General features: G+C 66.9%; 58 protein-coding genes and 1 pseudogene (1 of these 59 running past the window's edge). 25 read left to right on the forward strand and 34 right to left on the reverse strand.

The window, feature by feature from the left end; translation table 11 throughout:
- The first annotated feature begins 171 nt into the window (after positions 1 to 171).
- Positions 172 to 1,293 carry an NDMA-dependent alcohol dehydrogenase gene (locus EBN03_RS28460; protein ID WP_122191238.1) on the forward strand — a complete coding sequence of 374 codons (1,122 nt, stop codon included), beginning with the start codon at positions 172 to 174 and terminating at the stop codon, positions 1,291 to 1,293.
- Between the two features lie 70 nt (positions 1,294 to 1,363).
- Here the strand turns inward: EBN03_RS28460 and EBN03_RS28465 are convergent, their stop codons facing one another.
- Positions 1,364 to 2,257: an SMP-30/gluconolactonase/LRE family protein gene (locus tag EBN03_RS28465; RefSeq protein WP_122191292.1), complete on the reverse strand. Its 894-nt coding sequence runs from the start codon at positions 2,255 to 2,257 to the stop codon at positions 1,364 to 1,366.
- 335 nt (positions 2,258 to 2,592) lie between these two features.
- Here EBN03_RS28465 and EBN03_RS28470 point away from each other — a divergent pair, with 335 nt between their 5' ends.
- Positions 2,593 to 4,611, forward strand: coding sequence for an FUSC family protein (locus tag EBN03_RS28470; protein ID WP_122191239.1), 2,019 nt, complete (start codon positions 2,593 to 2,595; stop codon positions 4,609 to 4,611).
- Positions 4,612 to 4,700: 89 nt separating this feature from the next.
- Here the strand turns inward: EBN03_RS28470 and EBN03_RS28475 are convergent, their stop codons facing one another.
- The 7 genes from EBN03_RS28475 to EBN03_RS28505 all read right to left on the reverse strand — a co-directional run bounded on the left by EBN03_RS28475 (position 4,701) and on the right by EBN03_RS28505 (position 11,994).
- Positions 4,701 to 5,846, reverse strand: coding sequence for a CaiB/BaiF CoA transferase family protein (locus tag EBN03_RS28475; protein ID WP_122191240.1), 1,146 nt, complete (start codon positions 5,844 to 5,846; stop codon positions 4,701 to 4,703).
- Positions 5,843 to 6,283, reverse strand: a complete 441-nt coding sequence (locus EBN03_RS28480) for a Zn-ribbon domain-containing OB-fold protein (RefSeq protein ID WP_122191293.1) — start codon at positions 6,281 to 6,283, stop codon at positions 5,843 to 5,845. Before EBN03_RS28480 ends, EBN03_RS28475 begins: the two co-directional genes overlap by 4 nt.
- Positions 6,284 to 6,303: 20 nt before the next feature.
- Positions 6,304 to 7,515, reverse strand: coding sequence for a thiolase family protein (locus EBN03_RS28485; protein WP_233608697.1), 1,212 nt, complete (start codon positions 7,513 to 7,515; stop codon positions 6,304 to 6,306).
- Between the two features lie 5 nt (positions 7,516 to 7,520).
- Positions 7,521 to 8,024, reverse strand: a complete 504-nt coding sequence (locus EBN03_RS28490; protein ID WP_122191241.1) for a MaoC family dehydratase — start codon at positions 8,022 to 8,024, stop codon at positions 7,521 to 7,523.
- Between the two features lie 34 nt (positions 8,025 to 8,058).
- Positions 8,059 to 9,216, reverse strand: a complete 1,158-nt coding sequence (locus tag EBN03_RS28495; RefSeq protein WP_122191242.1) for an acyl-CoA dehydrogenase family protein — start codon at positions 9,214 to 9,216, stop codon at positions 8,059 to 8,061.
- Between the two features lie 154 nt (positions 9,217 to 9,370).
- Positions 9,371 to 10,537 (reverse strand): CaiB/BaiF CoA transferase family protein, encoded by a 1,167-nt coding sequence (locus tag EBN03_RS28500; protein ID WP_122191243.1) that lies wholly within the window; start codon positions 10,535 to 10,537, stop codon positions 9,371 to 9,373.
- Complete coding sequence (locus EBN03_RS28505) at positions 10,537 to 11,994, reverse strand: aldehyde dehydrogenase (RefSeq protein WP_122191244.1); 1,458 nt, start codon at positions 11,992 to 11,994, stop codon at positions 10,537 to 10,539. The genes EBN03_RS28500 and EBN03_RS28505 overlap by 1 nt, the downstream gene beginning before the upstream one ends.
- A 267-nt stretch (positions 11,995 to 12,261) precedes the next feature.
- Here EBN03_RS28505 and EBN03_RS28510 point away from each other — a divergent pair, with 267 nt between their 5' ends.
- Entirely contained in the window at positions 12,262 to 13,614 is a 1,353-nt protein-coding gene (locus EBN03_RS28510) for a phenylacetate--CoA ligase family protein (RefSeq protein WP_122191245.1), read from the forward strand.
- A 49-nt stretch (positions 13,615 to 13,663) separates the two neighbouring features.
- On the opposite strand, the gene EBN03_RS28515 is transcribed toward EBN03_RS28510, so the two are convergent.
- From EBN03_RS28515 to EBN03_RS28530, 4 genes are all read right to left on the reverse strand, one after another.
- Complete coding sequence (locus tag EBN03_RS28515) at positions 13,664 to 14,785, reverse strand: NDMA-dependent alcohol dehydrogenase (RefSeq protein WP_122191246.1); 1,122 nt, start codon at positions 14,783 to 14,785, stop codon at positions 13,664 to 13,666.
- Positions 14,782 to 15,633 (reverse strand): SDR family NAD(P)-dependent oxidoreductase, encoded by an 852-nt coding sequence (locus EBN03_RS28520; RefSeq protein WP_158675766.1) that lies wholly within the window; start codon positions 15,631 to 15,633, stop codon positions 14,782 to 14,784. The genes EBN03_RS28515 and EBN03_RS28520 overlap by 4 nt, the downstream gene beginning before the upstream one ends.
- A 74-nt stretch (positions 15,634 to 15,707) precedes the next feature.
- Positions 15,708 to 16,184, reverse strand: a complete 477-nt coding sequence (locus tag EBN03_RS28525) for a cupin domain-containing protein (protein WP_122191248.1) — start codon at positions 16,182 to 16,184, stop codon at positions 15,708 to 15,710.
- Between the two features lie 180 nt (positions 16,185 to 16,364).
- A complete protein-coding gene (locus EBN03_RS28530; RefSeq protein WP_122191249.1) occupies positions 16,365 to 17,342 on the reverse strand; it encodes a LysR family transcriptional regulator in 978 nt (325 codons plus the stop codon).
- 172 nt (positions 17,343 to 17,514) lie between these two features.
- Between EBN03_RS28530 and EBN03_RS28535 the strand changes: the two genes are divergently transcribed.
- The 8 genes from EBN03_RS28535 to mftE all read left to right on the forward strand — a co-directional run bounded on the left by EBN03_RS28535 (position 17,515) and on the right by mftE (position 24,079).
- The gene (locus EBN03_RS28535; RefSeq protein ID WP_122191295.1) at positions 17,515 to 18,255 is read left to right on the forward strand and encodes an IclR family transcriptional regulator; all 741 of its coding nucleotides are present in this window, start codon (positions 17,515 to 17,517) and stop codon (positions 18,253 to 18,255) included.
- 254 nt (positions 18,256 to 18,509) lie between these two features.
- Complete coding sequence (gene mftA / locus EBN03_RS28540; protein ID WP_122191296.1) at positions 18,510 to 18,620, forward strand: mycofactocin precursor MftA; 111 nt, start codon at positions 18,510 to 18,512, stop codon at positions 18,618 to 18,620.
- The gene (gene mftB, locus EBN03_RS28545) at positions 18,610 to 18,912 is read left to right on the forward strand and encodes a mycofactocin biosynthesis chaperone MftB (RefSeq protein WP_122191250.1); all 303 of its coding nucleotides are present in this window, start codon (positions 18,610 to 18,612) and stop codon (positions 18,910 to 18,912) included. The genes mftA and mftB overlap by 11 nt, the downstream gene beginning before the upstream one ends.
- A complete protein-coding gene (mftC, locus tag EBN03_RS28550) occupies positions 18,909 to 20,081 on the forward strand; it encodes a mycofactocin radical SAM maturase (protein WP_122191251.1) in 1,173 nt (390 codons plus the stop codon). Before mftB ends, mftC begins: the two co-directional genes overlap by 4 nt.
- Before the next feature lie 23 nt (positions 20,082 to 20,104).
- Entirely contained in the window at positions 20,105 to 21,277 is a 1,173-nt protein-coding gene (mftD, locus tag EBN03_RS28555; protein WP_122191252.1) for a pre-mycofactocin synthase MftD, read from the forward strand.
- Positions 21,277 to 22,068, forward strand: coding sequence for a mycofactocin-coupled SDR family oxidoreductase (locus EBN03_RS28560; protein ID WP_122191253.1), 792 nt, complete (start codon positions 21,277 to 21,279; stop codon positions 22,066 to 22,068). Before mftD ends, EBN03_RS28560 begins: the two co-directional genes overlap by 1 nt.
- Positions 22,065 to 23,387, forward strand: a complete 1,323-nt coding sequence (mftF, locus tag EBN03_RS28565) for a mycofactocin biosynthesis glycosyltransferase MftF (protein ID WP_122191254.1) — start codon at positions 22,065 to 22,067, stop codon at positions 23,385 to 23,387. Before EBN03_RS28560 ends, mftF begins: the two co-directional genes overlap by 4 nt.
- The gene (gene mftE / locus EBN03_RS28570) at positions 23,384 to 24,079 is read left to right on the forward strand and encodes a mycofactocin biosynthesis peptidyl-dipeptidase MftE (protein WP_122191255.1); all 696 of its coding nucleotides are present in this window, start codon (positions 23,384 to 23,386) and stop codon (positions 24,077 to 24,079) included. The genes mftF and mftE overlap by 4 nt, the downstream gene beginning before the upstream one ends.
- Before the next feature lie 61 nt (positions 24,080 to 24,140).
- Here mftE and EBN03_RS28575 read toward each other — a convergent pair whose 3' ends face one another.
- The 8 genes from EBN03_RS28575 to EBN03_RS34680 form a co-directional block, all read right to left on the reverse strand.
- Positions 24,141 to 25,076, reverse strand: coding sequence for an alpha/beta hydrolase (locus EBN03_RS28575; protein WP_122191256.1), 936 nt, complete (start codon positions 25,074 to 25,076; stop codon positions 24,141 to 24,143).
- 254 nt (positions 25,077 to 25,330) lie between these two features.
- The gene (locus EBN03_RS28580; protein ID WP_122191257.1) at positions 25,331 to 26,821 is read right to left on the reverse strand and encodes an aldehyde dehydrogenase family protein; all 1,491 of its coding nucleotides are present in this window, start codon (positions 26,819 to 26,821) and stop codon (positions 25,331 to 25,333) included.
- Between the two features lie 43 nt (positions 26,822 to 26,864).
- Positions 26,865 to 27,158, reverse strand: a complete 294-nt coding sequence (locus EBN03_RS28585) for a putative quinol monooxygenase (protein ID WP_147471735.1) — start codon at positions 27,156 to 27,158, stop codon at positions 26,865 to 26,867.
- Between the two features lie 156 nt (positions 27,159 to 27,314).
- Complete coding sequence (locus tag EBN03_RS28590) at positions 27,315 to 28,526, reverse strand: CaiB/BaiF CoA transferase family protein (protein WP_122191259.1); 1,212 nt, start codon at positions 28,524 to 28,526, stop codon at positions 27,315 to 27,317.
- Positions 28,527 to 28,655: 129 nt separating this feature from the next.
- Complete coding sequence (locus EBN03_RS28595; protein ID WP_199743000.1) at positions 28,656 to 29,000, reverse strand: DUF4286 family protein; 345 nt, start codon at positions 28,998 to 29,000, stop codon at positions 28,656 to 28,658.
- A 13-nt stretch (positions 29,001 to 29,013) separates the two neighbouring features.
- The gene (locus EBN03_RS28600; RefSeq protein ID WP_122191297.1) at positions 29,014 to 30,567 is read right to left on the reverse strand and encodes an aldehyde dehydrogenase family protein; all 1,554 of its coding nucleotides are present in this window, start codon (positions 30,565 to 30,567) and stop codon (positions 29,014 to 29,016) included.
- Between the two features lie 249 nt (positions 30,568 to 30,816).
- Positions 30,817 to 31,470: a zinc-binding dehydrogenase gene (locus EBN03_RS34675; protein ID WP_199743001.1), complete on the reverse strand. Its 654-nt coding sequence runs from the start codon at positions 31,468 to 31,470 to the stop codon at positions 30,817 to 30,819.
- Entirely contained in the window at positions 31,436 to 31,882 is a 447-nt protein-coding gene (locus EBN03_RS34680; RefSeq protein WP_199743002.1) for an alcohol dehydrogenase catalytic domain-containing protein, read from the reverse strand. Before EBN03_RS34680 ends, EBN03_RS34675 begins: the two co-directional genes overlap by 35 nt.
- A 290-nt stretch (positions 31,883 to 32,172) precedes the next feature.
- Here EBN03_RS34680 and EBN03_RS28610 point away from each other — a divergent pair, with 290 nt between their 5' ends.
- Complete coding sequence (locus EBN03_RS28610; RefSeq protein ID WP_407671257.1) at positions 32,173 to 33,159, forward strand: alpha/beta hydrolase; 987 nt, start codon at positions 32,173 to 32,175, stop codon at positions 33,157 to 33,159.
- 416 nt (positions 33,160 to 33,575) lie between these two features.
- Here EBN03_RS28610 and EBN03_RS28615 read toward each other — a convergent pair whose 3' ends face one another.
- Together EBN03_RS28615 and EBN03_RS28620 are read right to left on the reverse strand one after the other, a co-directional pair.
- Positions 33,576 to 34,655 (reverse strand): lactonase family protein, encoded by a 1,080-nt coding sequence (locus tag EBN03_RS28615; protein ID WP_158675767.1) that lies wholly within the window; start codon positions 34,653 to 34,655, stop codon positions 33,576 to 33,578.
- A 329-nt stretch (positions 34,656 to 34,984) separates the two neighbouring features.
- Positions 34,985 to 35,341, reverse strand: coding sequence for a nuclear transport factor 2-like protein (locus EBN03_RS28620; RefSeq protein WP_122191263.1), 357 nt, complete (start codon positions 35,339 to 35,341; stop codon positions 34,985 to 34,987).
- 140 nt (positions 35,342 to 35,481) lie between these two features.
- On the opposite strand from EBN03_RS28620, the gene EBN03_RS28625 reads away from it, so the two are divergent.
- The 3 genes from EBN03_RS28625 to EBN03_RS28635 are packed head-to-tail and all read left to right on the forward strand — an operon-like array spanning position 35,482 to position 38,571.
- Complete coding sequence (locus EBN03_RS28625; RefSeq protein ID WP_122191264.1) at positions 35,482 to 37,731, forward strand: sensor histidine kinase; 2,250 nt, start codon at positions 35,482 to 35,484, stop codon at positions 37,729 to 37,731.
- A 16-nt stretch (positions 37,732 to 37,747) separates the two neighbouring features.
- Positions 37,748 to 38,188 (forward strand): roadblock/LC7 domain-containing protein, encoded by a 441-nt coding sequence (locus EBN03_RS28630; RefSeq protein WP_122191265.1) that lies wholly within the window; start codon positions 37,748 to 37,750, stop codon positions 38,186 to 38,188.
- A complete protein-coding gene (locus EBN03_RS28635) occupies positions 38,185 to 38,571 on the forward strand; it encodes a DUF742 domain-containing protein (protein WP_122191266.1) in 387 nt (128 codons plus the stop codon). Before EBN03_RS28630 ends, EBN03_RS28635 begins: the two co-directional genes overlap by 4 nt.
- Positions 38,572 to 38,615: 44 nt before the next feature.
- Here EBN03_RS28635 and EBN03_RS28640 read toward each other — a convergent pair whose 3' ends face one another.
- Positions 38,616 to 40,103 (reverse strand): aldehyde dehydrogenase family protein, encoded by a 1,488-nt coding sequence (locus tag EBN03_RS28640; protein ID WP_122191267.1) that lies wholly within the window; start codon positions 40,101 to 40,103, stop codon positions 38,616 to 38,618.
- Between the two features lie 445 nt (positions 40,104 to 40,548).
- Here EBN03_RS28640 and EBN03_RS28645 point away from each other — a divergent pair, with 445 nt between their 5' ends.
- Positions 40,549 to 41,610 (forward strand): lactonase family protein, encoded by a 1,062-nt coding sequence (locus tag EBN03_RS28645; RefSeq protein WP_122191268.1) that lies wholly within the window; start codon positions 40,549 to 40,551, stop codon positions 41,608 to 41,610.
- 141 nt (positions 41,611 to 41,751) lie between these two features.
- Here the strand turns inward: EBN03_RS28645 and EBN03_RS28650 are convergent, their stop codons facing one another.
- The 3 genes from EBN03_RS28650 to EBN03_RS28660 form a co-directional block, all read right to left on the reverse strand.
- Complete coding sequence (locus EBN03_RS28650) at positions 41,752 to 43,002, reverse strand: CaiB/BaiF CoA transferase family protein (protein WP_122191269.1); 1,251 nt, start codon at positions 43,000 to 43,002, stop codon at positions 41,752 to 41,754.
- A 9-nt stretch (positions 43,003 to 43,011) separates the two neighbouring features.
- Positions 43,012 to 43,908, reverse strand: coding sequence for a helix-turn-helix transcriptional regulator (locus tag EBN03_RS28655; protein ID WP_122191270.1), 897 nt, complete (start codon positions 43,906 to 43,908; stop codon positions 43,012 to 43,014).
- Positions 43,909 to 43,971: 63 nt separating this feature from the next.
- Complete coding sequence (locus EBN03_RS28660; RefSeq protein WP_122191271.1) at positions 43,972 to 44,685, reverse strand: GntR family transcriptional regulator; 714 nt, start codon at positions 44,683 to 44,685, stop codon at positions 43,972 to 43,974.
- Between the two features lie 418 nt (positions 44,686 to 45,103).
- Here EBN03_RS28660 and EBN03_RS28665 point away from each other — a divergent pair, with 418 nt between their 5' ends.
- Both EBN03_RS28665 and EBN03_RS28670 read left to right on the forward strand, forming a co-directional pair.
- Entirely contained in the window at positions 45,104 to 46,339 is a 1,236-nt protein-coding gene (locus tag EBN03_RS28665; RefSeq protein WP_122191272.1) for a CoA transferase, read from the forward strand.
- Positions 46,340 to 46,468: 129 nt separating this feature from the next.
- The gene (locus EBN03_RS28670) at positions 46,469 to 46,759 is read left to right on the forward strand and encodes a WhiB family transcriptional regulator (RefSeq protein WP_233608699.1); all 291 of its coding nucleotides are present in this window, start codon (positions 46,469 to 46,471) and stop codon (positions 46,757 to 46,759) included.
- 152 nt (positions 46,760 to 46,911) lie between these two features.
- Here the strand turns inward: EBN03_RS28670 and EBN03_RS28675 are convergent, their stop codons facing one another.
- From EBN03_RS28675 to EBN03_RS28685, 4 genes are all read right to left on the reverse strand, one after another.
- Positions 46,912 to 47,238 carry an integrase gene (locus tag EBN03_RS28675; protein WP_122191274.1) on the reverse strand — a complete coding sequence of 109 codons (327 nt, stop codon included), beginning with the start codon at positions 47,236 to 47,238 and terminating at the stop codon, positions 46,912 to 46,914.
- Positions 47,235 to 47,432 carry a hypothetical protein gene (locus EBN03_RS34685; protein WP_199743003.1) on the reverse strand — a complete coding sequence of 66 codons (198 nt, stop codon included), beginning with the start codon at positions 47,430 to 47,432 and terminating at the stop codon, positions 47,235 to 47,237. The genes EBN03_RS28675 and EBN03_RS34685 overlap by 4 nt, the downstream gene beginning before the upstream one ends.
- Positions 47,433 to 47,666: 234 nt before the next feature.
- Positions 47,667 to 47,858 (reverse strand): hypothetical protein, encoded by a 192-nt coding sequence (locus EBN03_RS28680; protein WP_122191275.1) that lies wholly within the window; start codon positions 47,856 to 47,858, stop codon positions 47,667 to 47,669.
- 153 nt (positions 47,859 to 48,011) lie between these two features.
- Complete coding sequence (locus EBN03_RS28685) at positions 48,012 to 48,767, reverse strand: hypothetical protein (protein ID WP_147471736.1); 756 nt, start codon at positions 48,765 to 48,767, stop codon at positions 48,012 to 48,014.
- An 815-nt stretch (positions 48,768 to 49,582) separates the two neighbouring features.
- On the opposite strand from EBN03_RS28685, the gene EBN03_RS28690 reads away from it, so the two are divergent.
- Positions 49,583 to 50,080 (forward strand): hypothetical protein, encoded by a 498-nt coding sequence (locus EBN03_RS28690; protein WP_147471737.1) that lies wholly within the window; start codon positions 49,583 to 49,585, stop codon positions 50,078 to 50,080.
- A gap of 170 nt (positions 50,081 to 50,250) precedes the next feature.
- Here EBN03_RS28690 and EBN03_RS36005 read toward each other — a convergent pair.
- Positions 50,251 to 50,607, reverse strand: a pseudogene (locus EBN03_RS36005) (IS30 family transposase); the annotation flags it as partial.
- Positions 50,608 to 50,945: 338 nt separating this feature from the next.
- Between EBN03_RS36005 and EBN03_RS28700 the strand changes: the two are divergent.
- Positions 50,946 to 51,368: a hypothetical protein gene (locus EBN03_RS28700; protein WP_233608700.1), complete on the forward strand. Its 423-nt coding sequence runs from the start codon at positions 50,946 to 50,948 to the stop codon at positions 51,366 to 51,368.
- Positions 51,369 to 51,462: 94 nt separating this feature from the next.
- On the opposite strand, the gene EBN03_RS28705 is transcribed toward EBN03_RS28700, so the two are convergent.
- The gene (locus EBN03_RS28705; protein WP_122191279.1) at positions 51,463 to 52,374 is read right to left on the reverse strand and encodes a recombinase family protein; all 912 of its coding nucleotides are present in this window, start codon (positions 52,372 to 52,374) and stop codon (positions 51,463 to 51,465) included.
- A 251-nt stretch (positions 52,375 to 52,625) separates the two neighbouring features.
- Here EBN03_RS28705 and EBN03_RS28710 point away from each other — a divergent pair, with 251 nt between their 5' ends.
- Entirely contained in the window at positions 52,626 to 53,249 is a 624-nt protein-coding gene (locus EBN03_RS28710; protein ID WP_147471738.1) for a hypothetical protein, read from the forward strand.
- 54 nt (positions 53,250 to 53,303) lie between these two features.
- Here EBN03_RS28710 and EBN03_RS28715 read toward each other — a convergent pair whose 3' ends face one another.
- Both EBN03_RS28715 and EBN03_RS35300 read right to left on the reverse strand, forming a co-directional pair.
- Positions 53,304 to 53,597, reverse strand: a complete 294-nt coding sequence (locus EBN03_RS28715) for a VOC family protein (protein ID WP_122191281.1) — start codon at positions 53,595 to 53,597, stop codon at positions 53,304 to 53,306.
- 118 nt (positions 53,598 to 53,715) lie between these two features.
- Entirely contained in the window at positions 53,716 to 54,189 is a 474-nt protein-coding gene (locus tag EBN03_RS35300; protein WP_233608701.1) for a hypothetical protein, read from the reverse strand.
- Between EBN03_RS35300 and EBN03_RS35305 the strand changes: the two genes are divergently transcribed.
- From EBN03_RS35305 to EBN03_RS35315, 4 genes are all read left to right on the forward strand, one after another.
- Positions 54,181 to 54,456 (forward strand): ANTAR domain-containing protein, encoded by a 276-nt coding sequence (locus EBN03_RS35305; RefSeq protein ID WP_233608702.1) that lies wholly within the window; start codon positions 54,181 to 54,183, stop codon positions 54,454 to 54,456. The genes EBN03_RS35300 and EBN03_RS35305 overlap by 9 nt on opposite strands.
- 97 nt (positions 54,457 to 54,553) lie before the next feature.
- Complete coding sequence (locus EBN03_RS28725) at positions 54,554 to 54,925, forward strand: effector-associated constant component EACC1 (RefSeq protein ID WP_147471739.1); 372 nt, start codon at positions 54,554 to 54,556, stop codon at positions 54,923 to 54,925.
- The gene (locus tag EBN03_RS35310; protein WP_233608703.1) at positions 54,922 to 55,245 is read left to right on the forward strand and encodes a caspase family protein; all 324 of its coding nucleotides are present in this window, start codon (positions 54,922 to 54,924) and stop codon (positions 55,243 to 55,245) included. Before EBN03_RS28725 ends, EBN03_RS35310 begins: the two co-directional genes overlap by 4 nt.
- 105 nt (positions 55,246 to 55,350) lie before the next feature.
- Positions 55,351 to 55,978, forward strand: partial view of a tetratricopeptide repeat protein gene (locus tag EBN03_RS35315; RefSeq protein WP_233608704.1) — the 5' portion only. The gene runs 95 nt beyond the window's last position; 628 of the gene's 723 nt are visible here — the first part of the coding sequence; the start codon lies at positions 55,351 to 55,353; its stop codon lies beyond the right edge, outside the window.

Here is a 55,978-nt window from a genome sequence, read left to right on the forward strand (position 1 = left end):
GGGCCGATTTATCGTTTCCGAAGCGCGGGGTTCGAAAAATGCGAATTGACCACGTCGGAATGCCGTGGAAACATTCACAGTCGTATTGGCCACAATCGATCCGGGCCATGGACAATTCATCGATTGGGAATTCGTGCCCGGACACGTTCAGCAGCAAGAGGAGTTCGGTCGATGAAGACGCGTGGCGCTGTCCTGCTCGAGTCCCCAGGTAGATACGAGATCGTCGAGTTGGACATGGACGAACCCCGGACCGGGGAGATCCGGGTGCGGATGGTCGCCAGTGGGCTGTGCCATTCCGACGACCATTTCGCCGTCGGCGATCAGACGCCGGGGATCCTGCCGATCGCCGGCGGCCACGAGGGTGCGGGCGTCGTGGAAGCGGTCGGGCCCGGAACCATCGGATTCGCTGAGGGCGACCACGTGGTGTTCTCGTTCCTGCCCGTGTGCGGACGATGTAGATGGTGCGCCAAGGGCATGCAGAACCTGTGTGATCTGGGCGCATTCCTCGCGACGGGCGCGCGATTCGACGACCCGCAATCGTTCCGGCTCTCGTTCGGGGGCCGGCCGGTCGGGCAGTTGGCCGGACTGGGCACCTTCTGTGAGCACATCACCGTGTCGGTCGCGTCGGCTGTCCGCATCGATCCCGAGATTCCGCTCGACGTCGCGGTACTGACCGGCTGCGGCGTCGCGACAGGCTGGGGTGCGGCGGTGAACTCGGCGAATGTTCGTCCCGATGACGTCGTCATCGTGATGGGCATCGGCGGGATCGGCATCAATGCGGTGCAGGGCGCGGCGCATGCCGGCGCCGGTGCGGTCATCGCTGTCGATCCGGTGCCGTTCAAGCGCGAATCGGCGCTGGAACTCGGTGCGACACACGCGGTGTCCGATATCGCCGAGGCCGAGGAGCTGGCCCGTTCGCTGACCGGGGGGCAGGGGGCAGATGCCTCGATCGTCACTGTCGGCGTGACCACCGGCCGGCACATCGGGCAGGCGCTGCAGGCAGTGCGCAAGGGCGGCACCTGCGTGGCCGTGGGCCTGGGCGACACCTACGTCAAGGACGGCGACATCAACCTGCACGAGCTGACGCTGTACCAGAAGCGCCTGCAAGGCGCGCTGTTCGGCGCCTGCGCGCCGACCGCCGACATTCCGGCCCAGCTGGCCATGTACCAGCAGGGACGACTCCAACTCGACAAGCTGGTGACCACCCGCTACACCCTGGACCAGATCAACCAGGGCTTCGAGGACATGAAAGCCGGCCGCAATCTGCGCGGAATCATCGTGCACGACGGCTGACCTGGTCTCGCCCGACCGCTACGGTTGCTGTCCCAGCACTATTCGGCCGGGACGGCAACCAGGTCAGCGGTCAGACCCAGCCGATGCCCGGTACCTCCACCCGCACCGACAGCACCTGCCCGGCTCGCTCGGCCGTTCGGGCAGTGCGGTCGAAATCCGGTGCCGTACACAGGAACAACGTGCGACCGTCGGCACCACCGAGCGTGCACGCGAATACCCCGGTGCCGGGCGATATCTCATCGAGAATCTCGCCGCCGGCACCCACTCGCAGCACCCGGCCGTGCGTGAAATCGGCCACCCACAATGCGTTCTCGACATCCAGGCAGCACCCATCGGGCGCCACCGCGAACTCACCGATTGCCCGCATCAGATCACGTTCGGCGACCGGTTCGCCGAAGGACGCCCAGACACGGCGATTGCGCAGCGACCCGTCTTCGGCCACGTCGAAGGCGGTGACACGGTTGGCGAAGGACTCACCCACCAGCAAGACACCGTCGGGCGTGATGACCGAGCCGTTCGGAAACAGCAGGTCCGTCGCGACCGTGGTGATCGTGCCGTCCGGGTCGACCCGCAGCAGGCTCGCCGGCTCGATCAACTCACCACCGAACAGATCGAATCCGAAGTGCCCCAGATAGCTTCGTCCCTGACTGTCCACGACCAGCTCGTTGAGCCAGCCGCGGGTGTGCGCCGAGAGATCGGCCAGTACCTCGAGCGTGCCGTCGGCTCGGCGGATCAGCAGCCGGCTGTCCTCCGCCGAGACCACCAGCAGCCGCCCGTCGGGCAGCCACCCCAGGCCCACCGGCGGGCCGGCCAGCTCGGCTTCCACCCGCACGTCACTGCCGTCCTCGCGGGCCGACAGCACGCGATGGGTGTACAGATCGGAGAACCAGAGCCGGTCCCGGTGCCATCGCGGCGCTTCCAGGTATGTACATCCCGGTACCACCGTCACGAATTCGCGGCTCATGCATTCCTCCATTTGCGGCGACTTCATTGTCAATTCCGACACCATGTCGAATTTCGCCGCACCCGAGCGTAATCAGCATCACAGTGCATTCCAATTGAAGAGATGCGAATCCCGGATTCACCGGAATCGAATCGATGATCGCCGGCTTCCGACCCGGGTCGCACCGGATCGCTTCATGCCCGAACAAGTGCCGCTTCATGCCCATTGGCGCGACATGTATAATATATTATATCCCATCAAGCCAGTTGGTCGTCCTTCGACGACCGGGCGTCCGGTAGTCAGCGAATCGTCATCGTTCCCGCCCGGTCCGAGGCGGGAGTCAGGACCGATACACTATGAATGCGAGGCAGATCGCACAGCTCCTCCCCAATCCGGGCGGTGCCGCCACCATCGCACGAGCGGCGGCGCGCGGGATGAAACCCGGTCGGCCACTTCAGGATCCGACGCGATTGTGCCGCGTCGCCGTCGCCATGATCGCCGCCACGCTCCTCGGGCAATTCCTGCACGATGTCGCGGCCCAGAACCTGCTCTGTGTCGGCGCGTTCCTCGGCGGAATCGCCGCCCTCATGCCCTACCAGCGTGGCCGCATCGCCGCGGCAGCATGGACCGGCGGCGCGGAACTCGCGGCCGCGCTGACCGGCATCGTGCTGCACGGCATCTGGTGGGCACTGCTCCCGCTGCTGGCAGCCGGCTTCTTCGTCGGCGGCATCATGCGCGTGGTGGGGGTCGGAATCTCCATGCGGGTGATCGTGGTGACCATCGTCATGATCGCCTTCGCCGAGATCACCCCATCGACCGGGACGGGCGGGCGCGAGTTCGCCCTGTTCGCCGGCGGGGTGGCGATCATGCTGGGATGCCAACTCCTCCCACCGTTCGAGCCCCGGCATCTCGCGCAGCGCCGCGCCGTCGCCGACCTCTACACCGCATTGACCGGCCCCGGGCCGTTCGCCCCCGCTTTGCTTGTGGCGGACAACAGCTTGGCTCTGGTAGCTCGTTCCCGTGATCGACAGATCCTCGGCCTGATCGCATTGACCGAGCAGGCCGAACAGATCGGGCAGCTACTGCACGCGGTCGACAATCGCGGCGAAGGCAGCGCCGCGGACCGGCCCGCCCGCACCGACATCGGCCACCGGCTCACCACGATCGCCGCCGCCGTTCGCTGGGACCGCGGTGGCCGGCCGGGATTCCGTACATCGCGGGACACCGAGTCCGCACAGGACCCGTTGTGGGACAAGCTACGACGATCGGTCGGGCACGCCGAGGAGTTGGTCGCGGGCGGACCGCTCGAGCAGCCTCTCGACGATCGCAGGCCGCCGACACCGGCGGAGCTGGTTCGCGACGAACTGCGCCCCGGCGCGCCCATGTTCCGCCATGCCGTGCGGCTCGCCGTCGCGGGCGTGCTCGGCGAGGTGATCGGTCGAGCCATCGGCACCGCGGCTGGATCGAGTCTGCTACCGGCACACGGATTCTGGGTCTGCCTGACCGTTGTGCTGATCTTGTTTCCGGATTACGGCGATGCCTCCAGCCGCGGCATCGCTCGCACCGTGGGTACGGTGGCCGGCGCACTCGGCGGTGCCGCCCTGTCCTTGCTGCCTCAGCACCCTGTGCTGCACAGCGCACTGCTGATCGTCTTGTTCCTCGGGTATCTCGCATTCCGCAGTTGCGGCCAGCCGTGGACCATGCTGTGGGTCGTCATGTGGATCTCGGTGCTGTCGAACGGACCGCTGGGAGCCGTCACGCGCGGCCTGGCCACCGTCGTCGGCGCCGCCCTCGCCCTGGCTGTGTTCCTGATGCTGCCGACCTGGCAACGCGCCCGCTTGAACGGGCTGCTTGTCGCGTGGTTGCGGTCCCAAGCCGATCAGATCGCTGCCCTATGCCGGATGTGGGACGATTACAGCACATCACACCGAGCCGAGACCGCACGCGCCACCGTGCGCACCAGGCTGGCCCGGCTGGAGTTCCTCGACGCGTCCCAGCAGGCTCACCATGAACCACCCGACCGCACCGGAGTCTGGACAGATCGTGCCGTGGACGAGGTTTCCGGCCTGGTGGGCGAGATCGCGAAGCAGGTGTCCGTCGTGGTCGGCCTGGGTCCTGGAGATACCGAAGCGGTAGCCCGCGACACCCGCGACCAGCTGGTACGGATCGCGACACAACTCGAAGATCTGGCCGTGACCATCACGCTAGACCACATGCGCTCCAAGGTATTTCCGGCGCGACCAAGCGCAGCTGCGCCGCTGGCTACCGACAGCGGGATCGCGACCGCCCGAGCATCGGCAGCGATCGACCGATTGGCCGCGAACACCCGCAGATCGTTCTCGCCGGACCGCATCGGAGAGACCTCACCTCGATAGACAGTACCGGACAGCCGGCTCCGGGGCCGGTGTGCGCTCGAAGAGCGAGTACGCGCACCGGACCGGGACCGGCTGGGGTCGAACCTGGCTCAGCTCCCGCCGACGGTCTGCTCGAGCAGGTCGTTGTCCGCGCCGATGGCCCGCGCCGAATGCAATGGATCCGGGCGTTTGCCGTCGAACGACAGCGGCAGACCGGCCACCGCGATCTCGTCCGCAGTGGGCTTGCCGAGGATCCCCAATGCACGGGTCTGTTCGTGGGCGACGATCTCGGCCGTGTTCTGGGTCGGAGCGACCGGTATGCCGGCGTCCTGCAGAATCCGCTGCCACTGTTCGCGGGTCTGGGTTGCGATCCGCTCGCCGATCAGCCGGTCGATCTCGCCGCGATGGGTCAATCTCGCCGCGTTGGTGGCGAATCGGGCGTCATCAGCCCACTCCGGATGTCCGAGCGCCGCACACAGCCGCCCGAACAGCGCATCGTTGGCGCAGCTGATCACGAGATGTCCGTCGGTGGCCTCGTACGCCCGGTGCGGCACGATGAACGCGACCCCGGATCCGTGCCGGCCACCCAGGTCACCGTCGGCGGTGTAGTTGGCGATGCCGATACTCATCCAGGCGATGGCCGTCTCCAGCAGCGAACTGTTCACTGTCGCGCCGGTGTGTTTGGCCTGGCGCCGGAACAGGGCGGCGAGGATTCCGATCACCACCCACATCCCGGTGCCGAAGTCCACGATCGACACCCCGGCCCGCACCGGGGCCTGCCCTTCCTCGCCGGTGATGTTCATGATTCCGGAGAACGCCTGCATCAGCGGGTCGTAACCGGGCAGCGTGTTCATCGGGCCGGTGTGACCGAACGCGCCGACCTCGGCGTAGATGAGCTCGGGCTTGGTGATCCGAAGGCTGTCGGCGTCGAGTCCGTAGCGTGCCGCCGAACCCGGCCGCAGATTGTGCAGGAATACGTCGGCGCGCGTGGCGATCAGCTCGTGCAGCGTGGTCAGCTGCTCCTGGTCTTTGATATCGATACGGAGGCAACGCTTTCCGCGGTTGAGGGCGTGGAAGGCCGCACCGCTGCCCTGCCACATGCTCGGCCCCCATCCGCGCGACGAATCCCCGGTGGGCCGTTCCACCTTCCAGACCTCGGCGCCCAGCTCCGCGAGTATCTTGCCGGCGAACGGCGCCGAGGCGCTGTCGCCCAGTTCCACCACGGTTGTGCCGGCCAGGGGCAGATCGCCGGTCATGGCTCGCTCCGATCCGAAGAAATGGGCGCACCGGTAAATACCGGCAGTTTCTGTTCGCCGCGCTCGACGTACCGCACTCGCACCGGCATCCCGATCTCGATCGTGGCCGGATCACCGTCGATCTGGGTGAACAGGTGATAGCCCTCGGCGAGTTCGACGAACCCGACGGTGTAGGGCACGATCGCCGCCCACACCGGTGTGGGCCCGCGGCCGATTGTGCTGAAGGAGTAGACCGTTCCGACTCCGCTCGATTGCTGCCAAGTCAGTTCCGCCGCGTCGCAGTGCGGGCAGCGCGAATGCGGCGGCCACACCGATTCGTGGCAGGCGTCGCAGCGCTGATAGGTGAGCCGCTCGTCGGCGAGGGCCCGCCAGTACGGTTCGGAATCGAGCTGACGGTAGGGCTGCGGCCAGCCGTCAGATGACTGTGTGTCGCTCATGTCGTAGTCCTTTCCGCCGGTCACGCCGCCGACGACAGCAGCACGACGCTGCCTGCCGCCAGCATGCCGCCGGCTCCTTGCACGAGCACCGTCTCGGGCCGCCGCGCCGGCGCCGCACCCAACGCGGTGCCCCGCAACTGCCGGACAGCCTCGACGAGGCTGTCCATGTTGCAGGAGATTCCGGGCTGTCCGAACGACAGCCAGCCCCCGTTGGTGTCGGTCGGCAGATCGCCGTCGATACCGGTACGGCCCTCGCGGTAGATGTCGATGCCGCGGCCCTTCTTCGCGAAGCCCAGATCCTCGAGCACGATCGGGCCCATGTGGGCGAAGTTCACCGACAGCTGCAACATGTCGATGTCCGACGGCGTCAGACCGGACATGTCCCAGGCCTGCCGCGCCGCCTCGGCGGTCGCGGTGTAGGTCAGATTGGGCATCGCGCCCAGGCCCGGGAATCGACTGTGCCGCAGGTTCATCCGGTCGGTGAGGTACTCGTGCGTGGTCGCCGAGCCGTACCCGTGGACGTACACGACGTCGTCGCGGTCGCCCACGTTGTCGGGCGCGGTGACGATCAGCGCGCCGCCGGTGCCACCACCCCAGGTCGAGCACATCCACCGCCGCAGCGGCGTCGCGACATAGGGCGAGGACAGCACTTTCGCCCGGTCGATCTCACCGAAGCGCGCCTTCGCCGCATGCGGATGACGCACGCCCCACCGCTGATTCGCGACGGCCACATCGGCCAGATCGGCCTCGGTGAGACCGAATTCGTATAGATACCGGCACGCCGCCTGCCCGTAGAGCGACGGGATGGTCGCCCCGTAGGGCCCCTCGACCTGCGGGTCCGAATCCGCCTCCGCTCCCATCGCCACGGCATCGACGAACAACTCGGTCGCATCGCTCTGCAGGCACAGCACGTACTCGGCCCGGCCGGCCGCGATCATCTGGGTGGCGATCGCGATGGTCGAGGTGAGACCCGCACCGTGCATGGTGATCTCGCTGTTGATGGTCACCGGCATGTGCAGGTGCGAGATGAAGATGTTCGACCATTGCGAGCGCTTGTCGGCCCAGGGCGAGCGGCCGGTGAAGACCGCGTCGACCTGATCCTTGCGAATGCCCGCGTCGGCCAGGGCAGCGTAGGTAGCCTCGACAGCCAGCTGCATGGGATCCTTGCGATTGTCCCGCGAGGTGTAGGCGTCGCCCATGCCGATGATCGCGGCGACCGGAGTGGCAGGCACGGATATCAGTCCTTCGGACGCTCGGTGGGCACGGACGAGCCGACGAGCGCGTCGAGGTCGTCGCGCTTGCGCAGCATCAGCAGGCTCCACTCGCTCTTCTGCACGACGTAGCCGTCCTGGTTGAGCGCCTTCATCAGGAACGTGACGACCCCGTACTCGTCGTCCTTGTCCTTCTTGCCGATCACCTCGGCGGTGGCGTAGATGGTGTCGCCGATGAGCACCGGCTTCAGATAGCGCAGATTGTCGATGCCGTAGTTCGCCTGGATCGACGGGCCGAACTGGATCAAGCCGGTCAACAGCGAATAGGTCAGCGATCCCTGCACGATCCGCTCGCCGAAGCGGGTCTGGGCGGCGTAGTGCGTGTTCGAGTGGATCTCGATCCAATTGCCGGTCAGCGCACAGTAGTTCACCACGTCGGCTTCTGTGATGGTGCGACCGCCGGAGCGGAAGACGGTACCGATCTCGATCTCGTCGAGCGGCATGTCGATACGATTGTTGATAGTGGCCACGATTCTCTCCTGGAAACTCTTGCGGAACTGGTGATTACGAGGCGGACGACAGGCGCATCGACTTCGCGATGATGGTGCGCTGGATCTGGGAGGTACCGCCGCCGATGGTCGACTGCACGCTCTCGCGCAGGTAGCGCTCCATATCGGCCTCGGGCAGGTTGGCGTAGCCGCCGAGGATCTGCATGCCGTCCAAGGCGCACTGCTTGAGCGCCTCCGAACCGTAGAGCTTGGCCATCGAGGTCTCCCGCGCCGCGGCGACACCCTGTGCCTTCAGCGCCGCGGCGCGATAGCAAAGCAGCCGGGCGGCGTCGACGCGGGTCTGGTTCTCGGCCAGCATGTGCTTGAGGACCTGGAACTCGTAGATCGGCTTGCCGAACTGAATGCGCTGGTGCGCATACTTGTTCGCGGCGTTCACCGCTTCCTGAGCATTGCCGACGTAGGCCGCGGCGACCGCGCAGCGTTCCAGCTCCAGGTGCTCGGTGATCACCTTCCAGCCCTCGCCCTCGGCGCCCAGCAGCGCGTCGGCTGGAACGCGGACCTCGTCGAGGAAGATCTCGGTGGTGCCGGTGGCGTGTCGCGACAGCGTCGGCAGTTTGCGGATCACCACACCGGGGGTGTCGTTCGGGATGAGCAGCACCGACAGGCCGCCGTGCTTGTCGTCGGGGTCGGTGCGCACCAGCATCGCGATGACGGTGTTGTCGGCCGCGGCGCCGCTGCACCAGAGCTTCTGGCCGCTGATCACCCAGTCGCCGTTGGCATCCCGGCGCGCGCGGGTCTTGGTGTTCGCGGCGTCGGAGCCGGCGTCGGGCTCGGAGATGGAGACCGAGAACCGGATCTGCCCGTCGATGAACGGCTTGACGTAGCGCGCTTTCTGCTCGGCGGTGCCGTATTTGATGATGTTCATCGCGGTGAAGGTGGGGACCAGCACCGAGCAGGCGAAGTCGAAACCGAACTTGCCCAGGCCCTCGGCCATCAGCGAGTAGTCGAAGATGTCGCCCCCGGAGCCGCCTTCCTCCTCGGGGATCAGGATCCCGAGCCAGCCCTGCTGCGCGATCTTCTCGTACGCCTCGTACGGGTATTCACGGTTGGAGTCACAGTGCCGTACATATTCCACGGTGATTTCGTGGTCCATGAATTTGTTGACCACGTCGAGCCAGTCGGACTGGGATTCGGTCAGGAAATTCGCATTCATTGTCTGTTCACTCCAGAGTACGGGTCATGAGCCCCAGAATTGGATCGGATGTCGCCATCGAGGCTATTCGCCGTTGAACACCGCATTCAAGTGATATCTTTCGAACAAGCGATTCGACGAAATCGAACGGCCCGGTTGTGCGATTGCGCGCCGATCAGACGATCGCGCCGACCGACCGCAACTGCGCGCGCCGCCGCGCGGAGATGCCCCAGTCGCCCAGCACCTCATCGGTATGTTCGCCCGGCCGGGCCGGCGGACGCGCGATCGCGCCCGGGGTACGGCTGAATCGTGGGGCCGGCGCCGGCTGGACGATCCCATCGACCTCCACGAAGGTCTGCCGGGCCCGAAGATGCGGATGGCTGGGTGCCTCGTCCAGGGACAGCACCGGCGTGAAACAGACTTCTTCCCCTTCGGCGAGCGCCAGCCATTCGGCACGAGTGCCGGTGGCGAACACGGCCGCGAGTCGTTCGCGCACGGCCGGCCACGCCGCCCGGTCGTGCTGGTCGGGCATGCCGGCCTCGTCCAGCCCCAGCACTCGCAAAGTGTTGCGCCAGAACCGGGCCTCGTTGGAGCCAAGCGCCAGCCAGCGGTCGTCACGGGTCCGGTAGACGCCGTACCAGGGCGCGCCCGAGTCGAGCCGGTTCGTACCACGTTCGTCGTGCCAGTATCCGGCGGCCCGAAGCCCGTAGATCAGCGTCATCAGCGAGGCCGAACCGTCGACCATCGCCGCGTCGATGACCTGGCCGCGCCCGGATCCGGCCCGCTCGAGCAGCGCGCAGACCACCCCCAGCGCCAGATACAGTGCGCCCCCGCCGAAATCACCGGCCAGGTTCAGCGGTGGTACCGGCGGACCGCCGGCGGTGCCGATCGAATGCAGGACGCCGGTCAACGCGATGTAGTTGATGTCGTGACCGGGAACCTTTGCCAGTGGGCCGTCCTGGCCCCAGCCCGTCATCCGGCCGTAGACGAGTCCGGGATTGACTGCCAGGCAGTCATCGGGCCCGAGGCCGAGCCCCTCGGCCACGCCCGGGCGAAATCCCTCGACCAGCACGTCCGCTCGCGATACCAGCTCCACCAGCGTCGCCACGGCGTCCGGATGTTTGAGATTCAGTGCGGCACTGCGTCTGCCGCGATTGAGCAGGTTGAATCGGGCATCGACCGGCGCGCCACCGTCGTAACCCGGCGGGCGGTCGATGCGGAGGATGTCCGCGCCCAGGTCCGACAGCAACTGGCAGCAGAACGGGACGGGTCCGGCGCCGCCCAGTTCGATGACGCGCACCCCGGTGAGTGGTCCCTGGCGGACCGTCGTGTCGGCGGTCATCACAGCACCAGGTCTCGCGGCAGGCCGATCGATTTGAATTCGACGAACTCGGTGATGCCTTCCGGTCCGAGTTCGCGACCGAGCCCGCTGTCTTTCACCCCGCCCGAGGGAGCGGCCAGACCCGCTGGGTTGCCGTTCAGCTCGACGGTGCCGGTACGGAGCTGATCGGCCACGGCCAGAGCGTGTTCCGGGTCGGCGGAGAAAACCGCGCCGTTGAGCCCGTAGCGAGAATCGTTGGCGATCGCGACCGCGTGATCCTCGTCCTCGTATTCGAGCACGCACAGCACCGGCCCGAACACTTCCTCCTGGGCGATACGCATGGACGGCTCGACATCGGTGAAGATGGTCGGCTCGACGAACCAGCCGGTGCCCAGATCCTGCGGACGTCCGCCTCCCAGCACCGTGGTCGCCCCGGCCTGCTGTCCGACCCGAATCAGCGCCTCGACCCGTTCCCGGTGCTGAGCGGTGACCAGCGGGCCGAATTCGGTTCCTGGATCGAAAGGATCACCGACGGTCATCGCCGCGGTGGCGGCCCGCAGTGCCTCGACGAACTCGCCCGCGCGCCCGCGCGAGACCACCACCCGAGTCTTGGCACTGCACACCTGACCGGTGTTGCGGAACGCGCCGACCCGCACCGCCTCGACGGTCGCCGCGAGATCCGCGTCGTCCAAGACGATCGCCGCCGACTTACCGCCCAGCTCTAGCGCGGTGCGCCGCAACATGCCGCCGCACAGCTCACCGATGCGCCGTCCGGCCGCCGTCGAGCCGGTGAAGGACACCATGTCCACGCCCGGATGCGTCACCAGATATTCGCTCGGACCACGATGTGCGGGAACGACATTCACGGTGCCGTCCGGGAACCCCGCGCGGGAGACGAGCTCGGCCAGCAGATAGGCATCCAGCGGAGTCTCCGGCGACGGCTTGAGCACCACGGTGCAGCCCGCCAGCAAGGCCGGCGCCAGTTTCATCATCGACACCAGATGCGGTGCGTTCCACGGCACGATGGCGGCCACGACACCGATGGGCTCTCGGGTCACTCGGGCCCGGCCGGAGTCCGACGAGCGGACCTCGGTGAACGGATAGGTGCGGCCGATCTCGATCATCGAATCCACGATCAGGCGCGGACGCTGCGCGTGGATCGCCCGAGATTGTGTGATCGGGCAACCCATTTCGGTCGTCACCAGCTCCGCCATCGTCGTCTCGGCAGCGCTCATCCCCGCGCTGAGCCGGCTCAGCGCGGCGAGCCGCTCGGCACGGGGCAGACGTGGCCAGGGCCCGTGATCGAACGCGGTCCGCGCCGCGGCCACCGCGGCATCGATATCGGCATTCGACCCCGACGGCACGCGCGCCACAATCTGCTCCGTATAGGGCGACACCACCTCGATCCGCTCGTCGGTCGCCGCGGGAACCCACCGCCCGCCGATGAACAGGCAGTCGTACTCGCCGTCCCACACCATCGTGTCTGCTCCTGAATTCGAAGAGTTCGTGATCCGGCACGACACACGGACCTCGACCCGAGGCTATTCCGCACACACCGGGACTCCAATTGAAATTTTCGGAATCGCGGCTTGGTGATAATCGAACTACTTCTACCTTCCGATGACATCGGCGGTGTGCATATCATGAAGTCCGGTCCACCCGCGGATATGCCGAAGCATATGAGAGGCAACCGGGTCGACGGAAGTAATTCGCCGGAAATTCCGGCAGGTATCTGGAGGAATCCCATGAGCAGAACTCCGTTCTCGGAGTCGTGGTGGAGCGAGATCGAAGGAGCCGCACCGGCAGAGGCGGAAAGAATCCAGGACGACCGGCTGCGCGAACAGATCCGATATCTGGCCACCCGGAGCGGGTTCTATCGCACGAAATTCGCCGAGCACGGTGTCGATCCGGAGGCGGTTCGCACCACCGCCGACCTGGCGGCGCTGCCGTTCACCGAGAAGCAGGAACTGCGCGCCAGCCTCGCCCAGGTACCCCCACTGGGCGCACACGTCGCCGCCGATGCGAGCGAGATCGTGCAGATCCAGGCCTCCTCCGGCACCACCGGCAGCCCCAGCTACGTGGGACTGACCCGCGCCGACATCGATACCTGGTGCGAACTCGGTGCCCGCGCGCTCTACGCCAACGGATTCCGCCCGGGCGACCGGGTCCTGCACGGGTTCGGGATGAGCAAGGGCTTCGTCGGCGGGCTGCCCATCGTGCAAATCCTGCAGTACATGGGCATCGTCGACATCCCGATCGGCGCCGAGGCTGGCGCCGATCGGCTACTGCGGGTCCAGGCCGACCAGCGTCCGAACGCCATGATCGGCACACCGAACTTCCTGATCCATCTGGCCGAGCGCGCACCCGACATCATCGGGCAGCAGGCCCGCGATCTGGGCGTGCGCGCGATCAGTGTCGGCGGTGAGCCCGGCGGCGGCCTGCCCGCGATGCGAGATCGACTCGAAACGCTGTGGGGCGCCACCTCGCGGGAGATGCTCGGCGGCACCGATATCGCCTGCACGTACTGGGGCGAATGCGAGGCCGGGGACGGCATGCACTTCCTGTCCCCCGACCTGATGGTCGCGGAGCTCATCGACCCGGTCACCGGCGACATCGTCGCCCCGGTCGCCGGAGCCCAGGGCGAACTCGTGTACACCGCGTTGCGCCGCCAGGCCTCGCCACTGCTGCGGTTCCGTACCCGCGACCACGTCGTGGTCACCGGCACCGACTGCTCCTGCGGCCGTATCGGATACAAGGTGCGCTGCGTCGGACGCACCGACGACATGCTGATCGTGCGTGGCATCAACCTGTTTCCGTCCGCGGTTCAGCAGCTCATCGTCGAGATGCGGCCGGAGACCACCGGCGAGATGCGGATTCGCGCTGACTTCGAAGGACATTCGACCCAGCGCCCGCTGTCCTTGGTTGTCGAGCACGCGGACGGGCTGAGCCGGGAACGCCGAGACGGCTTGAAGGGCGCCATCGAGGAGCGGGTCCGCTCGGCGCTGAATGTGAAGAGCATCGTCGAGCTGGTTCCGGACGGCACGTTGAAGCGCCCCGATCATGTGAAGGTCGCACTGGTGGAGCGGGTCGGTTCCTGAACGAGGTCGTCCGTGGCACCGCCCGGCGGTACCACGGACGACCCGGCATTCAGTGCCTGCCCTGGAAGTCGATGACGCCGCGGATGTTGCGGCCCGCGTGCATGTCCACGTACGCCTCGTTGACCTGTTCGAGCCGGTAGGTGGTAGTGATCATCTCGTCGAGCCGCAACGCGCCTCTCCGGTAGAGCTCCAGCAGCATCGGGACCTCGTGCTGCGGCCCCGCCATCCCGTACAGCGCGCCCTGAATGCGCTTCTCGCTCATGGTCAGATCCAGCACCGGGACCGACATCTCGGTCAGCGTGTGCGGCGCCGCGCTGGTCACCACCAGGGTTCCCCGCTTACCCAGAGCGTCGTAGGCCTGCTTCAGCTGTTTCTGCGTGGGAACGCCGATGCACACGACCACCGAGTCGGCGCCTTGTCCGTTGGTGGCCGATCGCGCCAGCTCACCGGCCTCATCGATCGAGTCGACGGCGTCGGTAGCGCCGAGTGAGAGGGACAACTCCCGTTTCATCGGCACCGGGTCGACCGCGATCACTCGTCCCGCGCCGCGGAAGGCCGCACCCTGCACGGCACTCATGCCGATTCCGCCGGTACCCACCACGACTACTACGTCGCCGGCATCGATGTCGGCGGCACGCGTCGACGATCCCCATCCGGTCGGGACCGCACAGCCGACGATGGCCGCAGTGGTGAACGGGATGTCGCGGGGGATCCGCACCACGCATTCCTGCGGTACCGTCGTCCACTCCGAGAACGTAGACAGGCAAGCGTTCTGGGCAACGCCGTGACCGTCCGCGTGCATCCGGAACGTGCCGTCCGGGCGGGTACCTACGGTGATGAGATGACCCGCGTCACAGAGATTTTGATGGCCGGTGACGCACATCCGGCAATGCCCGCACGCGGCGATGAACGAGGTCACCACGTGGTCCCCGGGTCGTACCCGGGTGACTCCCGGCCCGACTGCCTCGACGATGCCCGCACCCTCGTGCCCACCACACGCCGGATACGTATGAAACCGCATGTCCCCCTTAGCGAAGTGGTCGTCGGAATGGCAGAGACCCGAGGCCATCACCTTGACGAGAACTTCGCCCTCGTCAGGCTCGTCGAGATCCACGCCCCGGACGTCCCACGTCCCGGGCGCCTCCCACAGAATCGCCGCCATCGTCTTCATTCGCGTACCTCGTCGGACGCGAATTCGCATGCGACCTGCGTGATGAGGTCGACGGTCGCGTCCTTGGTGAAAGCCATCGCACCTCCGTCTACGGTGAGATCGGCACCGGTGATCCAGGACGACAGGTCACTGGCCAGAAAGAGCGCGGCATTCGCGATATCGGAGGCCAGGCCGGCCCGCCCGATCAGCGTCTGGCCGCCGATGGCCGCGCTGACCCGAGACAGGAACCGAGATGCGTCCGCATCCGCGATGCCGAACATGGGCGGGATCATCGGGGTCAGTACAGCGCCAGGAAGGATCGCGTTGGATCGCGTTCCGGTGCCCTTGCTTTCGAGCGCGGTCTGCCGAACCAGTGCCAGCACAGCCGCTTTGGCCATCGAGTAGGCGGCGCCGTTCCATCCGGCCTGCAGCGCGGCGATACTCGCGGTGGTGATGATCGAGCCGGCTCTGCCCTGCCGTCGGAACTGGCGCAGAGCGAATTTGTGCGCCGCGGCGTGCGCGTCGAGGTTCAACGCGAGTGTCCGGCGCAACCCCTCCGGGGCGAGTTCGGCGACCGGCGACAAGTCGCACGCAGCGCCGGCATTGCTGAAAAGCACATCGAGACTACCGAATTCGTCGGCGGCGTACTGGACGAGCGATTCGAGCTGGTCCGCGTCCGTGACGTCGACTCGGCGAAAGCGAGCTGCCGGCCCCAGCTGGTCCGCGGCGGTTTGCCCCGCGTCTTGCTGAATATCGGCGAGCACGACCTTCGCACCGTGCTCGAGGAAGGTCGCGGCAGTCGCCAGCCCCATCCCGCTCGCGGCACCGGTGATGATCGCGACCTTGCGGTCGAGCAGTTGTGCGGACATGGAATCTCCTAGGGTTTCTCGAAACAAGCGATATGAAAATCCGCAGCGTGGACAGCGGACACGACTGCGAACGGCTACATGGTCGGCTCGAGAGCCCGGCCGTCCACGGACAACTGCCGGCTGGTGGCCATGACGAAGGCGGTTCTGGTCCATTCGCCGGTCGGATTCCGCCAGGCATGCATCGTGCCGCACTGGACGATGCTGTCGCCCGGACCGAGTCGCACGATGTGTCCGCCGTCGAGCACGGCCTCGAGTTCGCCGCTCAGCACGACGCCGTAGTCGATGCTCGACGTGCGGTGCGCGGGAAACTCACTGTCCGGGGCCCAGTCCACCAGATAGAAGGCCGTGCCGTTCTCGGGAGCGAACGCCTCGATGAGCTGCGCACCGTCGCGCTCATCGGCATTGTTCGACGGGAATTCGTCGGTAGCCCAGAGCCGCATAGCTAATGCCGTAGGAGACGCTTCGAATGCCTCCACCACTGAATCCGATACCACGATCGAGCGCCCCTTTGAATCATGGCCGGTAACGACACGTCGCGCTTGATGTTTCATCGACTCTCTCCTGTGAGATGACTTCGTCCCCGAAAAGATGATTCCCTTTCGGGATCTCGACGGTAACGTGCATCACACCGAAGGCCTATTGAATATTCAGGAAGTGCCGATTCGAATTTATCGAATTATACACACGCGTCAGCATTCCCACTGACCCGATACGGATGCGACGTGCGGAAATCAGCTCGCGGTGGCCACGTGCGCGGGCGGCGTCTGCAGCACCTCCCGCACGGTGGCGTCGCCGTCCATCGGACGGTCCAGTAGCTGCGCGACGAACGTCCGCGCGGCAGGACTTTTCGCACGCCCGCTCGGCGTCGCGAGGTGAATGTGACGAACCGCCCAGGGCTCGTCGAAGTCGAGCACGGCGACCCGGGACAGTACGGCGTAGTCCAGCAGGCATTCCGGCACCACCGTGACCCCCAGTCCCGCCTGCACCAGACCGATCGCGACCTCGCCACTGCGGACCCGGTGCGGCGAACGGAATTCCACCCCGAGCCGCACCGCCGCCGCCCGGAACGCACCCAGCAGCGACGACGGCGCGATCAGCCCGGCGGCCGCCAGCTCGCCGAAACCCGCCGCGCCCCGCGCGGCCAGCGCGTGGTCCGGCGGCACCACCGCGACCAGGCGATCCTGCCGGTAGGGCGTCACGTCGACACCGCTGAGATCGAGATGATGCGCGGCGGCGAATACGCCGAGGTCCGCGTCGCCGCGGGCCACCTGGCGGACCACATCGGCGTTCTCGGTCTCCTGTAGCGCGACCTCGACCCGGGGATACTCTGCACCGAACTCGCCGATCGCGCGGGCCAGCAGCGGAACGATGATGGACCGCGCGGAGACGATCGACAGCTCGCCTTGCACGCTCTCGGTGAGCGAGGCGATCTCCGAGCGCATAGCGTCGAGATCTCCGAAGATCGAGCGCACGTAACGCTCAAGGACCGCCCCGGCCGCGCTCGGCACCACCCCTTTGGGGCCCCGTTCGAGCAGCTCGACGCCCGCGATGTCCTCGAGGACCTGGATCCGCTTGGTCGCGGTGGACGGGGCGATGTTCTCACGGATCGCGGCGAGACCGATCTGGCGCTCCTCGATCGCAGACAAGAACAAGCGCAGCGTGAACAGATCGACTTGCCGGATCAGGTGAAGCCGGTTGAACGTTGCCATCTGGACCTCGCGAATCAGCTCCGGGATCGGCGTCGATCCCGTCGGTTTCGGCGCGCGCCCAGCGAGAACTATGACGTGCGCCACTTCGCGCTCTAGACTACATCATATGTACGAACAGAGTGTTCGTACATATGAACAGCCCGCAACTGCGGTCGTGTGATGGGATGTGTCGATGTCAACCAGACAGCAGGGTCCGGCGCAGGAGCACCGGACGGTGTCGCGCGTAGTGACGATCCTGGAACTCGTGGCCCGCAGTCCCGCGGGATTGACGCTGGCCGAACTGTCGACCGCCCTGGAAGCACCGCGCTCGTCGATTCACTACATCGCCAAGGGCCTGGCGGCCACCGGCTACCTCACCGACGACGGTGTCTACACGCTGGGGCCGGCCGTGGAGGCCCTGCTCGGCGCGGGTACCGCGTCCGTGGAGCGCATCGCGCGCCCGGCCATGGAATCGCTGCACCGTGAATTCGACGAGACGGTGCTGTTGTGCCTGCGGGCCGGGGAGCAGATCATCTACGCCGACACCATCGAATCCACACGGCCCGTACGATTTTCGGCCCAGCCGGGCGAACGCCGGCCCCTGTATCCCTCCAGTGCCGGCCGCTGCTTCCTGGCCTACAGCAGCCCCGGATTCCGCACGGACTATCTGCGTCGCCACCTCCCCGACCTCGCGCGGCGCGCCCAGGTGGACGACGAACTGGCTCGCATCGTGCGGGACGGGGTGGCCTACGCCGACCAGCGCGTCACTCCCGATCTCGGTGGGGTGCACGCCCCGGTGTTCCGCAACGGCACCCACGTCGCGGTACTGACTGTGGCCGGGCCGATTTCGCGCATTCAGCCCCTGCTGGATCCGCTGCGCCGCGCCGTCGTCGCCCAGGCCGCGACGCTGACCACACAGCTCACGCACCCGTAATTTCACATTCGTGTATCTATCCAGCGAATTCGATCGAGCCGAATCACCACTTCGCGATTTTTCAATGGATGTGGCGCACGACACGGACTACCGTCGGAATTCGGCTGAACAAGTCGAATAAACACCCATGTCAGTATTTCCGGCATTTGCGCATCGATTCCGGTATGCACTGTCGGCCCGCCGGGCGCTGAAGAAGGCTCCTGACACCGGTGACCGAATCCCGCAAGCCCGGTATCGATCCGAAGGAGATCTCCATGTCGTACCCACCCTCCGAGCAGCCGGCGGCGACCGGCACTGACGCCGTGATCGAGGACGATCTCCTTGTCGAGGAGGTCTCGATCGACGGCATGTGCGGTGTCTACTGACCCCGCCACATTCGACCCCGCCCGGCCCTATGCCCTAGCCGAGTCGGTGTCGCTGCGGCCGGAAACCTTCGGCGCGCTGGCTTACGACTACCGCACCCGACGACTGTCGTTCCTGAAAACCCCTGGGCTGGTCGGGGTCGTCGAGGCACTCGAATGTGTTCCCGACGTGTTCGCCGCGCTCGCGGCGGCAGCGATCCCCGACGCCGAGCACGATGACTACCTGCGTGCACTGGCCGGGCTCCACGAGTCCGGAACCATCCGATGCCGCATCACCCGGACAGGACACCCATGAGATTGGTCGACCACTTCGAGCACGGTCTCGCCGCCCCGATCTGCCTCACCTGGGAGCTGACCTACGCCTGCAATCTGGCCTGCGCGCACTGTCTATCCTCCTCGGGGCGACGCGATCCGCGCGAGCTGTCCACTGCCGAGTGCCGGACCGTGATCGACACCCTGCAGCGAATGCAGGTGTTCTACGTGAACATCGGTGGTGGCGAGCCGACCGTCCGCGCCGACTTCTGGGAGTTGCTGGATTACTCCGTGGACCACCGGGTGGGAGTCAAGTTCTCCACCAATGGGATTCGCCTGACACCCGAGCGCGCGACCCAGCTGGCGGCCGCGGACTACGTCGACGTGCAGATCTCGATCGACGGCGCGACCGCCGAGGTCAACGATGCCGTCCGCGGACCGGGTTCGTTCGCCACCGCGCACCGCGCCATGGCGAATCTCGCCGCCGCGGGCAAATCCGGATTCAAGATCTCGGTCGTGATGACGCGCCACAACGTTCCGCAACTCGACGAATTCAAGGCCCTCGCAGACGAATTCGATGCACAACTGCGCCTGACCCGGCTGCGTCCAGCCGGGCGAGGTGCCCAGGTGTGGCAGGATCTGCATCCCACCGCGGATCAACAACTCCGCCTGTACAACTGGCTGCTCGCGCACGGCGAGGACGTGTTGACCGGCGATTCGTTCTTCCACCTCAATGCCCTCGGCTCCGCCGTGCTACCCGGCTTGAATCTGTGCGGCGCCGGGCGCGTGGTCTGCCTGATCGACCCGGTCGGCGACGTTTACGCGTGCCCCTTCGCCATTCACGAACAGTTCCTGGCGGGCAACGTTCGGGAATCAGGCGGATTCGAGGGCGTGTGGCGCAACTCGGAGCTGTTCACGCGCCTGCGCGAACCGCAGGCCGCCGGGGCGTGCGCGTCCTGCTCCGCGTTCGACTCCTGCCGGGGCGGCTGCATGGCGGCGAAGTTCTTCACCGGACTGCCCTTGACCGGACCCGACCCCGAATGTGTACGCGGGAACGCCGAATTCGCGCTCGCCGGGGTCGGCACGCGAATTCCGCAACCAGACAAGGACCACTCCAGGACCGTGCGCCGGCCCGTCGCGCTCGGACTTCCTATGACCCCTTTCGCACCCGATCGCGCCTGTGACGCCAGTCCTCTCGCCGGGATGCGGTAGCCGATCCATCGACAAGGAAAACCATGGCAAGCACACGAGATTGGTTCGAGTCCGTCGCCGAGGCGCAGCGCCGGGCCGAGAAGCGCGTACCGAAGCCGGTCTATCTGGCCCTGCTGGCGGGATCCGAGGCCGGTACGACCCTCGCCGACAATGCCGCGGCATTCGCCGAACTTGGTCTGCGTCCCCGCATCGCCGATCTGCCGGCAACCCGCGATCTGTCCACCACTGTTCTGGGGCAGAACATCTCGATGCCGGTCATCTGCTCACCGACCGGCGTGCAGGCGGTCGATCCGGCGGGTGAGGTCGGGGTCGCGCGGGCTGCGGCCCGCTCCGGCACCGCGCTGGGATTGTCGTCCTTCGGCTCCCAGCCCATAGAAGCGGTGGTGGCCGCCAACGACAAGACGTTCTTTCAGGTCTACTGGCTCGGCAGCCGGGACGCTATGACCGCCCGCCTGGAGCGTGCCCGTGATGCCGGTGCCAAGGGCCTGATCGTGACCCTCGACTGGATCTTCGCGACCGCCCGCGACTGGGGCAGCCCAGCATTGCCCGAACGCATCGACCTCCGCACGGCGCTGCGGTTCGCGCCAGCTGTGCTGGCCCACCCGGGATGGCTGTGGCGTTTCGCCCGCACCGGACACCTGCCGGACCTCACCACCCCGAATCTCGCCGCTCGCGGGGAGCCCGGGCCGACCTTCTTCGGCGCATACGGCGAATGGATGGGCACCCCGCCGCCCACCTGGGACGATCTGGCCTGGCTGCGCTCGCAGTGGGACGGCCCCTTCCTGATCAAGGGCATCTCGCGGCCCGACGACGCCGAGCGGGCGATCGATGCCGGCGCCACCGCCATCTCGGTGTCCAATCACGGCGGCAACAACCTCGACTCCACGCCCGCGGCCATCCGGCTGCTTCCAGGCATCGCGAAAGCCGTCGGCGGGCAGCTGGAAGTCTTCCTCGACGGTGGCATCCGGCGCGGCAGCGACGTGGTCAAGGCCCTGGCCCTGGGCGCCGACGCGGTCATGATCGGCCGGCCCTATCTCTGGGGTATGGCCGCCGGTGGTGAACAGGGCGTGCACAATGTGCTCGAAATCCTGCGCCAGGGAATCGATTCCACGCTGTACGGGCTCGGCCACAGCTCGGTTCACGACCTCTCCCCCGACGACGTTGTGATCCCGGACGGGTTCACCCGGGGGCTGTGATGGGCGCCGCCCCGGTCGCGATCGTCACCGGTGCCGGGCGTGGCATCGGAGCGGCCACCGTGCACCGGCTCGCGCACGCCGGGTGGCAGGTGGTGGCCGTCGACCTGTGTGCCGACGATCCACGCGTACCGTATCCACTGGCCACTGAACAGCAATTGCGTACTGTCGCTGCCCCTTACGGCGATTCGGTGCTGCCGTTCGTCGCCGATGTGCGTGATCCGGGAGCGCTGACCGCCGCGGTCCGGTCCGCCGAGGTCCGGTTCGGGGGTCTCGACGCCGCGGTCGCCGCCGCCGCGGTGATCACCGGCGGCGGACGGCCGCTGTGGGAAACCACCACCGCGGACTGGGAACCCATGTTCGACGTCGGCGTACACGGTGTGGCCAATCTGGCCCGCGCTGCCGTGCCGGCCCTACTGCGCAGGCCGGGGCCACGAGGTGGCCGTTTCCTCGCCGTCGCCTCGGCCGCCGGGCACCACGGCATGTGGCGGATGGCCGGGTACAACGCCGCCAAGCACGCGGTCGTCGGGCTGATCAAGGGACTGGCCGAGGACCTGCGCGGCACGGCGGTCACGGCGGTCGCGGTCTCCCCCGGGTCGACGCGCACCGATCTGCTCACCGCATCCGCCCGGATCTACGGCCTGGACAGCGTCGACGACTTCGCCCGCCATCAGCTGGTGGGACGGGTACTCGAGCCCGAGGAGGTCGCCGCCACGATCGCGTGGCTGTGCGCACCCGAATCCGCTTGTATCACCGGCAGTGTCGTCCACGCCGACGGTGGGTTCCGACCGTGAGAGTGATACTGGACGCCGAGGTACGGCGGAGCGCGAACGGGCGGGTGCTGCTGGGCGGGTCGCCGCCACGGGTGCTGCGCCTGAGCGAATCCGGCAGCCGCCTCCTGGACGCGTGGCTCGTGGGAGCGGTGGTCACCAACGAGGCACGAGCGCTCGCTCGCCGCCTGCTCGATGCCGGTCTGGCTCATCCCGCGGTCGGGCCTACCGACGTCCCAGCGAACACGAAAAGCTCAGTCACGCTGGTCGTTCCCGTACGCGACAATCACACTGGACTCGCCGCCCTGCTCGCGGCCATCCAGGACTCCCTCCATACCGTGGTCGTCGACGACGCCTCCGCGGTTCCGATCCCCGCGGCCACCCACCGCCACCACCGTCGACGCGGGCCCGCCGCCGCACGGAACACCGGATGGCATTCCGCCACAACGGAATTCGTGGCCTTCCTGGACTCCGATGTCGTACCGCGCGGGGATTGGCTCGGCTCGATCCTGCCGCTGTTCGACGATCCGCGAGTGGCCGCCGTCGCACCACGCGTCCGCACCAGGGCGAACGGGGCGATCGGCCGATACGAATCCCGGCGCTCAGCGCTCGACATGGGCCCGGTGCCCGCCGCCGTCCGTCCGCACGGCCGGGTGCGCTACGTCCCCTCGGCCGCGCTGGTCGTCCGAGTAGCAGCCTTGGCCGCGATCGGCGGCTTCGAGGAGTCGCTGCGATTCGGGGAGGACGTCGACCTCGTCTGGCGGCTGCACGCCACCGGATACTCGATTCGCTACCAACCGGATTCGACCGTTCACCACCAGCCGCGCGATACCGTCGCGGCCTTCGCACGCCAGCGCTACGACTACGGCACCTCGGCCGCCGCGCTGGCGCGCCGCCACCCGGGGCTGCTGCATCCCGCCTATCTGTCCCCGGTCACGGCCGCGCCGGGTTTGCTCGCGCTCACCGCCCATCCGGTCACCGCGGCCGTTCCCATCCTGGCGACCACGCTCCGCCTCGCGCGGACGGTCCACCGCCAAGGCGTCCCACTACCGGCGGCACTGTCCTTCGCCGCCAATCGCGAACGAATGGTGTTGCAGCAGTGGACTATCGCGCTACGCCGCGCCTGGTGGCCGCTGGCGTTGTGCACCCGGCGGGGGCGCAGGCTGCTACTGGCCGTCCACCTGGCCTCCGCCACCACCATGTCCCTCGACCCGATCTGCGCGCTGCTGCGAGTCGTGGACGACAGCGCGTACGGGCTCGGCGTCTGGGCCGGCTGTCTGCGCGAGCGCACACTCGCCCCACTCCTGCCCCGGGTACGGATCCGCAAACGGCGGCGCGCATGACCGAACTCGCGGCACTCCGGTTCCCCGACGTCACCGCCCGCGCCCGCCACACCGTGCTCGCAATTCCGCTGGGCGCGACCGAGCAGCACGGGCCACACCTGCCGCTGCACACCGACACCACCATTGCCACGGAGCTGGCTCGGCGGTTGGCCACACAGCTGCCCGAGGTGCTCGCCGCGCCCGCTGTCCCCTACGGCGCGAGCGGTGAGCACGCTGGCTTCCCCGGCACGCTGTCGATCGGATGCGAAGCGCTGCGCCTGGTGCTGCTCGAACTCGTCCGCTCCGCGGACCGGTTCGCGGGCGTGGTGCTGGTCAACGGCCACGGCGGCAATCTCGAACCGCTTCGGTCCGCGGTTCGCACCCTGCGGTCCGAAGGACGTGACGTCCTGGCCTGGTCACCGTCGGCCCCCACTACCGACAGCCACGCCGGACACACCGAGACCTCGGCGCTGCTGTACCTGCGCCCGCAGGATGTGTCCATACACGCCGCACGGCCGGGAAACACGACGGCCCTGCCGCAGTTGATGGACACACTGCGACACTCCGGCGTCGCGGCGGTGAGCCCCAACGGAGTACTCGGCGACCCGACCACCGCGGATCCGATCGACGGCCGGCGCATACTCGACGGGTGGACCACGGCGCTGGTCGCCCGAACGCGTCAGCACTTCGGTCTCGCGGCGCCCGTCGGTTAGCGTCGCACGAAAGCGCAAGGGCCACTGGTGTCAGGTGGCCCTTGCGCCGTGTTCGTGCCGATCAGCCCAGGTGCTTACGGTAGAACGGCACCAGGTTGTCCAGCGCCACACCCGTCGGGCCGGGCTGGTCGTACAGGTCGTAGTGCGACGCGCCCTCCACCACGACGAGTTGCTTGTCCTTCGACGCGGCACGCCCGTACAGCTCCATGCTCAGCCGCTGCGAAGCGAAGGCACCGACCTTGTCGCCGATGACGATGCACAGCGGCTGGGTCAGGAAGACCTCGACCCGGTCGTAGGCGTCCCAATCGGCCAGGGCGGCTTGGCGCGCGAAGTTGAAACTCGTCTTGCCACCGGGAGCCTGGCCACGAGGGGTCTTGTAGTACTCGGTGGCCTCGACGATGTCGATATCGGTGATGCCCGCCTGCTTCGCAGCGTCGACCGACGGGGGCAGCAGGTCGTTGATCACCTGGGCCTGCCCGCGGGCCTCCGCGGTGCGCTGCGCGGCGACGGCCTCGAGCATGCCCATCGGGTCGTACTGCGAGAAGCCCTCGCGCATCAGCCGGCCGACGTTGCTTCCGACAACGGTCCCAAGCGCCTTGATCCGGCGGTCGATCTTGGTGGCCGCCACGCCGTAACCGGCGCCGCCGCAGATCGCGAGCACGCCGATGTTGTCGGCGTCGACATACGGCAAGTTGACGAGGTAGTCGATCACGAAGCTGAAGTCGCTGGTCCGGAAGCCGGGATCCTCGACCGACCGCGGATCGCCGCCGCTGTCGCCCTGGAAGCTCGCGTCGAAGGCCGCGACAACGAAGCCCGCCTGGGCGAGCGCCGATCCGTACACATTGCCCGAAGTCTGCGCCTTACAGCTGCCGGTCGGGTGACCGGAGACGATCGTGGGGTACACTTTCGATTCGTCGAAGTCCGGCGGGAAGTAGATATCCGTCGCGATGTCCCAGGCCCAGCCCTTGACCGCCACCGTCTCGATGTTGTCTGCCATGGTCGTCCTCTCCCATTCTTTGGCTACTCCCTAGCTACAACATCAATTTATGACCGTTCGAGTAGTAGCGGAAGGTCAGAACGGTGCATAGGAAAGTTCCTTCCCAGGCACCGGCCAGAGGACGCCGAGACAGCTAACCAGCTGTGGCGACACGGTTCGGTCGACCGGGACGACACATCCCCGGGGTGCGCACCGACCTGGCTCGTCCGCCGCACGGCTCGACTCTCGCGCGGCGAACGATCGCCCGGCCGGACCTAATCGAGGTTGATATAGACCGCCTTCGTGCTCAGATAGGACTCGACGTGTTCGCGGGCTCCTTTCCAGCCGTAGCCGCTCATCTTCTGTCCTCCGAATCCGATGGCCGGGTCCAGGACGCCGTAGCAGTTCACCCAGACAGTTCCGGCTCGAATGCCCTGCGAGACTCGGTGCGCGGTGGACAGATCACGAGTCCAGACGCCGCCACCGAGGCCGAACCGGGTGTCGTTGGCCAGCCGGAGGGCATCATCGACGTCGTCGAACGGGATGACGGTGGCCACCGGGCCGAAGATCTCCTCACGAGCGATGGTCATGTCGTTGGTGGCGCCGGCGAAGATCGTGGGCGCCAGATAGAAGCCGTCGGACAGGTCACCGCCGAGGCGCTTGCCGCCGGCCACCAGCTCGGCACCCTCGGAACCGCCGAGGTCGACGTACCCCATGACCCGGTCCAGCTGGCGCGCCGAGATCAGCGGCCCGAGCTGGGTGTCGGGCTGCAGCCCGTCTCCGACGCGGATCGTCTTCACGAATTCACCCATCCGCGTGACGAATTCATCGTGGATGGCGCGCTGTACGAAGATGCGCGAACCGGCCACGCACACCTGCCCGCTGTTGGTGTAGACACCCATGGCAGCGCCGGGGACGGCCCGGTCGAGATCCGCGTCGGCGAAGACGATATCGGGCGACTTGCCGCCCAACTCCAGTTGCAGGCGTTTCACATTGCCGGCCGATGCCTTCACGATCTCCCGAGCGGTGCCGACCGACCCGGTGAAGGCGAGCCGATCGACGTCAGGGTGCTCGGCGAGCGCCTGTCCCGCTTCCCGCCCGTATCCGGTGACCACATTGATCACACCATCCGGAACGCCTGCCTCGGTGAGCAATTCAGCCACCCGCAGCACCGACAGCGACGCGTCCTCGGCCGGTTTGAGGACCGCGGTGCAACCGGTCGCCAGTGCCGGCCCGAAGATCCACCACAGTCCGATCAGCGGGCCGTTCCACGGAATGATTCCGCCGACCACCCCGGCCGGAGCAAGATGCTTGAGGGTCAGGAAATTCCCCGGCAACGAGTTCGCCGCCGTGGCTGTCGTGGCGGCGTCGCAATGCGAGGCGAAGAACCGCAGCACCTGCGAGGTCCATTCGGCCAAGCCGCGCGTGCGCTGCAGCGGGGCACCCATGTCCAGCGTCTCGATTGTGGCCAATTCCTCGAAATTGTCCAGCACGACGTCATGGACCTTCAGCAGCAGCGCGCGACGCTGATGCGGGGTCCAGCGGCTCCACTCCCCCTCGAATGCCCGGCGGGCCGCGGCGACCGCACGATCCACGTCCTGCGGTCCGCCCTGTGCGAGGTGCGCCAGCACCCGGCCGTCCGCCGGATTGACGACCGGGATCTCGCCGCCGGACACCGGCTCGACCCAGCGGCCGCCGATCAGCAGCTGCTTGGTCCCGGACACGAAATCCGGGACGACCGAATTCGCGGCCTTCGTATTCGACATCTGTTCTCCAGTTCGAGCAAGCATTACACCGGTAGCGGACCGGCTATACACCCATGAAGTCGTGGTAACGGAAGCTGACATCCCCGTCGAGCAATTCGGCGAGTTCTGCGATCACTCCGGTCTCGTCACGCCATGCGAGGTAGTTCTCGAAGCTCTCCCGGTCGACCCATTTTTCCACGAAGAGAATGCGATTCGGCTCGTCCTGGTTGCGGGCCACCTCGACAGTGATGTTTCCCTCGAACCCCCGCGTTCCCGGCAGATGTTCGGCGATCCACGCATGGAGGTCTTCGTAGCGGCCGGCTTTGACGGTCATATCGATTGCTACCTGAACGGCCACAACCGTCTCCTTTACCCTTGATTTTCAGTCGAATTCGACGGCAGATGTTCGCCGCCCAGTCAGTGAACCAGAGAAATCGCTCACCGCGCACCGGCTTCGAGTTGATCATTTTCGAAGCGCCGGTTCGGAATTCATCAACCGGCGATGGGTCGCCAATTATCTGGCCGTGAGATTCTCCGGGGTGTATACCGCACCGGCGGCGAGCAGATTTCCGATCTCGTCGCGGCCGAATCCGTACTCGGCGAGCAACTCCACCGAGTGCTCGCCGAGTCGCGGTGCGGGGTACCGCTGTTCGGGTGCGTCCCCACTCCAGCGCTGCGGGATTCCCATCGATCGCAACGCGCCCTCGGAAGGATGGTCCTCCTCGAAGAAGAATCCGGTCTCCTTCAGGTGCGGATCCTCCAGGAGCGATTCGACAGTGTTCATCTCGATCGCCGGAATGTCGGCTTCGGTCAGGAGCTCCAGCCACTCGGCCGTAGATCTGGTCGCCAGCACCTGGGCCAGGAACTCGTAGAGCAGGCCGATGTGCTGGGTGCGGCCGTGGATATCGGCGAACCGCGGATCCTGAGCCATCTCCGCATGACCGGAGATCTCGAAGAACCGCCGCCAGTGTTCGTCGTTGTAGACGTTCACCCCCAGATAGCCGTCCGACGTGCGATAGGGACGGCGGTCGGGATTCATCATCCGGGCGTACCCCGACTCGCCGATCGACGGCACGAAGGTGTGGCCGTAGAGGTGATCGCCCAGGACGAACTGAGTGAACGTCTCGAACATCGGCACCTGGATCTCCTGGCCGGACCCGGTCCGCTCGCGCTGGAACAGGGCTGTCGACACGGCCGTGGACAGCGCCATTCCCACCACTCGATCCGCGATCGCGGTCGCGACGTACTCGGGCGGACCGGACTTCCGGCTCTGAAGCACCGGCATGCCGACCGCCGCCTGGATCAAGTCGTCGTAGGCCGGCCGATCGGCATACGGGCCGTTCTGCCCGAAACCGAAAGCGCCGCAATAGATCAGCCGCGGATTCAGCTCCCGGACCCGGGCATACGACAGGCCGAGCCGGTCCATCGCCTGCGGCCGCAGGCTGTAGAGCAGGACGTCGGCACCGGCCAACATACGTTTCAGCGCCGTATTGCCCTGCTCGTTCTTCAGGTCGAGCACGATACTGCGCTTGTTGCGATTCAAATGCAGGAATATCGCACTCATACCGCGGTTCCGGCACGGCCCCACACCTCGGGTCGTATCACCCTCGCGAGACTCGACTTTCGCGATATCCGCACCCAGGTCCGCCAGCAGCAACGATCCGAACGGGCCCATGAAATTCGAGGTCAGATCCACGATCCGCACGCCGTCGAGCGGTCCGGCCATAAAGACTCTCCCTATCCGCACACTTCCCGGAAATTCCGAAAGTGCCACCGATGTTCAGTGGCAGCCAGGGCGGAATCCCGCCCTGGCGCTCGTCCGGGGCCCGTGCTAGCGAGGCACCGGACGAGGGGCTCAGACCGCCGCTTCGAGGCGACCGGTGACCGCCTCGAAGATCAGCCCCAGCCGCTGCGGGTGCAACGCCGTGCTGATCACCATGTCAGCGGTGTTGTACCGAGCCGCGAGCGCGTCGACCACCGACTGCAGATCGTCGGTCTCCAGGTCGTACAGCGCACAGTAGGTCCACGGGTACGGCGGTTCGGCGCGCTGAGCCCCATCGGCGATCTTGAACAGCTGGGCGGACGAGAAACCGGGCACCCGCAGCGCATCGTGCAGATGAGTTTCGGTGTACCACCGGTGGAATTCGCCTTCTCGGCCGTCGACCGGGTTGGTCAATACGACGTATTGATATCTGGGCACGGCATTCTCCCGATCACGCTGTCGCCGGCGGGGTACCCAGCACAAGGCCGTAGGCGCGCCGCGAGACGTCCCCGGACAGGTCGACGGTCACCGACTTGGCCTGGGTGAATTCGTCCAGGGCGTCCGGGCCGAGCTCCCGGCCGGTGCCGCTCTGCTTGTAGCCACCGAACGGCAGGTACTGGTCGATGTTGTGGTAGTCGTTGATCCACACCGATCCGGCTTCGATCCGCGCCGCGACCTCGAGTGCCCGCTGGTTGTCCCGGCTCCACACTGCCGCTGCCAGGCCGTATTCCGTGTCGTTGGCGATCGCGATCGCTTCCTCGACGGTGTCGTATTTCAGCACCGACAGCACCGGGCCGAAGATCTCCTCGCGGGCGATCCGCATCTCGTTGGTCACGCCGGTGAACACGGTCGGCTCGACCCAGAAGCCCTGTTCGAAGCCGGCGCCCGACGGGGTGCCGCCACCGAAGGCCAGGGTGGCGCCCTCGGCCTTGCCGCTCTCGATGTAGCCGAGAATCCGTTCCTGCTGCGTCCGGTTCATCACCGCGCCGATGTCGGTGGCGGGGTCCAGCGGGTTGCCGATCTTCAGTGTTTCCAGGCGCGCGATCAGCCGCGCCACGAACTCGTCGTGCAACGACGTCGGCAGCAACAGCCGGGTACCGGACTCACAGGCCTGGCCGGCGTGCAGCAGGAACGCGTAGATGGAACCGTCGACCGCGGCGTCCAGGTCCGCATCGTCGAGGACGATGTTCGGGCCCTTGCCGCCCAGCTCCAGCAGTACCCGCTTGATGGTGCCCGCCGCGTTCGCCATCACCTGGCGGCCGGTCGCGGTCGACCCGGTGAACGACACCAGCCGCACATCCGGATGCGCGACCAGATGCCCGCCCACCACGGGGCCGTCACCGACCACCACGTTGTAGGCGCCGTCCGGCAGACCGGCGTCCCGCAGCATCGCTGCCAGCTCCAGCGCGAAGATCGGGGTCTTCTCGTCGGTCTTGAGCACCACGCTGTTGCCGGCCATCAGCGCCGGAATCGCCTTCCACACCGCGATGACAGCCGGGAAGTTCCATGGCACGATGCCCGCGCACACGCCGACCGGCTCACGCCGGATGTAGCCCGCGTGCAACACCTGACCGCTCACCGGAGCCGAACGCTCCCACTCGTAGGTGCGGGTCAGCTCGGCGTAGTGCTGCATGTGCACCAGTGGGAAGCCCACGCCGATCCCGGCCGCCAGCCGCACCGGCATGCCGGTCTCGCGACTGCTCAGCACGGTCAGCTCGTCCATCCGCGCGGCGACCGCGCCGATCACCCGGTCCAACACCGCCGCCCGCTCGACCGGCGGTGTGTTCCGCCACGTACCCGCGTCGAAGGTCCGCTTCGCGGCGGCCACCGCCGCGTCGACATGCTCGGTGTCCGCACCGGCAACGGTGCACACAATGCTCTCGGTCGCCGGATCGACCACCGGAATCGCCGTGGTGCTGTCGACCCAGGCGCCGTCGATGAACATTCGATAGTGCGGAACCCCGTCCCGCGCCACCGCCGCGGTCTCGGCCAATGTCGCCGTCATGGTCACCTCTCGGTCTGTCTGCCGATCACGGTCGGCACTCGAACTGTGATGCCGGTCATCCGGCACGATTCGACCGTAAGAAGGCGGAGGCCGGCGCAGATGTCCAACTTCTTAGACGGGCACTTCGGATGATCGGCACGTCGACCGCATGAAGCCGGACGATGGCCGCGCAGGGCTTCCGGAATCGTGGGTGGTCACGCAGGGAGTCGAAGCCGTGGCCCGGCCCGCGAGCTTGATCAGCTGCCCCTGTCACAGGCGCACGATCATTTTCACCTGGGTGTCGTGCTCGTCGAGCAGCCTTTTCAGGCCGCCCGCGACCAGGTCGCGCGCTCGCACGCGGGCCGTGATGAACGGGGCCAGGTCGATCTTGCCCGCGCGGACGAGGTCGATCACCTCGCGGTGGGCGTCGACGTAACCCATCGAGCCCTGAATCGAGAGTTCCTTGAAAATCAGAGTGTTCACGTCGAACACGGGGCTCTCGGTGTAGAGCGCGACCAGCACCAGCCTGCCGCCGACGGTCAGCAGGTCCAGCAGCCGGCCCGACGCCGCCGGCACACCGGCACAGTCGAATACGACATCGGCACCCCGGCCGCCACTGACCGCCGCGACGACATCGGTCAGCGACTCGGTATCGGGATCCACTACCCGGTCGGCGATTCCGACGTCGATGGCGGTTCGCCGGCGCATCTCCGCAGGCTCGTGGAGGATCGTGGTGACGCCGAGGCCACGCAGCGCGGCAGCGGTCAATAGACCTACCGGACCACCGCCCGCGACGACCGCGATGTCCCCGGCGAGCGCGCCGGAGCGGCGGACAGCGTGGTAGCCGATGCACAACTCTTCGATCAGGGCGGCTTGGTCGAGCGGGATGTCACCGATGCGGTGCACTCGATTCGCTTCGGCCACAACCAATTCCGCAAGGCCAACCGCCACCGCCCGAGATGCCGAGACTGGCCATCCGCGGACAGTGCTTGTACCGCCCGGACCTACATGCGGCGCACTCGGAGCACCCGCTGACCGGTTCCACCACGACGTGGTCACCGACAGCCAGTCCGGTCACGCCCTCCCCGACCTGCTCGACGACACCCGAGAACTCGTGTCCGAGCACGATCGGCAAGGTCTCGCCGGTCACGTGGTGCGGCTGATCGGCCGACGGTGTGACCGTCGGAATCGGGCCATGGAAGTACATGTGCAGATCGACACCGCACAGCCCGGTCCAGGCCGGCCGGATCCGGACCGTACCCGGGCGCACGTGCGGTTCGGGCACGTCGTACTCGAACCGCACATCTTCCTTGCCGTAGTACCGCACAGCCTTCACCAGCGCTCAACTCCCTCGGTAGGTGGCATCGAGAACCGGTGCGGGGCCCGCTGATTCGGGCCGCGCCCTCGGCCGACGCCAGATTGCGCATCATGCAGGATTCGCCACCGGAGAGTGTGCCTCCGGCCGAGCGCTGCCGGTGTCCAGTTATGTGGACAGTCGTCGAGCATGATCGCACATACGTTTCCGTCCACCGGGGCATCAATCGACTTCGACGAAAAGACCGCAGCATGACACACCGCATCACGTCACCAGTACGAAACCGTTTGTCCGGCAGTAGATCTCGAACGATTAGGCGGCTGCGAGCCGCTGCCGCATCGGCGGCTTGTGCCGCGCTGGTGTGCGCGGGTGCGGGCACAGCGGTAGCCGCACCCCCGACCGCGTCCGTCGACCATGTGGTGGCCCGGACCGACCGCTGGATCCAGGTCTTCGTCGATTCGCCTGCGATGCAGCGGATCGTGCAGGTGGACGTTCTCTTGCCACCCGACCGCGACTCCCCCCACCCGACGCTGTACCTGCTCGACGGCGACGGCGCCGACCCCACCCAAACCGAGAGCACCTGGACGATGCGCACCGATGCTGTCCAGTTCTTCGGCGACAAGCCGGTGAATGTGGTTCTTCCGGTCGGCGGCGGTGGCACCTTCTACTCCGACTGGCAACGCGACGATCCGCGGCTCGGTCACGTTCGCTGGGAGACCTTTCTGACCCAGGAGTTACCGCCCTTGATCGACAACACATTTCACGGCAACGGACGCAACGCGGTAGCCGGTCTGTCGATGGGCGGACAGGCCGCAATGAGCCTGACCTTCCGTTATCCGTCGCTGTATCGATCGGTCGCGTCGTACAGCGGATGCATGTACACCGCCGGTGTCGGTCAGGCGTATGTCCGGGCCGCGGTGGCCGGGCGGGGCGGCGACGCGGACAATATGTGGGGCGGCATCACAGACCCCGACTGGGCCGCGCACGATGTCAGCCTGCACACCGACGCGCTGCGCGGGAAGCAGGTCTTCATCTCGGCCGGCACCGATGTCCCAGGCGCCGCGGACCTCGCCTTGGATCCGTCACCCACCTTGCCGCTCACCGTCTCCGCCGCCATGGCCATCGAGGACGGTGCCCGCGACTGCACCCTGGCCCTCGACGCGCAGCTCCGCCTGCAGGGCGTGCCGGCCGACGTGCACTACTACCTCATCGGCACCCATTCGTGGCCGTACTGGCAGACAGCACTGCATGATTCGTGGCCGACACTGGCCGCGGGAGTGACCGCAGGCACTGAATAGCGGAAAAGGCGGTACCGATCGCCGGGTAACGGGGCAGCTCACAGACGATCGGTACCGCCGGCCCGAGGCACCCTGGTGGAGCGCAGGGAGCCTCGGGAGTTTCAGAGTTCGGAGCTGGGCCCGCCGTTGCCGCCCGACCACGCTGTCGGGTCCCTACCACTACGCCGTGGCGAACGACCGGACCCCTCCGCACGAACCCGCTGCGCGAGCCGTGTTCTGTAGCCCGATCGGAAGGATCCGCCCACCCGGACTACATTCATCCATACTATATAATATATTTTTAGCTGCCGCAATGCCCGAACGGACCGCTCGACGACAAGGGTCCGGCATCCGCTTCCTGGATGCCGGACCCGTCTCGGGCCACGCTCCGGCCTGCGACGCCTTCCGCAGGAATACCGGGGGTGCGACGGTCCCGCTCAGAGGCCGTTGGTGAGAACTCCCGACGGGCCGTCGGAGAACGTGACACCCGTGTCCACCGTCTGGCCGGAAGGCGTCAGGCTGCCGTCGGCGGCGATCGAGTAGCTGTGCACCTGAGAGGTGCCGTGCAAGGTCAGGGCATCGATCACGAAGGCGCTCTTGGCTTCCGGATCGAGGATGACCCGGCCGACCAGGGCGCCGGCCGCGGCCGGGTAGGGCGCACCGGGCAGCGGGGTCAGCGAGCCGTCGGCGTTGATCGAGAACCCGTTGATGACACCACCGCCCGCGGCCGGCACGTACAGCCGCTTCCCGTCCGGGGTGAACTGCGCACCGTGCGGCTCCAGCGCGGTGCTGTAGCGCGAACCCGGCGTCGGAGTGAGCGACCCGTCCGCGCCGATGGCGTACCCCGACAGGTCACCGCTGGTCTCGTTGCTGACGTACAGGAACTTGCCGTCCGGAGTGACCGCCGGGAGAGTCGGCATAGCGCCGGCGGGCTGCGGGCCACCGACCGGTGTCAGGTTCGCGTCGGTCCCGACCGCGTAGCTGTACACCTGGCCTTCGAGATAGCTGGCGACGAACATGAACCGGCCGTCCGGGGAGAAGGCCGGCAGGGTCAGTGCGCTCAGTCCCGGAATCTGCACCGGCGCGGCGCCGGTCGGCGTCAGCGCCCCGGTCGGGCCGATCCGGTACGATCGGATCTCGTCGGTCAGCCCGCCGACGGTGGCGAACAACCTGGTCCCGTCCGGGCTGATCACGATGCCGACCACGGGCTGACCGAAGTCCAGCTGCACCCCGTTCGGGGTGAGCTTGCCGTCGGTGCCGAGCCAGTATCCGCTGATGGCGCCCGAGACCGTCTGCGCGACATACACATTGCGGCTGTCCGGCGTCACCGCCACCGACAGCGCCCCGGTGCCCGAGGCGAACGGCGAGCCCGCCACGGTCGACAACTGACCGGCGGGGTCGACCCCCAGCACGGCCACGTTCGACGATCCGGTCCCGCCGATGACGAGAAACCGCGACGGCGCGGCCGCATCCGCCGGGGTGGCACCGAGCCAGCCGGCGACGACCAGGGAGGCCACACCGACTGCGGCACACCGTGAAAGAGCAACTACATTCCCGAACACGTACTGTCTCCTAGATTCCTGTGCTGGCCACGGATCGCGGACCGGCCCGGCAGTGCTGTGCAGAGCCGGGAGCGAAACGGAAAGGAATTCGCCGCGATTCGGGCGGAAATCCCGAGCATCCGGCGCGAGGGTGGTCATTCGGCTGCGAGAGCCGTTGTGACGCCGGTCATTTCGGCGCCGATTCCGACGCTAGAGCCTTGCCCGAGACGCGGGTGTCCAGCTTTCTGGACACGGTGGTGTGCGGCCGGCGCGGCATCGCGCGACTCGGCCGCACACCGGGCCACCTAGATCGGCATCTCGGGCGAGATGTACTCCTGCACTCGTACGACCTTGCCGTCCACCACATCCGTCACCTGGAGGATGTGCAACTGCTGCGCGTGCCCACCCAGCTCCAGCGACACCGACGACTGCACGATGAACCCGGCGTCGGTCATCGTGACCCGCGGGTCCACGAACTCCGGGAAGTCCGGCCGCGCCTTGGCCGCGTCGACCGCCTGCTGCACCGTGACCCAGAGGTTGTCGTTGCTGTGCCAGACCTGGCAGTCCGCCGAGCACAGCTGGGCGAACAGGTCGAGATCCGACAGGGCCCGAACCCAGGTCTGCGCGACAGCTTCCTTGCTGGTCAGGGTCTCGTTGCTCATAGAAATGGTCCTTCCGGAAATCATCGCACCGCGTGCGCCGCAGGTGATCTGCGTTACAGCAGCGTCGCAGTCCGCAATGCCCCTGACTGTCCAACTATCTGGACACTGTCGGCCCCCGGGCCGAATTACCGTCGGCAGACATGAATCCGTTGCGCGGCACGCGTTCCCGAACGATCGGCATCCGGACCCGAGTGCTGGCGATCGCCCTGGTGCCCAGTGCCGCGCTGTTGCTGACCGCCACCGGTACCGTCTCGGTGCTGACCGTGCAGGCTTATTCGGCACGAGAACTGGCCGACTTCCGCAAGACGATCATCGCGCCGTTGCTGCACTACATCGGCACCGTGCAGGACGAACGCGCCGCCAGCCTGCTGATCGCGGCCGGTACGCCGGCTGCGCAGGCCGACCTGCAGGGCAAACGCAATCGAATGGACGCCGCGCTGGCGGAGGCGACGCGCATCTCGGCCAAGGGCGCGAACCTGGACAAGGCCGGGGCCTCCCGGTTCACCGTCGAGTTCGGCACCCTGGTCGCCCAGCTCCCGGATATCCGGCGGTCGGTGGACCAGCATCAGGTGAGCATCGCCGACATCGACACGTACTACACCAAGATGGTGACCGCGCTTGCCGACGGTGGGCGTGAGAGCAGTATCCACTCCTCCCCCGCCAACGACGCACTGGCCGAGGAGATCACCGGATCCGGCTTCGTTCTGGCCGGAGACCGGCATTCACAGGCCATCGGGCTGATCGAGGCCGGACTGGCCGCGGACAATCTGGATACCGCACAGCGACGCAACCTCACCCAGCTGATCGGCAGTTACCGGAGCGAACTCGATGCCCTTGCGCCACAGCTGATTCCTTCGGTCGAAGCCGACTATCGGGCCCTCACCGCCAGCTCGGACTGGCGGTTGGCGACGACTGCCGAGGACGAAATCTCCGACACGGGAGCCCTTTCGGTGCCGTACCCGCAATGGCTCACGGCCGAGCAGGCGGTCGGCACCCGGATCAGTTCCATGCTCTACCACCAATACCAGCAGTCCACCGCCCGCAGCGCCGACGTTGCGGATCAGCAGTTCGTCCGCTCGCTGGTGGCCGGCGGCACCTTGCTGGTCGTCACCCTCGCCGCGCTGGGTGCAGCCCTGGCCCTGGCCAACCGGCTCGTCCGCCGGCTGCGCACGCTGCGTACCGCCAGCCTGGAACTTGCCGAGGAACGCTTGCCGGCCATCATCGACCGCATCCGGCGCGGCGAGGAGGTCGACACGGCCGCGGAAACCTCGGTCGTGGACCACGGTGGCGACGAGATCGGCCAGGTGTCGGCGGCGTTCGCGATCGCCCAGCGGGCCGCCATCGACGGCGCGGTCGCGCAAGCCCGCACCCGCGAGGGATTCAACCGGGTCTTCCTGGACATCGCCTTCCGCAGCCAGGCCCTGGTCCGCCGCCAGCTCGACCTGCTGGATGTGGCCGAATCCAAGCAACTCGACCCTGAGCACCTGCAACTGCTGTACGGCCTCGACCATTTGGCGACTCGGGCCAGGCGCAACGCCGAGAATCTGTTGATCCTGGGCGGGCGGCAGCCGGGCCGGCGCTGGCGCAATCCGGTCGGGCTCGAGGAGGTGGTGCGCAGTTCCGCCTCGGAGACCGAGGGTTTCACCCGGGTGGCCACCGTGCGCCTGCCCGAGGTGGGCATTCTCGGCGCCGCGGTCGCCGACCTGATCCACCTGCTCGCCGAGCTGCTCGACAACGCCGCCTCGTTCTCCCCACCGGAGGCACCGATTCTGGTGCACGGCAGTTCGGTCGCGCACGGCCTGGTCGTCGAGATCATCGATCAGGGTGTCGGCATTCCGTTCGACGAACGCGAGGAACTCAACCAAATGCTCCGCGAGCCGCGCGAATTCCACGAGATGGCACTCTCGGGCCGGCGACGGCTGGGGATGTTCGTGATCGGGCAGCTGGCCCGACGGCACGAGATCTCGGTGAGTCTGAACGAATCCGCTTACGGCGGTGTGACTTCCGTCGTGCTTCTGCCCTGGACGATCGTACATCGCGAGAACACCGGCCCCGTATACGCCGAAACCGAACGCGCCACTCCGGAATTCATCTCGGTGACCGTGACCGGCCGGGTCACCGGCCCGGCCCCGGCCAACGGCCTCGGCCCCGGGAACGCCCGCCACGCGATGTCCGGCGGATTCGCCGACGGTTACAGCGATCCGTCTAAACCACCCCTACCGCGGCGCGCACGGCAGCAGAACCTCGCGCCGCAGCTGTCCGGGGACCAGATCGTGGCCGACACCGCAGTCGGCCCGGCACGCACCGCCGACGCCGCTCGCGCGTCGCTGGCCGCGTTGCAAACCGGCACACGCCGCGCGCGTGCGTCCGGTGCGGATCCCCATCGGTAAGAAGAATGGTCGGAACATGAACAACGATGTTTTGCTCGGCGCACCCTCCGGCACCCTCGACTGGCTCCTCGACAACCTCATCGACCGGGTATCCGGCGCTGAATCCGCAGTGGTGCTGTCCGCCGACGGCCTGCCCGTTGCCGGCTCGAACCGGCTCACCCGCGAACAGATCGAACATCTCGCTGCCATCGCCTCCGCGCTGCACAGCCTCGGCCGCGGGACGGGCACCCATTTCGGCAAAGGAGCGCTGCGACAGACCGTGATCGAATTGGACGGTGGGTACCTGGTGGTGAGCGAGGCAGGCGACGGCGCCTGCCTGGCCCTGCTGGCCGCCAGCGACGCGGACCTCGGACTGATCGGATACGAGATGACCGTTCTCGTCGGACAGGTCCACGAGCACCTGGCGGCTACTCCCCGGATCCCGACGTCGACCTTCACCGGGCGCCACCAACAGTGAGTCACCGTACGGACGACCCGTGGTCGCAGGAATACCAGGATGATCCCGGTCCACTCGTTCGGCCGTTCGCGGTCACGCGCGGGCGCACCGCGTCCGGGTCGCAGGACCTGGACATCCTGACCCTCGTATCGACCGCGGGCGTCCGTACGGACGGCGACACCCTGGATCGGGAGTACCGGGAGATCCTGCGGCTGTGCGCCGGTGCCACCCTGTCCGTGGCCGAGATCGCCGCGCATCTCCACCTGTTCGTGGCCGCCGCCAAGGTACTGGTCGCGGATCTCATCGATGCCGGCTACCTGATCTTCCGGGCGCCACCCACCCCGGAGAGCGCGGTCGACCCCGTCCTGCTGCGGGCGGTACTGGAGGGCATCAAGCGCCTCTGATCGGCCGCTGCACGCGCCCGGGGACCCCATCCCCGGGCGCCACCTCATTCGAGATCGATGTAGACCGCTTGCTGCCGCAGATGCGATTCCACGTGCTCGCGGGCACCCTTCCATCCGTGGTCGCTCATCCGGTGACCACCGAATCCGATCGCCGGATCGATCAGGCCGTAGCAGTTCACCCACACCGTCCCGGCCGCGAGCTCGCGCGAAACCCGGTGCGCGGTGGTCAGATCCCGCGTCCACACACCGCCGACCAGCCCCATGCGAGTGTCGTTGGCCAGCCGCAGCCCGTCCTCGACGGTGCTGAACGGGATCACCGTCGCGACCGGGCCGAAGATCTCCTCCCGAGCGACCGTCATCTCGTTGGTGGCGCCGGCGAAAACCGTTGGCTCGATGAAGAATCCGCCCTCGGGCACCCCCGTAGGCCGGCCGCCACCGCAGACCAGCTCGGCTCCCTCCTCACGCCCGATCTCGATGTACTGCTCCACCCGGTCGCGCAGCCGCCGGGAAATCAACGGGCCGAGATCGGTCGCCAGGTCCATACCCTCCCCCACCCGTAGCCCGCGCGTGAAAGACCCCAGCCGCTCCACGAATTCGTCGTACACCGGGCGTTGCACCAGGATCCGGCTACCGGCCACACAGGCCTGACCGCTGTTGGCGAACACGCCCATCGCGGCGCCCGGCACCGCCTTGTCCAGATCCGCGTCCGCGAACACCAGATCCGGCGACTTGCCGCCCAGATTCAGTTGCAGCCGTTTGAAATTGCTGATCGAGGCCCGCACCACCGATTGCGCACCGCCGATCGATCCGGCGAAGGTCAGCCGGTCCACGCCGGCATGCTCGGCAAGGGCGCGGCCGGTCGGACCGCGACCGGTCACGACATTGACGACGCCGTCGGGCACGCCGGCCTCGATCAGCAACTCGGCGACCCGCAGCACGGTGAGCGAGGCTTCCTCGGCCGGTTTGAGGACTACTGTGCAGCCGGTCGCGAGCGCCGGGCCGAGAGTCCACCACACCGAGATCAGCGGCGCGTTCCACGGCACGACACCCCCGACGACTCCGATCGGGCTGCGGTGCTTGAGGGTGAGCACCGTCCCTGGTAGAGAATTGGCGCCGGTCGTCATGGTGGCGGCATCGCACTGGGCGGCGAAGAAGCGCAATACCTGGGAAGTCCAGTCGGCGAGCGCGCGGGTGCGCCGCAGCGGCGCGCCGACATCCAGAGTTTCGATGACCGCCAGTTCGTCGAAGTTCGCCATCACCACGTCGTGCACCCGGGACAGCAGCGTGCGGCGCTGATGCGGGGTCCACCGGCTCCATTCGCCGGTGAAGGCGCGGCGCGCGGCGGTGACCGCCCGGTCCACATCGGCGGCGCCACCCGGGGCGATATGCGACAGCACCCGGCCGGTGGCCGGGTCGATCACCTCGATCGGGCAGAGGTCCTGCGCGCCGACCCAGCGCCCGTCGATGAGGAGTTGTTTGGCGCCGGATACGAACGTGGGCAGAACCGGCGCCATGGATGGGGCAAGCGTCATTGGCTATCTCCATGGAAAGGTGATTCACATCGGCTATCAATCCGAGCGTACGGAGAAATCTGACCTTTCGGTGTCCAGATAATTGGACACCGAGCCGCAGCAAAACATGCTCTCAGGTGTCGCATATGGACCCGGGATCGTTTCTCCCGCAAGATTATTCGGCAGACAGCAGCAGAACGTTTCAGCGGCGGACGCGCAGGGTCGGACCGTGTTGCCGACCGCCGCCCGAGCTGACCGGCGGCGGATTCCAGCCAGGTTCTCGGAGACCCCTCTATGTCCAATATTTTGTACATTGCGTATGAAAGTTCACACGTAGCCTTCCGGCATGGCAATCGATTCAACGACGACCGATGCTGCTGCGGCGCGCCGGCCGCTGCGTTCCGGTGGCAGTATCCGCCGGCGGGCCGGCTGGGCGGTGGCTGTCGCAGCCGCTGTTCTACCAGGGTTGACCGCAGGTACACAGCCGGCGTCCGCCGACCCGATCGGCTACTACATCTACGCCCACGGCTACCTCAGCGACGGCATCGCGGGGTATGCCGCCGCCGACACCGGGCAGCCGACGCCGATCGCCGGACGACCCGCCACCGGGATGCCCAACTGGCCTCAAGCGGCGTCACCGGACGGACGCTTCCTCTACACGGCGCCTACCACGGATCCGCGCCTGATCTCCTATGCGATCGGCCCCGGGGGTGTCCTGACTCCCGGCGCGTCGCTGCCGCTCCCCGATGTTCCGATCGATATCACGTTCGCCCCGAACGGCCGCGACGCCTACGTCGTCGTCGGTCTCGTCAATGCGGCCGTGGTGCCGGTGCGGATCGGCGCCGACGGCGTCCCGGTGCAGAACGGTCCCGCGACACCGCTCGGTGCCGCCATGGACGGGATCGGCTCCGCCGCGGTATCTCCCGACGGCCGCAGCCTCTATGTGGCCAGCGTCCCGGACCGGCAGGTGCTGGTCCTCGACATCCGGCCCGACGGCACTGTGTCTCCGGCGAAACAGCGCGTCGGCGGCGGCATCAATCCGCTGTTTCCCACCATCACTCCCGATGGCCGCCACCTGTTCATCACCAACGAACTAAGCGGCACCGTACAGGCTTTCAACCGGGCCGACGACGGCACCTTGACCGAGGTTGCCGGGTCGCCGTACCCGGCGGGCATCCTGCCGCACGTCTCGAGCATCACGCCCGACGGGCGCTACCTGTACGTGCCGAATATGGGCTCGTCGTTCCTCAGCTCCTACGCGATCCAGCCCGATGGCACCCTGCAGCCGTTGCCGAATGTCGACTTCTCGACGCAGACCGGTGTGTACTCCGAGGCGACCGTGATGTCCCCGAGCGGGCGGGCGCTGTGGGCACTGGGCCAGGACCCGATGCGCGGTACCGAGGAAGTGTTGCGCCGCTTCATGATCGGCGACGACGGCGTCCTCACCCGCGACGACTCGGTCGATCAGTACATCGACGGCACGGCCGTAGCGGACGGACGGACACTGACGCTCGTACCGGGCCACTGACCGGACATCGCGGACCCTCGCGCTGCGGCCCTGGCCCGTACGGACCAGGGCCGCAGCGGTTCGAGGCTCCGGCGACGCCGTGCAACCGCGACACGGAGCGTCGCGGGCGTTCCCGGCGCAGCCGAATGTGCCGGCGCCGTCTCAGATGACTCGTTTCTCGCGCAGGACCTGCAGCCGGTCCGCGTCGAGACCGAGGAGTGTGCCGAAGACCTCGTCGTTGTCGTCCCCCAATTCGGGCGCCGGCCGACCGAGGCCGACCGTCGCCGCAGACATATGGATCGGGATTCCGCCGGCCACCGCGTCGATCACACCGGCCCGCGGATGTTCGAGACGTTCGAGGGCGCCGCGCTCGAACATCTCTGGATCACTGAGCACCTCGAGCGCGGTCCGCACGGGAACGCAGGGCACGCCACGTGCGGCCAGTTCCGCGATCACCTCTGCTGAGGTATGCGCCCCAGTCCACTGCTCGATCAGGTCGTCGAGTTCGCCGGCGTGCACGGCCCGCGGGCCGCGACCGCTGAACCGGGCATCGTCGGCCAACTGCGGGGTACCCATCGCGGCGAACAACAACCGGGTCCAGTCGTCGTTGGCGGCGGCAATCGAGACGTGGCCGTCGCGGGTCCCGTAGACACCGAAGGGCGCGAGCCGATTGTGACGATTGCCCGAACGGGCCGGAAACCCGTTGCGTTGCAACACATCCAAGTGCTCGAACGGCAGCAGCGAGACCAGTGACTCGAGCATGGACACCACGACGTGCTGCCCCGCACCGGTGATCGCCCGCTGGAGCAGTGCGGACTGGATCCCGATCACCGCGTACAGCGGCGCCAACAGGTCGGAGATCGCGATGCCGACCCGCGTCGGGGGTCCGTCGGCGTTTCCGGTGGTGTCCATCAGACCGCTCAGCGCCTGGACGGTGATGTCCATGGCCTTCACTCCGGGATACAGGGTCGGAATACCCAGGCCGCTGACCGACGCGTAGACGATGCGCGGATTGATCGCCCGGACCGTTTCGTAGTCGACACCGAGCCGCTGTGTCACACCGTCACTGGAGTTCTCGAAGACGATGTCGGCGTGCCGGACCAACTCGTAGAACAGCTCGCGGCCCGCTTCGGATTTCAGGTCCAGCGTCACCGACTTCTTGTTGCGGGCGCGCGCCAGCACGGACAGTGACACATCGCCGTCTGCCAGGGCTCCGAAGTGAATGCCGTTGTCGCCGTAGAATGGTGGGTTGTGGCGTGCGATGTCTCCGCCGCCGGGCGCCTCGATCTTGATCACTTCGGCGCCGAGCGCCGCCAACAGCAACGTCCCGTAGGGTCCGGCGAGGGCGACGGTCATATCCAGCACCCGCAACCCTTCGAGGGGGCGCGGGTGCTGGGTCGGCGATTCGGTCATTGCCTTGCCTCACTCCCGTTCGGTGCCCAGCGGGTCGTCGACGGCCACCGGGTGGGGTGGCGCAGCCGACCAGGACGCGAGTATCCGCAGCCGCTCGTGCGAGGCGCTGCCGGGCTCGGCCGACCACAGCACCAGTTGCTGCGCCGGGTCACCCGCATAGGTGAACGTGTCCCAATCCAGTGTCAGTTCACCGACTTCGGGATGCCGCAGCACTTTCGTCCCGAACTCCTGATGCGCGACGTGCCGGTCGGCCCACCACTGGCGGAACTGCGGATCGGTCACCGACAGTTCGCCGACCAGTGCGGCCAGGTCCGGGTCGGCGGGGTTGGCCGCGGCATCCATGCGCAGGATCGCCACGCCGGTGCGGGCGACCGCCTCCCAGTCCTGATACAGCTCTCGGACCGCGGGATCGGTGAAGATCAGCCGCACATAGTTTCGCTGTCGGGCCGGAACAGCCGAGAAATCGGTGAGCAGTGCGGCAGCCAGCCGGTTCCAGGCCAGGATGTCCAGGCGCCGCCCGAGCACCAGCGCCGGAGTGTCGGTGAGCTGGTCGAGCAGCCGCTGGATCTGCGGGCGCACCCGCTGTCGTCCGCGCCGTACCGGAGTTCGGCGGGCACCGGGGCCGATCAGGTTCTCCAGATAATCGCGTTCGGCCCGATCGAGGCGCAGCACTCGAACCAACGCCGCCAGTACGGGTTCCGACGGCGCGAGCCGCCCCTGCTCGATCCGGGTGTAGTAGTCGGTGCTGATGGCGGCCAGGTCCGCGACCTCCTCGCGGCGCAGTCCGCGCACCCGGCGCGGGCGGCCGGAGTCGACGACCAGGCCGACCGTCGCGGGGTCGAGTTCCCCGCGCCGGGTCTTAAGGAATTCTCCCAGTTCCCGCAGGTGCGGCGCTCGATCGGTCATGACATGAGGCTATAACCGACTACTCGGCACATCCAGGGAAAGATCCTTCCCAGGCAGGGCACCTCACGCGGTCGACTTGATCTCCTCCGACCAGAGTCCCTGCTTCTCCAGCATGGCGATGAGTTCGTCGGCACCGGACATGATGTGATCGCACATCAAGGTGTTCGCGGCTTTGACCCGGCGCTTGCGCATCGCCTCCAGGATGGCCGGGTGGTCACGTGAGCTCTCGCCGGCGCGACCCTCGATCGCCCCATAGAACCGGTTCGGCAGCTGCTTGACCACCGACCCCAGCAGCATCGCCAGCCGCCGCGAGTCCGCCGCCAGATTCACGGTGCGATGAAACTCGTGTCCCAGAGCCCCAATTCGCTCCGAATCCGCACCCGACGCAACGGCCTGCTCGTGTTGTGCGATCAGATCTGCCAGATGCTGCAGCTGGCGCTCGGAAATGTTCTTCGCCGCCCGTCCGGCCAGCTCCCCGGCCAGTGTGGCCTGCACCCAGAACAGATCGCGGACATCCTGGCGAGAGAACGCCGACACCATGAACCCGCGCCGCGGAACCAGTTCGACGAAACCCTCACCGCTGAGCAGCAACAGCCCCTCACGTACCGGCGTATTACTGACCCCGACCGCCTCGGCGATCGGATCGGTGCGCAGGAAGTCGCCCGGGCGGGCCTGCCCGGAGATGATCAGTTCCCGGACGTAGCTAGCCACATCCTCCGACAGCTGTTGCCGCTGGGCGCCGGAGCTGCGCGGTAACTCTCGCATCGTGGGGTTCATGTGCGGCTGGATCCCTTCCCGGTAGGCTCATTATGCATTATGCCTCATACATAGAGCCGAACCGGACAAGCGACCTGTTGAATTTGCGATCAGGAGACGGTGCCGGTCGCCGCATCGACGGCCACTCGCCGGCTACCGGCACCGCACAAGCCCGAGACCCCACTCAAAGGAGTGGGAAGAAGGGTCTCGGGAGCCAGGATTCGAAGGAGGCCGCCGATCACTCCCATCCGACCTCGTCGTCGGATAGCTGCCACCGCACTGTGGTGAACGACCAGAACCAGCCCCTCCATTGGAACCCGGCAGGCCGGGCCCCTTTTCGCGATCCCCTCCAAAAGAAACCGATCAGGCGGATCGCGTTCATGGATAATATATAATATTAGTATCATGGCCGCAAACCCCAGCTCGAAGTGAGGCTCCGATGACCCCGGTTCTCCACGGCCCGCCCACCCCACCCTTGACCGGCCTACGGGTCGTCGAGTTCGCCAGTTTCGTGGCCGGACCGTCGGCGGGGATGACGCTCGCCCAGCTCGGCGCCGAGGTGATCCGGATCGACCCGGCGGGCGGCGCGGCAGATTTCCACCGGTGGCCCGTCTCCCAGCGGACCGGTGCCAGCCTGTATTGGGCGTCGCTGAACCGGGGCAAGCGATCGGTCGAGATCGACGTGCGCACCGAACGAGGCCGCGAACTGGTCCTGGCGCTGTCCACCGCACCCGGCGACCACGCGGGACTCGTCGTCGACAACGCGGTGGGCCGCCCCTGGTTCTCCTACGACGCGCTCGCCGCCCGGCGCGGCGACGTCATCAAGGTGCATATCGGTGGACGCTCCGACGGCGGGCCGGCCGTGGACTACACCGTGAACACTGAGGTCGGCGTCACCGATCTCACCGGGCCGGCCGACACCCGAACCCCGGTGAACCACGTGCTGCCGGCCTGGGACCTGCTGGCCGGAACCACCGCGACCACCGCCCTGCTCGCCGCACTGCACCGCCGCCGCACCACCGGCCACGGTTCGGATCTGCGTATCGCGCTGGCCGACGTGGCCCTGGCCGGCGTCGCGAACCTGGGCTGGTTCAGTGAGGTCCGCGAGCGCGGCGACCGTCCACGGCACGGCAACTTCGTGTACGGCAGTTTCGGCGCCGACTTCCGCACCGGCGACGACGAGCGCGTGATGGTGGTGGCTCTCACCCCACGCCAGTGGCAGGCATTGTGCGAGGCCACCGGCACCGCGAAAGTCGTTGCGGCCCTGTCGGATGCCGTCGGCGCCGACTTCGACGACGAAGCCGCGCGCTACACCCACCGCGAGACGCTGGCCGCGATCATGCGCCCCTGGTTCGCCGCCCGCACCATCGACGAGGCGGCCGAAGCACTGACCACCACCGGCGTGCTGTGGAGCCGCTATCGCACCATGAGCGACGTGGTGACCGATTTCGAGGCAGGTATCGCGAGCCCCGTTCTCACCGAACTCGACCAGCCCGGGATCGGCCCGGTCGTGTCCGCCCGCAACCCGATCCGTGATTCCTCCGAATACGGCCCGGTCGCCCCTGCCGCAGCCCTGGGCGCCGATACGGATGCCGTTCTGGCCGAAACGCTCGGCTTGACCGACGCCGAACTGGGCGCCCTGCACGACAGCGGAATCATCGGAGGACCCTGCTGATCCCAGCGGCGGCGCACCACCCGCCTGCGCCGCCACCCTGCAGGGGGATCGGCATGCGCCGAAACCCGAGTTCACAAAACTGTGGACGATATATTATGCCTTTTCCTAGGGATGTCGGAAGGAGTTCATGTGGTATCCCACCGATCCCTCAAACTCCCGGCGCCGCGTGCGGTCACCTGGGACTGGCAGCTGCGCGCCGAGTGCCGTTCCCTCGACGTGAACATCTTCTACACCGAACGGCCGGGCCAGGCCGAGGATGCAGCCAAGCGCATCTGCGCGAGCTGTCCGGTCCTGGCCAGCTGCCGCGACTACGCGATCACCGCACACGAGCCGTACGGCATCTGGGGCGGCCTGAACCCGCGTGAACGGGCCAACTACCGTTGGCGCGGCTCCAGGCTGGGCTCTACCCGTTCGCCGTAACCACCCCTGTCCTGCGGCTCCGTCCGACTACCGCAGACCGCGGTCGCGATCGGCTGCACGTCACGGGCCAGAGGCGACGGTATCCTGAAGTGCGCGAGGGACTGAGCCACAAACGATTCGGTGCATCGCTACGGAAATTCCGCAGCACCAGATCATCGTGGACAGGCGACCCGGGTTTGCCGTTCTTGCCCCCGCCGCGGTTTGCCGAACACGCTCCACCACCGATTGCTCGAACAGATCCGCCACGCGGTCCGTTCAGCCATCGACTCACCGGCTTCGCGAGCCTCGTCGACCAGGAACCGGTATCCGAATTCGGGATCGTCGCGGTGCGCGTCGAACAACGCGTTGGCCCGATACGCCTCGGCGATCTCACCGACGGTCACCGGAGCGGCCAGCCACCGGTAATAGGGCTGGCGAGCGAGCTGCAACACCCGGCACGTCACCGCCACGGGAATCCCCTCGGCGGCAAGCTCTTTCACGAGCGGGTAGAGCCTTTTCCCGGGATCTGAGCCTGCGACAGATAGGCCGCCGCTCGGCGCAGAACCTCGTTCTCCTGCTCGAGCAACCGGATCCGGCGGCGGGCATCACGCAACTCGGCCGACTCACTACGGGTGGTTCCGGGCTTGTTTCCGTCATCGACATCGGCTTGGCGCATCCACTTCGACAACGTCATCGGATGCACACCCCGAAATCGGCCGCGATCTGCTCCAGCGTGACCCCGTCGTCACGGTTACGGGCGACCCGGACCACGTCGTCGCGGAACTCTTTCGGATACGGCTTGGGCACTGCGACATCCTCTCAGGCCAGCCCCTCGGCAAGCCATCTCGGTTGTCACCTACCCCTGCAGCAGCCCCGATGTACGACCGCCGGACTGTTTCGGAGCCACCGTCGCGCGCAGTCGTCCGATTCACTTGGTCGACAAGATGGCTCGCGAGGTCCGCACGCGCCTCAGCAGATCGTCGGAGATAGACCGCAATCGCTTCATCGACTGGTCCGGCGTGAGGGCCTTGATGCTTAGGCCGTCGAAGATCAGCCGGTATGGGTCGATATCCTTCCTCTGGTCCAGATACAGCGCACTGGTGAGCTGTTCATCGAACATGTATTCGATTATCGCATGTAAGGTGCCGGGCAACGGAGGATGTCGGGAGAGTATGGCTACTCGCAAGCACCGAGCCCCATACTCGGCCGGTTGAACGTAGTTGGCTGATAGTGGATCTTTCAGCGAGACAGCGGGACGTCACGCGTAAACGAGTCAGGAGACGCTGGCCAGCAATTTCGCCGCATAGATACTGCCGAGGTCGTCCCAGTCGTCGTCTTCAGGTTCCGGGATGGCGAGCGCAGCCACTGCGGCGTCATAGTCGATTTCCTCGATTCCTCCGGTGACCCGTGTGGCGACTTCGACACGGTCGAATTGCGCCGGCCACATGAAGTCGACGAGCACCCCACCGGTGTACAGGGGCGCGATCGAGTCGTGGTGGTCCGAGCTGAGGAAAAACGTGCCCGGACAGTGGATGGACTGCAACGCCATGATGGTCCTGCCGGTCACCCCGTCGCGGCACTCGATACGACCTGCGGCCACCAGGGAATAGCTGTCTGTCGGCGCGACGAGGGACCCTGTGATGGTCAGCGTGCCAAGCACCATGACCCGGGCTCCGTCCTCGAGGAGGAGGTCGCCGTCGACCGTGACATCACCGTCGACGATGCGGACCTGCCCTTCGGGTACCACGATCCGGCCGGACAGTTCCACGCGGTCGTCAGCGGGAAAAATCTCGGCCATCAGCCGAAGCCCCACCCACTCAAGCGGCAGATGGCCTCCGAGCCATGCATGAAACGCTTCGGCATCGGTCAGGTCCTCCGGGACGGGCCCCAGGCAGCTGTCCAGGCCATCCGCATCGACCCTACCGATCTCGGCAGCCAGGGCTTCCCGCAATGTTCGATACGCCGTCTCAACCTGCTCGGGCTGCAGCGGAAACGCTCCGGCTGGCCAGACGGTGATTCCACCCGCCACTACTGCTTCCTTCTCCGACCAACCCCGATTATGCAATCAGACATGATCGGAATCGTATCGGCCTGCAAGCGTCGGCCCGCCACAGTCCGAGCACCGGCCAGAGAGCTCACTCGGGACAGGATCAACCGTTCGACCACGAACCCGATAGTCCAACAGCACCGCGGGCGCGGGCTCTGCGGGCCGGCGCAGGATCTGCATCATCTTCTCCTTCGGGTCACGCACCGCGGGAACAGCCAACTCGGTCCAACGACAGGAGTGCGACCACAGCGGATCACGGCTCATCGGCACCGCGACATACAACCTCACATCGTCGGTCACGCGGCGTGGAACGCACAGATTGGTGACACCCACAGTGGAAAAACGGTGACAGATGTCGTGATCAGGCCACCGCATTCGCACGCTACACGGCACCTCGTGGTGACAGATGTAGTGGTCAGCCACAGGAGATGTGGCTGGCCGCCGTATCTGTCACTTGATCAGCACATCAGTCACCGCGAGGCGCGGTATGCGGCAGTACAGGATGTTCGCGGCAGGGATGAGGGGGGTGGGATCGGGCGTCTACTCCGCTCCCTGAGGCGTACCAGAGGGACCGTCCAGCCACCCCCCTTTGCCCCAGGCTGCCCAAGGCAGACACTGCGGGCCGGAGCCCGAGCGGGCACCACCAACCCTAACTCCAACGGCCCCAAAGGCTGTTGATCTTCAATTGGTCGCAGGACCGCGCGGCCTGGCTGGTCCGAACGGCCTTGTAAGCAGCATTACAGTGTGTACAGCGTTGCGCGGCATTGGAGTTGATCGACGCGAGAGATGGAGTGACCGTGGCGATCTGCTTCGAGCTGGTAATCAACTTCGGCAACAACATGGACGCGGCTCGATCGGCCGTGCTTACGCGCGCCAAGGGCCGGGGCGGAGTGCTGCCCGTAGGAGATCGGTGGATCCCCCTGCACGGGCCTGTGCTGAGTTCGGACGGGCCGTACATCACACTCTCGATATGCCCGATGGCCGTCGGGATCGCCGTCGCGGGGGACGGCTCCCTCCCACGATTCGAACTCACCCCAGCGGAGATGACCGAACTCGGCAACGGCCTGTACAAGACGCTCGCCACGTTCGACGGATACGTCGCCGCGACGGTCGGGTGGGACCCCGAATCCCTGATCGACCCGACGGAGCTGAAGACGACATTCATGGACGAGCTGCGTGACGGAGGGTTCGATGGTCTCGTTCTGTCCGACGCTCTGCACGCCGAGCTCGGGCTGGAAGACGACTATGCCGTCTTCCAGCCCGGATACCGATGGCGGCCATATCGAGGTCAGTAGCCGGCTCGGACAGCCGACTGATCTTCGGAAGCGCCTATCCAGGCCGTTCGAATGTCTCCGCGCCGCAGCCAGTTCCAACTGCCGCCCGCTCCACTCTGGCCGGTTCGGTGCGCACGGCATGCGGCCGAATAGTGCGATCGACAGCCACACGGCGTGCTGGGGTGGCAGGCTCAAACGGTCAGTGCGTCATCGCTGTTCAGGTGGTCAGCGTAGACCTCGACGGGACTGCGGTAGCCGTGGACCTTGCGAGGGCGGTGGTTGAGTTCGTCGGCGATGGTGTCGAGGTCGCTCTGGCTCCAGCGGCGCAGGTCGGCGTTCTTCGGCAGGTATTGGCGCAGTAGGCGATTGGTGTTCTCGTTGGTGCCCCGCTGGCACGGGCTTCGAGGTTTGCACAGGTAGATCTGTGTGCCAGTCGCCGCGGTGATGGACTTGTGGCCGGCGATTTCCCGGCTGCGGTCCCAGGTGAAGGTTCGGCGCATCGACGCTGGCAGGCTGAGCAGAGAATTCGTCAGATGCGGGGTGACCTGGGGTTCCGGTAGTAAACGGGCGAAAACAACGACAATGGCTTGACCAGCAGTTATAACGTGAGATCGCCTGTGACCAGAACCACCTGAGCAGGCCTGGGAATCCTGAAGCTGTTGTCGATGTTCGAAGTCGACTGCACTGATGTCCGCACCCCTCTGGCTGATCGCTTCCGCTACTGGCCATTCCGATCCAATACGGAGGCCTACCCGCAGCACCGCCCGCAGACGGGGTGGCCAGAGCGCATCTAAGATCTGCTCCATGACGTCACGAAGGTCGCATGCCTCGTAGGTCCCCGCGCGCGGTACGCGCCACCCTCACGAGTCGTTCGGGTTGCCCCTCAGTGAGCACGTTGCTGATCAGCGCCTGCCCCGGACCAACGATTCGCAGCGCCGTGCACACCTACCTCTTTGTTGATGGCCTCGACTTCATCACCCGCAGCAACAGCCGCGCGGTCGGCGGCCACCCGAGCCAGCTACTCCGGCCGGGCGGACCGCTCTATCCGACTGAGCAAGCCCGGACCGCACAGGTAGCCGAGCAGGATGAAACGTCCAGCGACTCCTCGGGAGTCGAAGTCCGGGTCAAACTCCGAGGCCAGACTGTCATCTGGAGCGATCTGATGTACCCCGGCGCCGACGACCAGGTCGTTGAGGAAGTCCGCTTCGACCTGAGCCAGTACCTAGCTGAGATCGAGCGAGCCTACTGGTGTTGGGGCAGCACCTGTCTGGGCGTGGTGCACCGCTCATCGCGGGGTCCGCTCGCGTAGCTACGGCGAAGTGCCATCACGCACCACTACAAGCGAGACCGCCCAGACTCGGCCCGGCGTCGCGATGCGGGGAAGGCCACGATCAGCGCGTTCGTCATGAGTTGGCTGTGGCGTTCAGGCGATCTCGGTAGATCCGAAATGCCTTGCGGTCGGCTGCCGAAGCGTCCTCGTCCATTGCTTCAGCCGCGGCCAGCAGTGCCCGGTGAACCGACGGCGACGCGGTGACGTGCAGGCTGTAGCCCTGGCCGCGCCGCACTTCCCGGCCTTGCTGCAGGGCCTGGCGTTCGTGGTCGCCGAGATCCCCGAGGCGCCCGGTCAGGCGGCGAGCGACCTTGCCCGGCACCTCGATTCGGATCGGGAGCGGTTCACCGGTGCCTGCGCGAGCGGGTTGTTCAGCCCTGCCGGGCAGCAGGTCGGCGACGGCGGTGCGGATCGCGACCCGGCTCACCCGGTGCTGGCGAGCGAGCGCGGCGATGCTCACGCCATCTCGGTATTGCCGGCGGACCTGTTCGAGGTCCCCGTTCGCGGCGACCTGCGGGCGGCGGCCGGACGTCGCGCCTCCCGCCCAGGCCGCGGCCAGTCCTTCGCGGGTCAGTTCGTTCTGCAGGTCACGCTGGAACTGGCCGACCGAGATCAGCACCTTGACCAGCATGGTGGTGGTCGCATCACTCGCGGCCAGGTCGGTGATGCCCGACAGCGCCCCCGACAGCACCCGCAGCTTCACCCCGTGCTGGCGGCACCATTCGCGCACGGACAGGATGTCGGCGAGATCGCGGCACAGCCGGTACAACTCGGACAGAGTGAGCCGGTCGCCGTGGCGTGCGTAACCCGCGAGCTCGCGGAAGCCCTCGCGTTCGAGCGCGGGAATCTTCGACGAGGTGGCCGGATCGGCGAACATCCGCACACCGTCGACTCCCTCGGCCAGGCCGGCCTCGGCGAGCAGATGGGTCTGGCGGGTGGTGCTCTGCTCATCGGTGGAGACGCGGGTGTAGACGAGTTCGGCCATCGCGGAGTCCCTTCCGTGCGCGAGGTGGCCTCCGTTCACAGGACTGTCTGTCGTCAAACCCTGTCGTCAATAGGGATCGGATCGCATTGGATCGGCGGGGGCGTTTCCGCACTATTCCGGTCGCTGAGAGGCGTGCCCGGCCGCCTGTCGCCAAAGGGTCATTTGACGACATCAAAGGATGCCGCTCGACGGTCGAGCGCGTCCTCTCGGGCAAGGACCGGCGACACGCCAGGGTGCTGCATGATATGCGCGTGGACGTAGATCAAATCAGCACGCGTATCGCAGAACTCGCTACGGGAGCTGGTGTGGAGCCGCCGACTGTCAAATCAGGAAAGATGCCGGAGTGGCAGCCCGGCGGTGTGCAGATTCGGCATGCGAGGAAGTGGCAGCCATACGTCGTGATCGGCGGTGCGCGCTTCAGTGACCTCTCGGCAACCGAGCAGGACAAGGTGTTGTTAGGAGCTGTAGTCGCCGCAGATGTCGCACGGACCGGGCTGGGCAGGTTCATGCGCACCGCCGCGCCTATCCTGTTCTGGCCGCTCACGGTTCTCGCATTGGTCGCGTCCGTACAGGGCGTGCCGCTTTGGCTGTTGGTAACCCTGGCCGTGCTCATGTACTTCGTCGGCGTCCTGGCAGCGCAGTTTGTGCTGTGGAATCGCCGAGCCGTGTACCAGCTCGACTGCCGGCTGGCGGAGTTGATGGGGCGCCCCTACTGGGACGGGCTTGCAGACCTCGAATCCAGGGAGGGGTCCCAAATCCCAAAGGGATTCATCACCTGGTATTGCCGCTTGGTAGTACCTAGCCGACCGCGAAGGGTGAAGCGATTGGACGCTGCTACCCGATGCAGCGGCCAGGGATGGAAACCTCCGCAGTGAGCGAGCGCGGTGGCGGAGTGAGGTTCCCGTGCGCGATTGATGTGAGCTCCGGGCTCAGGCGAGCACCTCGATCGTTCGGCCGTCCGGATCGGTGAGCAAATGACGGCCGGTCGCCAGTGGGGGTTTTGCTGCCGAGCCGTCGATGGTTAGACCGAGTCGTAGGTCACCGGTGGTCCTGTCGGGACGCGCCGGGTAGAGCTCAAAGACGCTGCCATCTGCGAGTTCGGCCGCAAAGTGTTCGGGACCGCGGCCGTGGCGTTCGAGTGTCAGAGGCAGGCCGAGGTCAGTGTAGAACCGATGGCACTGCTCAAGACGAGGGGTGTAGATCACGATGAGGTTGACCTTCATCGCGACCCCGTAAGTGTGCTTGCCAGGACCCGGTTGACCATCTTCACCTATCTCCAAAGGACCTCGGGCCCATCGTGCGGGAACTTCCGAGGGTCACAATCGTAGTGTCCTGTGCGAGTCACAGACGGTCGAGCGCGTCCTCTCGGGCAAGGACCGGCAGCCCATGCCCGATGCGGATCGGTGAGGGGAGCTCGTCCAGTCGCGCGCCCATGGTGCGGATCACCGCGTGGACGTCGTTGTCGCACATCGGGCACAGCTGTGTGGCGTATTCGGTTGCCGTGGGCAGGAAGTCGGTCGGAATGCCGAGTTCGACGAGGAAGGCGCGCTCGCGCTGGAAGTGGTCCAGCGTCCGGGTCGACAGGGTCGCGAGTGTGAGCAGCTGCTGTGCGGTGGCCGGATCGATGCGAGCACGGTCGATCGCCGCGGTCACTTCGGTGATCGCCCGCCTCCAGGCGGTCACCAACGGCGTCGGTCTGTCGCCCTCGTAGACCGAGGTCGGCGGCGGGGTCACCAGCGCCGAGGCGAGGTCGCCTTCAGCGGTGATGTCGCGTGCCGCAACGAGATCGAGCGCGACTGCTGCCGCGTGTCGCATCGATTCCTGCATCGGCAGGTCCCCGACCTGGTGGAGTCCCGTGCGTCGATCGAGCAGGCCAAGGGTGTGTTGATACGTATCTACGGCATCTCCGCCGACCAGGCGTTCAAGGTCTTGGTGTGGCTGTCCCAGGAGTCCAACACTCGTGTGCGCGATCTCGCCGAGCAGCTGATGGCGGAACTGCCCCGGCTGCCCGTCGCGCAGGACACGACCGTGGCGGCCTTCGACCACATCCTGCTCACCCTGCACGAGCGCATCCCGCACTGAGGTGTGAATCCATTTGCCGGTGTTCGGAAAACGCGATTTCCGAACACTTCCCCGGGATCGACGAGCCACACGGCGAGCGGGGATGCAGGATGATCCTGTGACGCAGGGGAATCAGGAATTGAGGATCCGTACCGACGGTGGCCCGGACGAGTTGCTGGCGATGTTGGACTGGCTCGACCACGACGACGCCCTGCGCGGCCGGGTACATCCGGTGTCCGCACCCGCCGGCAGCGGGGCGATGAACGGCGGCGTGTACGAGGCGCTGGGCGTGGCCCTCGGCGCCGGCGGAGTCGCGTCAGCACTCGCCGATTCACTGACAGCCTGGGTCACTCACCGCCGCAGCCACCTGAAGTTCACTCTCACCCGCAGTGACGGCACCCACCTCGAAATCGACGCCGCACGAGTCGATTCCCCGCAAGTCCTGCAAGAGCTGCGGGAACTGCTCGACCCACCAGCCATCGAACCGTGACCGATACTCCTCACGCGGAGCAGTCACAGGCGGTACTGATCGGGACAGCCCGGTACGACCACCTGCACCATATCCCTGCCGCCGCGGCAAATATCGACGACCTCGCGGATGTGCTCACCGGACCCGGCGGCGCCTTCACCGGCGGGCAGTGCGCGACCGTGCTCGACCCGGACCGCGACACTCTCGGTTCCGCTGTCGGCCGGGCCGCGCGAGCAGCCACCAGGCTGCTGCTGGTGTACTACGCAGGTCATGGCCTGATCGACCGGCGCGGGCGTCTGCACCTCACGGTGCCGGCTAGCGATCCGGACGATATCCGCTAGACGACAGTGCCTTTCGAGACACTGCGCGAGGAGATCCTCGACAGCCCGGCACGGGCCCGGGTCCTGATCCTGGACTGCTGCTTCGCCGGCCGCGCCTTCGAAGCCATGGCCGATATACCTGGCCTGATCGCTGGACAGACCGATCTGCGCGGTACCTACACGATCACCTCGTCCTCGGCCAACGAGCCCTCATACGCCCCCGCCGGTGACCGCCACACTGCGTTCACTGGCGCCCTGCTGGCCGCGGCTACCGCGTTACCCAGCGGCAGCCTCGACGATCTGTATCAGGAAACCGACTGGCACCTACACCGCGACGGGCACCCTCGTCCCAGGCGCCGCAGCATCGACATCGCTGGACAACTCCAATTATTCGGCCAAGCGGGACAAGTACACGCCTATCGCCGCGCCGCAAACGCTGGCGACGCCGACGCGATGTACCGCCTGGCACACCTGCTTGAGATGCGTGGTGAGACCGCTGAAGCCGAAGCCGAGACCTGGTACCGCCGCGCCGCAGACACCGGTCACCCCGACGCGATGCGCAACCTGGGGCGCCTGTTCGCGAGGCGTGGTGAGACAGACGAAGCCGCAATCTGGTTCCGCCGCGCCGCCGACACCGGCTACATCCCCGCGATGATCACTTTCGGGTACGAGCTCGAGAAGCGTGGTGAGACAGCTGAAGCCGTAACCTGGTGGCGCCGCGCCGCCGACACTGGCGGCGATCCCGACGTGATGG

It is taken from the genome of Nocardia stercoris (assembly GCF_003696265.1).
Classification (GTDB): Bacteria; Actinomycetota; Actinomycetes; order Mycobacteriales; family Mycobacteriaceae; genus Nocardia; species Nocardia stercoris.

Coding starts and splice junctions, on each gene's coding strand:
- EBN03_RS28460 (WP_122191238.1), top strand. CDS start 172: ATGAAGACGCGTGGCGCTGTCCTGCTCGAGTCCCCAGGTAGATACGAG.
- EBN03_RS28465 (WP_122191292.1), bottom strand. CDS start 2,257: ATGAGCCGCGAATTCGTGACGGTGGTACCGGGATGTACATACCTGGAA.
- EBN03_RS28470 (WP_122191239.1), top strand. CDS start 2,593: ATGAATGCGAGGCAGATCGCACAGCTCCTCCCCAATCCGGGCGGTGCC.
- EBN03_RS28475 (WP_122191240.1), bottom strand. CDS start 5,846: ATGACCGGCGATCTGCCCCTGGCCGGCACAACCGTGGTGGAACTGGGC.
- EBN03_RS28480 (WP_122191293.1), bottom strand. CDS start 6,283: ATGAGCGACACACAGTCATCTGACGGCTGGCCGCAGCCCTACCGTCAG.
- EBN03_RS28495 (WP_122191242.1), bottom strand. CDS start 9,216: ATGAATGCGAATTTCCTGACCGAATCCCAGTCCGACTGGCTCGACGTG.
- EBN03_RS28500 (WP_122191243.1), bottom strand. CDS start 10,537: ATGACCGCCGACACGACGGTCCGCCAGGGACCACTCACCGGGGTGCGC.
- EBN03_RS28505 (WP_122191244.1), bottom strand. CDS start 11,994: ATGGTGTGGGACGGCGAGTACGACTGCCTGTTCATCGGCGGGCGGTGG.
- EBN03_RS28510 (WP_122191245.1), top strand. CDS start 12,262: ATGAGCAGAACTCCGTTCTCGGAGTCGTGGTGGAGCGAGATCGAAGGA.
- EBN03_RS28515 (WP_122191246.1), bottom strand. CDS start 14,785: ATGAAGACGATGGCGGCGATTCTGTGGGAGGCGCCCGGGACGTGGGAC.
- EBN03_RS28520 (WP_158675766.1), bottom strand. CDS start 15,633: ATGTCCGCACAACTGCTCGACCGCAAGGTCGCGATCATCACCGGTGCC.
- EBN03_RS28525 (WP_122191248.1), bottom strand. CDS start 16,184: ATGAAACATCAAGCGCGACGTGTCGTTACCGGCCATGATTCAAAGGGG.
- EBN03_RS28530 (WP_122191249.1), bottom strand. CDS start 17,342: ATGGCAACGTTCAACCGGCTTCACCTGATCCGGCAAGTCGATCTGTTC.
- EBN03_RS28535 (WP_122191295.1), top strand. CDS start 17,515: ATGTCAACCAGACAGCAGGGTCCGGCGCAGGAGCACCGGACGGTGTCG.
- mftA (WP_122191296.1), top strand. CDS start 18,510: ATGTCGTACCCACCCTCCGAGCAGCCGGCGGCGACCGGCACTGACGCC.
- mftC (WP_122191251.1), top strand. CDS start 18,909: ATGAGATTGGTCGACCACTTCGAGCACGGTCTCGCCGCCCCGATCTGC.
- mftD (WP_122191252.1), top strand. CDS start 20,105: ATGGCAAGCACACGAGATTGGTTCGAGTCCGTCGCCGAGGCGCAGCGC.
- EBN03_RS28560 (WP_122191253.1), top strand. CDS start 21,277: ATGGGCGCCGCCCCGGTCGCGATCGTCACCGGTGCCGGGCGTGGCATC.
- mftE (WP_122191255.1), top strand. CDS start 23,384: ATGACCGAACTCGCGGCACTCCGGTTCCCCGACGTCACCGCCCGCGCC.
- EBN03_RS28575 (WP_122191256.1), bottom strand. CDS start 25,076: ATGGCAGACAACATCGAGACGGTGGCGGTCAAGGGCTGGGCCTGGGAC.
- EBN03_RS28580 (WP_122191257.1), bottom strand. CDS start 26,821: ATGTCGAATACGAAGGCCGCGAATTCGGTCGTCCCGGATTTCGTGTCC.
- EBN03_RS28590 (WP_122191259.1), bottom strand. CDS start 28,526: ATGGCCGGACCGCTCGACGGCGTGCGGATCGTGGATCTGACCTCGAAT.
- EBN03_RS28600 (WP_122191297.1), bottom strand. CDS start 30,567: ATGACGGCGACATTGGCCGAGACCGCGGCGGTGGCGCGGGACGGGGTT.
- EBN03_RS28620 (WP_122191263.1), bottom strand. CDS start 35,341: ATGAGCAACGAGACCCTGACCAGCAAGGAAGCTGTCGCGCAGACCTGG.
- EBN03_RS28625 (WP_122191264.1), top strand. CDS start 35,482: ATGAATCCGTTGCGCGGCACGCGTTCCCGAACGATCGGCATCCGGACC.
- EBN03_RS28630 (WP_122191265.1), top strand. CDS start 37,748: ATGAACAACGATGTTTTGCTCGGCGCACCCTCCGGCACCCTCGACTGG.
- EBN03_RS28640 (WP_122191267.1), bottom strand. CDS start 40,103: ATGACGCTTGCCCCATCCATGGCGCCGGTTCTGCCCACGTTCGTATCC.
- EBN03_RS28650 (WP_122191269.1), bottom strand. CDS start 43,002: ATGACCGAATCGCCGACCCAGCACCCGCGCCCCCTCGAAGGGTTGCGG.
- EBN03_RS28655 (WP_122191270.1), bottom strand. CDS start 43,908: ATGACCGATCGAGCGCCGCACCTGCGGGAACTGGGAGAATTCCTTAAG.
- EBN03_RS28660 (WP_122191271.1), bottom strand. CDS start 44,685: ATGAACCCCACGATGCGAGAGTTACCGCGCAGCTCCGGCGCCCAGCGG.
- EBN03_RS28665 (WP_122191272.1), top strand. CDS start 45,104: ATGACCCCGGTTCTCCACGGCCCGCCCACCCCACCCTTGACCGGCCTA.
- EBN03_RS34685 (WP_199743003.1), bottom strand. CDS start 47,432: ATGACGTTGTCGAAGTGGATGCGCCAAGCCGATGTCGATGACGGAAAC.
- EBN03_RS28680 (WP_122191275.1), bottom strand. CDS start 47,858: ATGTTCGATGAACAGCTCACCAGTGCGCTGTATCTGGACCAGAGGAAG.
- EBN03_RS28705 (WP_122191279.1), bottom strand. CDS start 52,374: ATGGCCGAACTCGTCTACACCCGCGTCTCCACCGATGAGCAGAGCACC.
- EBN03_RS28715 (WP_122191281.1), bottom strand. CDS start 53,597: ATGAAGGTCAACCTCATCGTGATCTACACCCCTCGTCTTGAGCAGTGC.
- EBN03_RS35300 (WP_233608701.1), bottom strand. CDS start 54,189: ATGCGACACGCGGCAGCAGTCGCGCTCGATCTCGTTGCGGCACGCGAC.